Below are 54,812 nucleotides of genomic sequence, written 5' to 3' on the forward strand. Positions count from 1 at the left end.
GCAATCATTGGAAGACGACCAATAAATTCTGGAATCAAACCGAATTTCATTAAATCATCCGGCTCAACTTGGCGGAATAATTCAGAAAGATTTTCTTTCTCTTCTTCTTTCTCTACTTTCGCATCAAAACCAATCCCGGTGTCAGTTTGTGTACGCTTACCGATAATTTTATCTAAGCCGGCAAATGCCCCACCACAAATAAAGAGGATTTTTGAGGTATCCACTTTCAACATTTCTTGTTGAGGGTGTTTACGTCCACCTTGTGGCGGTACAGATGCGATAGTGCCTTCAATTAATTTTAACAAGGCTTGTTGCACACCTTCGCCAGATACATCACGAGTAATAGACGCACCTTCTGATTTACGGCTGATTTTATCAATTTCATCAATATAGATAATGCCCTGCTCTGCTTTTTCCGTATCGTAATCGCAGTTTTGCAATAATTTTTGCAGCACGTTTTCCACGTCTTCGCCCACATAACCAGCTTCAGTTAACGTCGTCGCATCAGCCATAGCAAAAGGTACATTTAAACGGCGCGCCAAAGTTTGAGCTAATAAGGTTTTACCACTACCTGTTGGACCGATTAACAAGATGTTACTTTTACCTAATTCCACATCATTGCTTTGGTGGTTCGTACGTAAGCGTTTATAGTGATTGTAAACCGCCACTGACAAGACTTTTTTCGCATAATCTTGTCCAATCACATAATCGTCTAAGTGAGCACGAATTTCGTGCGGTGTCGGTAATTTTTCTTCAACTGCTAGTTCGCTAGGTGTTTTGATTTCTCCACTGTCTTCCAACATACTGTGGCAAAGCTCGATACACTCGTTACAAATATAACCCTCTGTACCTGCAATTAATTTACCTACTTCACTTTTTTCTCTTCCGCAGAAAGAACAGTGAAGATCGTTATCATTTGTTGTCATGTTAAATCCTTAACGTTTCATCAACACATCGTCCACTAAGCCGTAAGCTTTTGCTTCTTCCGCCGACATAAAGTTGTCACGATCAGTGTCTTTTTCGATACGCTCGATGTTTTGACCAGTATGGAAAGCAAGGCGCTCGTTTAAAGTATGCTTAATTTTAAGAATCTCTTGTGCGTGAATCTGAATATCTGATGCTTGTCCACGGAAACCACCTAACGGTTGGTGAATCATCACTCGTGCATTCGGTAATGCAGCTCGTTTTCCTGCTACGCCTCCTGCAAGTAAAAATGCGCCCATTGAGCAAGCTTGGCCAATGCAAAGAGTACGCACATCTGGTTTAATAAATTGCATGGTATCGTAAATTGCCATACCCGCAGTCACTGAACCGCCTGGTGAGTTAATATAAATATTGATATCTTTTTTCGGATCTTCTGATTCTAAGAAAAGTAGCTGTGCCACGATCAAATTTGCCATACGATCTTCTACTTCACCACTCAAAAAGATCACGCGCTCTTTTAATAGGCGGGAATAAATGTCATACGAACGTTCACCACGAGAGGTTTGTTCGACAACCATAGGAATTACACTCATTTTTGCCCCTAAATATGTGCTAAAAAATCGGGCAATATTCTACCCGAAAATCAGTAAAAACAAAAATGCGGTCGCTTTTCATTGAAAAAAACGACCGCACTTTTCGATGATATACCTGTGAATTTAATTCACGTGCTATCAATTATTATGCTTGTGGATTCATGATCTCATCAAATGAAGACGCTTTTTCAGTCACTTGAGCTTTAGCAAGAACGGCATCAACTGCTTGTTCTTCTAATACTACATTGCGAATGTTGTTCATTAACTCTTCATTTTTGCTGTAATATTCAACTACTTCAGCGGGTTGTTCGTAAGCAGAAGCGATATCCGCGATCATTGCTTTCGCACGTTCTTCATCCGCTTTCAATTCGTTTGATTTGATCACTTCAGAGAATAATAAACCGACTTGAACACGACGTTTTGCATCAGCTTCAAATAATTCGCGTGGTAATTGTGCAGCTTGTTGTGCATTGCCACCGAAGCGTTGTGCGGCTTGGTTACGTAATACGTTGATTTCTTCTTCTACTGCAGAAGCTGGAACATCAATTGGGTTTTGTTCGATTAAACCGTTGATGACTTGTTGTTTAACACGAGAAACTAACGCGTTTTTCAATTCACGTTCCATGTTTTTACGGATTTCTGCACGTAAATCTGCCACAGTTTTGGTGTTTGGACCAAATTTGGCAACGAACTCATCTGTTAATTCAGGTAATTCCATTTCTTCTACTTTTTTCAAGGTGATCGCAAATTTTGCATCTTTACCTTTTAAGTTTTCAGAATGATATTCTGCTGGGAAAGTCACATTGATATCGAATTGTTCCCCTGCTTTGTGGTCTACGATGCCCTCTTCAAAACCAGGGATCATACGACCTTGGCCCATGAATAGAACGAAATCAGTTGCTTTACCGCCTTCGAATTCTTCGCCATCTACTGAACCAACGAAGTCGATTGTTACGCGTGAATCTGCTTTCGCTGCAGCTTTGCTTTCAGCCCAAGTCGCTTGTTGTTTACGTAATACATCGATCATTTTATCGATATCAGCTTCAGTGATTTCAACAGTTGGTTTCTCAACTTTGATGTTTTCTAAGCCTTTTAATTCAACTTCTGGGTACACTTCGAAAGTTGCAGTGAATGATAAATCTTTACCAGGTTCGAACGTTTCGATAGCGAAAGTTGGACGACCTGCAATGTTGATTTTCTCAGCGATTACTGCATCAAAAAAATGACGTGGTAATAAATCGTTTAATACATCTTGGCGGATTGATGCGCCAAAACGTTGTTCAATGATGTGAGCTGGCACATGACCTTTACGGAAACCATCAACACGTACATTTTTTGCTGCACGTTTAAATTCTTCACGAGTTGCTTTTTCTACAGCTTCAGCTGGAACGGTGATCGTCACACGACGCTCTAAACCTTGAGTTATTTCAATATTTAATGACATTTGTAACCTCAATTAATGTTGCACTCGGTAAAAACCACACCGAACACGTTATTGTTTGTAAAAATAAAAAACCGCCAAATTATAGCGAAAGAAAATCAAACAGTCGATAGAAACCGGAAAAATCAATAGAAAACCGGCTAAAATTGCACAATTTATCAACAATTTTGAATAAAGAAAAAAGTGCGGTCAAAAATAACCGCACTTTTTATCGAATTATAAACCTTTCGGTAAACGAATTTTTTGACCTGGGAAAATCTTATCCGCATCTTTAATCACTTCTTTGTTCGCTTCAACGATAGCGGTATATTTCGCGCCATTTCCGTAAGCTTTCTCAGCGATTTTCCACAAAGTGTCACCTTTTTGGATTACATAGAATGTTTCATCACTGCTTAAGGTTTCACCGTTATTGATGCTTGCATCGCTTGTTACTGAGTGGATACCTTGAATGTTACCCGCCATTAATACTGCTTTTTCTAATGCTGCTGCAGTTGATGCCACACCTTGGATATTGGCTACACCATTTTCAACGGTAACAGATAAGTTTTCTACGCCTGGATTGTCTTCTGCAATGTGTTGAGTCACAGCTTTAGACGCCTCTTCTTCTTTAGAAAAAATTTTCTTACCGATGTCACTGACAAAATCAAATAAACCCATTTTAACGTTCCTTTTGTATGTTTGTTTAAGGGATTATTACGATACTGAAATTCCCTTAAGAAGTCTATAAACCAGAGTGTAAAGCTATGTAAATATTCCAAGAAAACTGATCTAAAATTGACCGCACTTTGATAGAATACGCCGATTTTCAATTTACTCACTCAGCAAGGACAAATTATGCGTTGGCAAGGTCGTAAAGAAAGCTCAAATATTGAAGATAGACGTGGCTCTGGCGGCGGTAACTTCGGTGGAGGAAGAGGCACTGGTGTTTTCGGTATTATTATCTTATTAGTTGGTGCTTATTATGGCGTGGATCTTTCAGGCTTAGTGGGCACACCGGATTTTTCAGGACAAAGCTCTCAACGATTAGAAACCCAAGAAGAACAGCAGCTTGCGAGTCTTTCTAAAGTTGTATTAGCGGATACTGAAACCGTTTGGGGACAATATTTTAGACAAATGGGTAAAACCTATAGCGAGCCAACCATGGTGCTTTACAATGGCGTAACCCCAACCGCTTGTGGTACGGGTCAATCTGCAATGGGCCCATTCTACTGTCCAAGCGATCGCAAAGTTTACCTTGATTTATCATTCTATAATGAAATGAAAAATAAACTGGGTGCAGCAGGTGATTCAGCCTTTGCTTATGTAATTGCGCACGAAGTCGGTCACCATGTGCAAAATATGCTTGGTATCCTGCCGCAAGTGAATCGAGCACAACAAAGCAGCGATCGCAAAACTGCAAATCGACTTTCTGTTCAATTAGAACTTCAAGCTGACTGTTTCGCCGGTGTTTGGGCGAGCCAAGCGGTGAAAAGTGGTTTATTTGAACGCGGCGATGAAGAGAAAGCATTTAATGCAGCAGAAGCTGTGGGCGATGACCGTTTACAAAAACGCAACCAAGGTTATGTGGTACCGGATAGTTTCACTCATGGTACATCGGCACAACGTCTAGAATGGTTCAGAAAAGGCTTGCAAAGCGCTAACCCTTCTATGTGTAATACCTTTAACCAATAAGATCTTTAAGGCTGATTCATATCAACCTTTTTATTTCAGCATAAAAAAAGTGCAGATCATTTTGAGCCACACTTTTATTATTGTCTTGATTATGCAAATGCCTGTAATTCAGGGTTGATTGGTGTTTCAGCGATGTTGTTCACATAGTTGCATAATGTGGCGAGGCTGACACCTAAAATCACATCAATAGCATTTTCTTGAGTATAACCTGCATCAAAGAATGCTTTAAGCTGCGCTTCAGTTAATTTTGCTTTTTGCAAAATAACGGCAAGGGTGAAACGTGCTAAAGTATCCAGTTTTTTATCACTTTCAATACGAGCTGTCGCACGAATTTGGTTTACAAGCTCTTCTTCAAGTTTTAATACTTTTAAAGCGATCTTCGTGTGGCCTGCTACACAGAAGCCACAACCATTGACTACCGCAGCAGTAATTTGCACCACTTCGCGTTCTGTTGCGGTTAAGCTGTTACGACCATTAATACCACCGACAGTGCGATAAGTTTCAAGTGCAGTAGGGGCATTCGCGAGAACACCAATTAAATTTGGAATAAAACCATTAGCATTTTGTACGGCTTTTAAAGTTTCTTGTGCTGCTTCAGGGGCTGATTCAATGGTGTGAATTTTAAATTGAGACATAAACTACTCCTACGGGATAAATCATAAATTTCCGTTTGATAATACCTTTCTAACTTAAATAATAAAAAGAAGAAAAGCTTATTTCATATAGCCAAAAGTTATGATTATTTTGGCGTCGCTATGCTGCCGTATCTGTACCTGCTACTAACGCAACGAAGAAGGTTGGAATCGCCACACGTAACGCTTGTAATGCAAGACCGCTGAAGTGACAGAATTCAATGCCACGGAAGTTCGCTTTTGCGGCAAAATCATCGGCTTTGTGTTGAAGGAAGATGATTAAAGTACGCACGAAGATAGTTAATACTTGACCTGCCGCGGCCACTGGAGACGATGAGTTTGACGTTCGTCCAATACACTCCCCATACCGCAAATGGCGGCAATGAGTGTGACTAAAATAATTTCCATTGTTGTCATAATGAATTTTTGAGGTATTTATAAATTAAGCGCAAAGTGCGGTTGATTTTGAAATAATTTTTGCTGAATAGAAAGCATTTCGCTCCAAATAAGAAACAGTTAAAATAAGCTAAATTTTATCTTTGGAGTTTTAATGTTTTTTGTTTATCTCATTATCGCTTTAGCAGCAGGTGTCGCACTCGCGACGCAATCAGCCATTAATACGCAATTAGCGAAAGCCATGAGTGGTGAAGCGGTGATTGCTACCTTTATTTCTTTTGCGGTAGGCACGATTTTTCTCTTTTTTATCGCCTTGGCTAAAACTGATTTATGGGGCAATTTATCCACGATTCCATCACAACCTTGGTGGAAATTAATTGGTGGGGTGCTTGGCGCTGTTGTCGTGTTCACAACCGTTTTGCTTGCACCTAAATTAGGGATTACTGCGATGTTATTTTTTATCATCATCGGGCAATTAATTACGGCTGCCACTATCGATCATTTTGGTCTTATCGGTATGCCGATTCGAGAAGTAAATATCACAAAATTTATTGGATTAATTATTGTTGGCTTTGGATTAGTATTTTATTTCTTTGGAGATAAGTTGGTTGAGCTATTTGGGGCGAGATAGGATAGAATACGTCTCTATTTATTGATTAATCGCGTAATTGGGGAATCTATGCGAAAGCGTTGCCTGTGGGCGTTGATTATTTTGTTGCTGTTGATTGTAGTAAGCGTTGGCTTAGTACGCGTTTTTGCGACCCCAAAACGTGTAGCGCAACTCACCAATCATTTTTTAGCACCGCATTATCACATTGAATTAGCCGATGACTGGCAATGGGAAACAACAGGTTTAACGCTGTCAGAGCTAAAAGTGAAAACCGACCACTGTACGCTTGTGAACCTGAATAATACTCAGGTGACTTGGTGGAATACGCATAGTCTTGATGTTGAAAAGGCGAGCTTGAATTATGATTGTTTAACTCATTTACCCAATGATAATGCTGAAAAAACACCGCCAAATTTGACCGCACTTTGGGCAGCATTGCCGATTTCTCATGTTAATGTTAAACACTTTCAATTAACGAATGCCGAAGCCTTAACACAAGAGGCTTTAAAACCTTTCTTATCGGCTGATTGGGCGTTAGACGCAAACTATAACGGCAACCAATTAGCACTTGAAGCGCAAGCCAATAATGACGGACTTGAGCTTCATCATCAATCGACTGTCACGCCAAAAGATGGTATTTTCCAATGGGCGGGCAGTACGAACATCAAACAAACAGATGATAAAACCTACGATCTTCATTTCTCTGCGAATTTTGATCCTGATCTTTCTCAACTCCCTCAACAAGGAAATGTTTTATTCAATTGGAATAACCCTGAACTGGCTGTAACCAAAGGCGAGGCAAAAGTGTCGTGGCAAGGGGCAGATGGCCAATTAAATGCCCAAGATTTAACAACTAATTCACTATTGTTGGATGTGCCTTTTGTGTTCACCAAAGACGGCTTGGATATTTCATGGGGGAAATTTTATTGGACCTTCGATAGCTATCAACCGGTCAAAGGCTTCCTTGGGTTATCTATTCACCGTGCTGCAGAAGGCTTATTGCCATTGAGCATTGATATGAACGTGATCCTACAAACCTTTGGTGAAATGGGCAAAGGGGAGATCGTGATTTCAGGCAAAAATGGTGAAATCGGTGGTGGCGATGACAATAATGAATTGGATTTTGAGCTGAAAACACGCGGGGATTTACGTTATAACGCAACCGTGGCGCAAACCAATTTAACCTATCATCTTGGCGGGCTCTTCACCCATCCAGTGGTGTATTTTTATCCGGGTTCCGTCTTTAAAATGGATACTGTTCAGCCAGATACCAAATTGCATGTTCGTTTACCGTTAGATGACATTATTATCGGTCGTTATGGCTTGGAAGGGCGTTTGCTCGCAACATTAAAGGGCACGACACCACAGTTTGAAAATCTCGATTTAAAATTAGATGGAAATGCCCATGAGTTTATTGCGGGTATTAAAACGGTGTTTGACTTGAGGGATGAAGAACATAAGTTGCAGTCGGTAGAGAAACAAGCGACAAACCGTTGGGATTGGACAATCAATGGCAGTGCAAACTGGAAATCTTTAAATACACCAGTCAAAATGGAAGGTAAAGGCTTTTGGGAATCCGATCATATTGAATTAAATCAACTTTCTGCCCATTCTAAAGAAGTGAAAATGAAAGAGGTAAAAATGGCACCACTTTCATTGGAACTTAAAGATCGACTCCGTTGGGATTATGAAGAAGGGCATATTCGAGGTTTGTTGCAAGCGAAAACAGATTGGATTGAACTGGCTTATGGCGGCCGTTTTGTTTCGCCTGTTTTCGGCTTAGGTATTGATGGTAAGAGTATCAGTAACTTCAATTTTGCAGGTGATTTAAAGGCTGGTTCGCTTGGGCCTTTAGATGTCTTGGGTGTATATCAGAATAGTGCACTTTCAGGCGAAATTAGCTGGAAAGAACAATCCGCAAAAGTGTTCCAATCACTTTTCCCTCAACAATGGAATTGGATAATTCATGAGGGCAGCATTAAAGGACAAAGTGAATTCGCAATCAATGACAATGGCATGAAGATGAAGGGGGAGCTGAATCTTAAAAATGGCAAAATTACTATGCCAGATGGTGAGATTTATGGCTTGAATATTCGCTTCCCGATGAATTATGAAAACTCGGCATTGCAAGTGGCTTCGGGTAAACCGATCCATATTTCGACTCAAAATATTCGCTATGGCGCGCTTTCTGTCGCAAATGGGGAATTGGATTTGTTTGGGCGTTATCCGAACACCATGAAAAATCCGCTTACTTTGAGAAATGTGAAAGTTTCCTTATTTGATGGCGTATTGACGGTGCCTCAGCTCACTTTCCCACAAAGTAAAATGGCGACACTTTCATTTACTAATATTGATTTAGCCCAAGTGTTAGCCTTGGCACAATATAACCAAGTAACCTTAACCGGCCGCGCCAATGCGACCCTGCCATTTTGGCTGGGACATAAGGAATGTTTGATTTGTAATGGCACATTGGAACAAGTGGGAAATGTATCCATCAAATTAACCGATGAAATGGTGAAAGGGCTGAAAAAAGGCGGTTGGACAGAAAATATTTTGGTGGATTTATTAAAAGAAATGGAACTGCAAAATTCCCATGCGGCGGTGACGCTCGATCCGAAAGGGCAAATGACATTGCGTGCTAGTATTAGCGGATTTAATCCAACCAAGCGAACCAATAATCCGATAACGTTAAATTATACGCACCAAGAAAATATGTTTGAATTGTGGAATATGATTGACTATGGCTCGCAATTTGAACAAAATCTGCAATATAAACTTTATAAGCAATTAGACAAAGACAAATGATAAAACACTTTAAATTTCAACCGCACTTTTTTATTTTGGCGGCAATGTTTACACTTATAGCTTGCACTCCGACCATTCAATTGGACACCCCAAAGGAAGGTATCACCATTAATATGAATGTGGTGGTGGACCACAATATTAAAGTGGAAATGGATGAGAAATCTCAAAAAGCTGTGAGCGAAGTTGATTCTTCGAAGAAATAATTGAATCAATTAAAAAGGCCATCTGTATGTTAGATTTCAGATGGCCTTTTTCTTTTAAAGTGCGGTTAGATTTCCAAATGTTTTTTGTAAATATTCTAGCCCAAATTTTATCAATCATTTTTCATTGATTTTGATTTACAAGCTTTTTGTTAATCAGAAGTGAATCACAAAATCTCTTATGAATCATTTTTCCATAAATTTGATTCACAAACTTGTTTGTTAATCATAAATAAGTGATAATGCAATTTATCAATCAAAAATTAGTTTTTTTGATTCGCAAAGGGATAATAGTATGTATAAGCTGCTTAACTTTGATGATGCTGTTCAGTATCACTATAATCAATTTCCTCCTAAATCATTAGATTACACCTTTTAACGATGAATACGTGCACCCCTTAGTGGGTGCATAATTTAACGATGCCGTGTTCATTTGCACACGATGATAACGATTGGGTGCATTAGTCACTGTTGCACTCATGAACACGGTCTCCTCTCGGTATTATCTCAGTAACAAACTGGGATTTGATTATTTCTCCATCACATAATTCGTTAAGGAAATTCCGTTTCTCATAACTTGTTGCTCCTTAACCAACCTATATCCTCTATGCAAGAAAAACGGCTTTGCTGTAATGGATGCGTGCGTTGTGATTTTAACAAAACCATTTTCTAACCTATTGCATAACTCACTTGCGATTCCTTGTCTTTGATAATCCTTGTGTACGAACAATCTATCAAGGTAGCCTGTGTTATCTATATCTCCAAAGCCTACAACAGTATTATCTTCTATGGCTACAAACGTATTATGTTCTAAAAAAGATTTGTTCCAAACACATAAATCAACATTTCCTGTTGCCCAAACATCTAACTGTTCCTGTGAATAGTCTTTGGCATTTACGGTATGAACAGTTTGATAAAATAACTCTGCCAGTTGCTCACAATCTGATGATATATATTTTCGAATAAACATTTCGATTTCCTCCACAAATTCAAATTTATTTATTCAATTACAAACTAACAGTTATTATTACTTTCCTTCTAATCCTTTAATGCCACTATCACCAAGTTTTTGCAGTGACATTAATTGTGTTCTAGCAAGTTTTCTAAGTTCCCTCATTCTTTCTTTTTGCTCCATACCTTTTCCAATAAGAATCGCATTATAGTTTTCCATATTGGCAAGTACAAGTAACTCATTCAGACTTGCATAATCTCTCATATTACCTCTTAGATCTGGATTCTCTTCACGCCACTGTTTCGCTCTTTTGTTAAATAAAGCAACATTAAGCATATCTACTTCACTTGCATACTTATAAGATATCCCACTAAAACCGACGTCATGCTGAGCGATCCGGCAATCAGATTATCGTTGAAAAACGTAATCTCGTCTTGTGATTCGCGTAACGCCATAATGTACAGCAACGGCAAGTAATGATCTGGCGTTGGCACAGAAAGCTCGGCTTTTTCGCCTAACTGTTCATAATGCACCAAGGTTTTATCATCTTGTGTCGCAATCGCCTGATTGACTGTTTCACGGAAAGCAAACGCCCAGTCATAACCCGCACCGATTTGATCGATATGTTCCCAACTTATCGCTCTCAGATTATGCACAATATTGCCGCTGCCGATAATCAGCACACCTTGTTCTCGTAAAGCAGATAATTTTTTCGCCAAATTGAAATGCCATTCTGCCGATTGCAAACGGTTAAGGCTCAGTTGCACCACAGGAATATCGGCATCGGGATAGAGATATTTCAACACTGCCCATGCACCATGATCAAAACCACGCGTTGGGTTCAGCTCGACATTTTCCGGCTGTAATAATGACCGCACTTGCTCCGCCAACTCAGGCGAACCAGGCGCGGGATATTGCACTTGGCTGAGTTCATCGGGGAAGCCGTAGAAATCGTAAATCATTTCAGGGTGTTCACCTGAGGTCACCTGCAAACGGCTGCTGTACCAATGTGCGGAAATCATCAAAATGGCTTTTGGTTTGGCAAACTGTTGCGTAATTAGGCTGAAATTCTGATTGAACGGGTTTTCCTTATCTAACGCATTCATCGGGCTACCATGCCCAACGAACAATACAGGCATTTTTTCATTATTTTCTCCTCAATATTTGATGGAGCAGATTGTACGGTTAAATCTTTGTGTGAAAAATACCACTTTATGAACAACATCTTTTACTAATCAGAAATAATGAATGATAAGGTTTAGAGAGATTGATGTGTTAAATAAGGTAAATATGACAAAGTGCGGTTAAATTTCACGAAAATTTTACTTAAAATTTACTTCATTTACAGTTTATTATCTTTATATTTAGGCTGTTAAAAACCACCAAAACAAAGAAAACAAAAGAAATAGGAATTTGGCGAAATTTTACGGACGTAAGTTGGCGGGAATTATTGAAAACAGGGGCTTTGCGGTGCATTGCCCCTTTTTTTATTCTTAGGGAAAGAAAACTAAGAAAAAATCAGATCTTTGGTTGATTTAGTCAAAATGAACCAGAAAAACTAAGAATTTAAACAAAAAAGAAAAAGTCCGTTTAAATGGCGTTTAAATCTTTAAATCAGGCTATGCCCGATATGCACTACTTGCCCGATGATTTGTAGGTTTTGAGCATTTTCGCCTGTAATGCTGATTGGCGGGTATTCCTCTTTGTTATCGCTGATAAGCGAAATACCGTTCCATTCCATCTTCACACGCTTAACCCACACACTTTCGCCGTTTTGAACAAGGTAAATGCGGTCGCCTTGAATTTCTTTGCGGCTTAAATCTACTAACATCTGATCGTAGTTATTGATAGTTGGTAGCATTGAATTGCCGTTTGCCCAGAATACGGCGCAGTTATCTGCTTTTACGCCTAGGCTTGTTAGCAATTCGTCTGAATACGGCTCTTGTCCATCAGGCTGGGTGATACCCTCGTTAAAACTCCCAAATCCTGCAGAAACGTTGATGGAGCTATAACTATCAATCATACTCACCCCTTCCTCTAACATTGCTTGCATTCTTTCAAATGCACGGCTAACAAGGCTTCCTGCAGGCTTTTCTGCTGTTGTCTTTTCTTCTTTTATTTTACCGGTCGCAAGCCATTCAATGCTTACTCCTGTAACTTCTGCAATTTTTACAAGGTTGGAACGAGATGGATCGGCTTCACCTTTTCGCCATCTTGTAATTGTAGAAAGTGTTACGCCTGTTTTTCGAGCAAATTCGCTTGGGCCATTCAGTTTATCTACTAGATATTCAATCCTTTCTGGGAAATTGTCTTGATTTTGGTACTGCATACTAACCTCTTTAGTCGTAATAGTTAAATAATTACAACTATTACGGAATTAAAAACCAAATTATTACCCGTAATAGAACTAATTAAGTCATTGTTTTTATTCTAAATAGTAAAATAATAGATTAAAATATAACCAAATGAAACTATTACGGTGTATTTTATAGTTGCAATATGCAACTATTACGGATAATATACACCACATAAGGTACAGCAAAAAAGGTGTATTAAATGAGTGTATTAGAAAAAACCAAAAAAACCGCAGAACAGGATTGGCACCGAGCCGATATTCTTGCGGAATTAAAAAAGAATGGTTGGTCGCTTCGCTCTTTAGCAAAAGAGGGGCAAGTCAGCTACAACACATTAAAAACAGTTTTGGATAAATCTTATCCAAAGATGGAGCGTTTAGTTGCAAATGCAATTGGTGTTCCACCTGAAGTTATCTGGGCTGGTCGTTTTGCTGAACGAAATAAAAAACCAACATTACAACATAAGTACTGATTTTAACCGTAAAAGTTATAAAAAGGAACATTTATGGATAATCAAAGCTTAAAAACGCACTATTCAGTGTATGAGTTAGCAAACTTAAAGCTAAAAACACTACCTTCAGCCCCCAAAAACATTTGGGAACAAGCCAAGCGAGAAAACTGGAAATCTCAAAAACGCCAAGGGCGTGGTGGCGGGCTGGAATATGAATTAGCCAGTTTACCAATCGAAGTGCAAAACGAACTGCTGCTCAAAACTACCCCAGAGCAAACGGCGGTAGCTTTGCAAAAAATCGAAGAAACTCGACCGCTTGCAAGCAATGAAGTCTGGCAATTATGGGACGAAGCAAGTGCAAAAGCCCAAGAGCAAGCCAAAATCAAACTTGGCACGATGTTTGCAGTAGCAAATTTAGTGGAAAGTGGTGTGAACGTGTTAGATGCCTTCCAGCTCGTCTGTGGTAAAGAAAATGCCGAACGGCTGAAAAATAACGAGAAATTACTCTCAGTTGGTTCTTTAAAAAATTGGTGGTATCGGGTCAAAGACGCCCCACGGCAAGATTGGCTGCCCTTAATGCTAAACAACAGCGGCAAGAGTAGCAAAAATGTGGCGGAAATAGATGAAGAGGCTTGGCAGTTCTTCAAAAATTTCTACTACAGTCGTGAAAAACCCTCACTGGCTCACAGCTATGAGGTATTAAAACAAGCCGCACAATACAACGGTTGGCGTATTCCCTCTCGCTCTTCGCTGAAACGCAAAATGGAACGAGACGTACCAAAAACCGAAGAAGTGTTCCGTCGTGAAGGTCAATACGCATTAAGCCGGCTTTATCCCTCACAGGTTCGCACCGTGGCAATGTTACAAGCGATGGAGTGGATCAACGGCGACGGTTATCAACACAACGTTTGGGTGCAATTCCCCGATGGTGAGATCAAACGCCCGAAAACATGGCTTTGGCAAGATGTTCGCACCCGTAAAGTGCTGGCTGCTAGAACTGATAAATCGGAAAACACCGACACCATACGCCTCAGTCTGCTTGATGTGATTAGTCGCTACGGTTTGCCGAAACACTTAACCATCGACAACACCCGAGCGGCAGCCAACAAGAAAATGACAGGTGGGGTAAAAAACCGCTACCGCTATCAAGTAAACGAAAACGAAGTGCAAGGCATTATTCCGGCACTCGGCATTGAACTGCACTGGACGTCGATTCAATTCGGCAAAGGACGCGGTCAAGCCAAACCGATTGAGCGTGCGTTCTCTCACGGTGGTTTGGGAGATTATGTTGATAAGCATCTTTTGTTGAGAGGGGCTTACGCTGGGGCAAATGCTTATGAAAAGCCTGATTATGACGGCAAAAACGGTGCAGAACAGCCTGTCGATTACGCCACATTCTTAATGGCATTAGAGCAAGGCATTCAGCAATGGAACAACGTGGGCAACCGCCTCACCGAAATTTGTGCAGGCAAAAGCAGTTATGCCGAAGCCTTTGAGCGAGATTGGGCGGTTGCTGAAAAACGCCCCATCAACCAAAGTCAAATGCGGTTATTGCTCACACTTCACGAGGAAGTTCGCCTTAACCAAGACGGCACGTTCTACCTCAACGCAGGCAAAATCGGCACTAATAAAAACCGTTACGAGTCGCTGGAGCTTATCGGTACGTCACACAAAAGAGTTGTGGTGCGCTATGACCCAGCAAATCTTCACGACAAAGTGTGGGTATATGCCTTAACAGGCGAATACTTGACGGAAGCAGAAATTACCGAGAAAGCAGGCTTTGGCGACCAAATGGCAGGACGCGAACATAACAAAGCAATGCGCAACTGGGTAAAACATACCGAAAAAGCGGCGAAAGAACGCGCCAAAGCGGAAGAAATGGAACTCAGCAATTACGCACCAACGGTGGAATTTGAAGAGCGGTTCTTGGAAATGTTGCCAGAGCCAGTAAAAGCCCCTCAACCGCAAGCAGAAGAGGTGGAATATGAAGAAGTGCTAGATTTCAACGCAGTGCGAAAAGTACCTAAAAAGGTTGAAGTAGAAACCGAAGAAATCAGCGAATTTGAACAAGCTTTTATGAACGCCGTGGCGATGAAACGCAAGATTTAAACGCCATTTAAACGAATTTAAACATTTAAACGAGGTTTAAAAATGAACTTAGTCAATCAAATCCAACAACACTTAACCAACAGCCAAATCACTCAAGCTCAGCTTGCTCGCGAAGCAGGCGTAAATGCAGGTGCATTGTCAGCATACCTTAACGACAACTACAAAGGCAACATTGCAGATGTGGAAGCAAAACTAACTGCTTACCTTGAGAAAAAAGCGGTGCAAGCCCGTGAGTTTGTAGAGGCACCAGCCTTTATTGAAACAGCGACATCTCGTCAAATTTTCAAAACGCTGGAATTTGCTCAAATCGCTAACTGTTTGGCGACCGTGTACGGCATGAGCGGGGTCGGCAAAACCAAAGCAATCCAAGAATTTGCCAAAAACCACGCTAACGTCTGGCTGGTCACCGCAAGCCCAAGCCGTTCAAGTTTAAGCGAAATTCTTTACGAAATCGCCCTTGAGTTAGGCATCAGCGACGCACCACGCAGAAAAGGCACGCTCTCACGCCTGATTGCCCGCAAAATCAAAGGCACAGAAGGCTTGCTGATTGTCGATGAAGCCGACCACCTTCCTTATGAGGCACTCGAAGAACTCCGCATTATGCAAGAAGAAGCTGGCATTGGCTTAGTGTTGGTGGGGAACGACAAGGTTTACACCCGCATGAAAGGTGGTATTAGCCCAAGTCACGAATACGCCCGCTTGTGGTCACGCGTGGCAAAAAATACCAGCATTCAAAAAACCAAAAAGGCAGACACGCAGGCAGTCGCTGCAGCGTGGGGCTTAGAAACCGACGAAGATGCCTTAAAAGTGATGCAAAGCATTACCGAAACAGGCGGTGGTTTGCGAATTTTAACCCAAACGCTACGCCTTGCAGGAATGGTAGCAAAAGGATCTGGCAAGTTGATTGATGCCGACTTAATCATTAAAGCTCGCCAAGAGTTATTAGGCAAAGGCGAATAGGAGGATTTATGCAAAAAGTTTACAACAAAATGGCAGGCGAAATGATGAGCCCTCGCAATGCCGTTATCCATAACCAATTAGCTATGCTTGAAATCGCCACACTTGAATGCGAAGCCTTGGGGCTTGAGGTGGAAACCGTCGAATGGTTCGACAACAGTCGCCCCCGCTTAGTGGTAAAAGATTGCTCAGCTTTGCGCCATTTAATTAAGACTGGTAAAGCCTTTAATTATGGCTCGGAAGTGAAAAACGGCATCCGTATTTACCTAAATCAAATGATAGTAAAAGGCGTAAAAATTATTTGGAAATCAGATGTAACTAAACATTAACCACAGGAGAAACTATGGCAACGAAAGTAAAAAGCCAAGCGAAATTACGCTTTGTAAGCGTAGAACAGGTGCAAAGTGCGATTAAAGAAATCGGCGATTTAAGCCGTGAGCACACTCGCCTTGCGACCGAGATGAACGACAAGATTGGGGCAACAAGTGAACACTATGCCCCGAAATTGAAAGCCTTAAAAGAAGAGATTGAACCATTGCAAAAGGCGGTGCAGGAATACTGTGAGGCAAACCGTGATGAGCTTACCGAGTTCGGCAAAACTAAAACAGCGAACTTTGTCACCGGCGAAGTGCAATGGCGACAACGTCCACCATCAGTCGCCATTCGTGGAGCGGAAGCGGTGATGGAATTCTTGCAACGTATGGGCTTCGACCGCTTTATTCGCACCAAGCAAGAAATCAACAAAGAAGCGTTGCTCAATGAGCCTGATGTCGCAAAAGGGATTGCCGGCGTGACAATTAAACAAGGGCTAGAAGATTTTGTGATTAAACCGTTTGAGCAGGAGGCGAGATAGTGAGAAAGCCAAAACAGAAACTTTTAACGTTTCCAAACGTATGTTTATTGCTTCTTGGGATTTGTAGCATGCTAGGTTTAGCAGTGGTTTGGTTTATTCCATTTGTTGGCCAGGCCTTAATTTGGAACTCCCTCGTTTTTCTATGCTGGGTTGTGTATTTCGAAGTGCGCGGCTTAAAAGATTGGGGCGAACACAATCTTGAGCAATTAGTAAAGATGGCTGAAGTTTCCGCAGCAGCAGCTTACAAAATTAAGCAGCATGGTGGCAAAGTGATAATGAATGGTAAGGAGATGTAATGAGTGCCTCCGTAATTTGCTTAATCGTTGCCAGCGTACTATCGCTTATCGTGCTGTATTTGGAACAAGATTAAAGCCTATTTAAAAGCCCTTTAAATCTCCCCTAACCCCTCTTTGCAAAAGAGGGGGACGGACTGAGGGGCTTTCGTAATAAGTTTTAACCCACAGGAGAAACCGATGAAAACCAAACGACCACATGCCAAAAGCGTGGAAAACTTCAACCGCTACCGCTTTTATGCGGAAAAAGCAGCAAAAGAAGAACAAGCCGGCAATTACGAAGAAGCCGAAACCAATTGGGATTTAGCAATGCTTTCTGCCAGCCCCGAAAACAAAGAATGGGCAATCCACCGACGCGATCTTTGCCAACGTATGCATCAAAGACCATTTGAGGGGGAATAATGACAACCCAAACCTTAAATTTAGATGATGTTACCCGTGAAGTAGCCGATGTCATCAGCAATTTTGAACTGGTGCAATCTTGCGTATTAGGCGGTGATATTGAAACCGCAAAAACAATGTATGCCAGAACATTAGAACAGGCAAAAAAATTCGGTCGCCGTTTAGCTTATAGTGAAATCAAAATGGAATTCGGTGCGGTGTTTGATCCGAATTGTTAAAGCAAATTTACAGCCTATTTTAACCGCACTTTGAGTAGGCTGAATAATGTATTTTAAAAGGAATAACGGAGTATTTATGAAAGGCTATGAAATTACTCTTGAGGATAAAGGGCAAGACTTCACAAAACTTATAACCAATAAAGACGGCATTGTAGTTAAAGCAGAGCCGTACCAGACGGAAATATGGAAAGGAGCCTTAATCCCTATTAGTCAGCAGAAAATTGGTGATCTGTGTATGATTCATCATTTACCACATATTGAATATGGTTACCTACAATACAAGGTGTTAGATATTAAAAAATTTAATTGTTGAGTAAAAAGCATTTAATTAGCTAGGAGGTAACGATGATTACAGTTGAACAATGGAAACAAATTAAAACTGCCTTAGATGGTATTTGTGGTGGTGTTAAATTTCTCTATAAAGAGAAAACTTTATCCGTATATGTAACACAAAGGGGTCGAAAATTAGAGCTTAATGTTTATATAAATGGAGAAATTCGAGGATATTGGCAAAACCCTGTCAGCGAAATGCATCCGTTGGCGAAAGAAGTTTGGTATATCTCAACACGTCAAGTCTATTCTGCCAAACAGAAAAAAGAGTTGAAACAATTTTTGAATAAAAAAGAGCTAAATCAGAAAGTGGAAATCTTGTTGCCGTGGTTTCCTTCTCCAACCGCATTTATTCGGCAATATAAGAAGCTCGAAGGCTTAGAATTGTTAGAGGTGCTTTAATGACTGACAAAGCTAAACTAATCCAGCTGATCCATATTGGCAAGCAGCAATTAAATATGGACGATTTCAGCTATCGTGAAATGGTCAAGCGGCTGACCAATAAAACCAGCTCCACCAAATGCACTATCGTAGAACTGCACAAAATCTTACATGAGCTGCAACAAAAAGGGGCTAAAGTAAAATGGTTTGCAAAATGCGGCACAAAACCGACCGCTTATAGTCCTGCCACAGGTGAAACCAAGGTAAAAAGTGAAATTGCTCATAAAATCCGAGCTGTCTGGATTCAGATGGGTAAGCACGGATTTTTAGCTGACCCAAGCGAAAAAGCCTTAAACAGCTATATGCGAAAAGTGATGAACAGAGATAAAAGCGTACTTGCCCTCAATGTTGGGGCGTTAAACGGCAACGAAGCAAGCCGATTTTTGGAAATTTTGAAAAGATGGCATAGACGGATAATGTTCAAAGCTATCAGCGAAAAAGGCTATGAATTAGGCGACCCAGAAGCCAGTTACGATACCGTGACGGAGTATTTTAATGAAGTTATGTAGATGTCCCATTTGCCACAGCGATATACATCTCGAAGGCTTAATCGAAGACGATGCTGGGCGTGAACTGCTTGGCAAAATTAGCCAACTTACCCACGGTTGCGCCCAGCCGATGGTCGGTTACTTAGGCTTATTTAAGCCAACTAAAAGCAATCTCAACAACGCCCGTGCGTTAAAAATTGTCAGCGATGTATTAGAACTTTACCCTTGCTCATTGTTACTGGCACAGGCATTATCGGAAACAGTAGCAAGCCTACGCAAAAAACGCCAACAAGCCTTGCAAGCGGGGCAGAAAATTGAACCACTGACGAACCATAATTATTTAAAATCGGTGTATGAGACTCAAAAACCACACTTTGCTGTGATTCGCTCTGGCAAAAATCAGTCAGAAACCGTCAAAGCCCAACAAGCGGAAGACAAAAAAGTGCAAGATGCGATTTTATACGTCGAACGTTTCGCGCAGCTCGGGCAGGAAGAATTTGTGAAAAACACCTCCGAATACCAAATTTGGCTGAAACACAAACAGCAAAAACAAGCCCTTTAAACTCTCCCCAAGGCGGTCATTACCGCCTTTTTTCTTGTCTGTTATTTACGATTTTTAACTTTTTGCTATTCGCTAAAGCCTTGCTATATAAGGCTTAAAGCCACTTTTCGCCTTGCATTAAGAAAAATTGTGCTAGTGGGAAATTTTAGGTTTTGTACAATAGGCACATTGATAAATTGAATTGGGTAAGCTATGTCGCAAACATTACAACAAACAGGATTATTTGATGATGAACATGCCGATATTGGGGCGTTATTCGACCATTTAGACCAAATCCCCAGCGTAGAGTTAGAAAACCGCTGGCCGTCGTTATTGGTGGAAGTGATTGATGTAATGCAGGCGGAACTATTACGCCAGAATTTTGGAGAAGATAAAGCAAAAAAGACCGCTTCCAAGCTCGTGGGCGTAATGGCTCACTATTTCGGCGGCAAGTCATTTTATCTGCCCGCAGGTGATAAAATCAAAGAAGCCTTACGAGATGCACAAATTTACCAAGAGTTCACTGGTAAAAACGTGCCAGAGCTAATTAAAAAATATAGATTGTCAGAAAGTACAATTTATGCGATCTTACGCAATCAACGAACGCTTCAAAGAAAGCGACATCAGATGGATTTTAATTTTAGTTAGTAGGTCTTTATTATGGCGTTCAAATTTAGAAAAAGAATTAAGATTGCTCCAGGTATTACACTCAATTTAGGTAAAAAAGGGGTTAGCGCAACAGTTGGAGGAAAAGGAGCGTCTGTCAATGTTGGGAAAAATGGGACGTATTTAAACACCAGTATTCCAGGGACAGGGTTATCAAATAGACAACGCCTAAACCAACCGAATAAACAAAACGTACAACAAGAAGATGACAAATTCGATTGGCGACCACCAAAACTTGACGAGGGTGTTACCTTTGCTGATTTAGGTGGTGCAGAAAAATGTGCTTGGATTTGCACTTTGGCATTTTGGGCTATTCTCTGTCTTATCCAGCTTGTTATCGTATTGATAAGTTTTTCGTGGGATCTCGCTAAACTAGCTTTTTTGGGGTTCCTTCTGTATCTACTATTCAAAATTTTTTAGTGTGATAACTCACAAACTCACTCCATAACCCAATCCCCTAAACTCCAGTTATTAAATAATCCTTAATAACTGGAGTTTTTTTATGTGTTTACCTATCACCAAAATTGTCGTGCATTGCTCAGCCACTCAAAACGGCAAGCGACTTCGTACCGCTACCCAAACCGCTACTCAACGCATTGATGATTGGCACAAACAGCGTGGCTTTCAGCGTTTAGCGGGCAACTACAAGCAATTCAACCCACATCTGCAACATATCGGCTACCACTTCGTCATAGACACCGACGGCACGGTTGAAACAGGTCGTCGTGAGGGCGAAACAGGCGCCCACGTTAAAGGGCATAACCTTAACAGTCTTGGCATCTGCTTAGTCGGTGGGATTACCAAAGACAAACGCAATCACGGCGAATATACGGAAGCCCAATGGAGAGCCTTGCACCGTTTACTGCGTGAGCTTGAAGCTAAATATCCCAGCGCTCGCATTTGTGGACATCGTGATTTAAGCCCAGACCTAAATGGCGATGGCACAATCACGCCTAATGAATGGATTAAAGACTGCCCTTGCTTTGATGTGTGGAGCTGGTTGGATAGCGAGCAAGTGGTCAATCTTGACCATCTTCACGAGGAGTAACAAGCGGTGGGATTTTCTGAACTTTTTACTAATGCAGATGGACGACTTTCCACTACTGCCAGCATTCAATTTTGGGGCTTCGTTGCTGCCACCGGTGTGCTGTTGTACTCGGTTTATTTAGATAAGCCCTATGTACCAGAAATGTTCAGCACCTTTTTATTTGCCTGTGTTGGCACTGCTGCCACCAAAGGTGTGGCAAATGCCCTTTCACAACGGAGAGAACAAGAAAAAGAGCAAGGGAGAGAGCAAGAATGATGAATTTAATTTTAGTCTTTTCTGGTGTGATTGCTTCATATGGTGGGTATCTCTACCTACGTTTACGTCAAAGCCAAAAGCAAGCAGCCACTTTACAAAAAGAAAAAGAACAGTTGAAAACTCAAAAAGCTGTTGCCGAAACTAAAGTTAAAAATTACCAAGTGAAACAGAAAAATGAAGAAAACCTTATTAGCCGTAACCGTACTAGCCTACTTGAGCGGATGCACCACGACGGCGACCTCCGTGATTAACCCTAGCTGTGCCGGTTTTAGCTTAATCAAAGCCAGCCGACAAGATACCACTGAAACCCTGCGACAGGTTGCCGTGCATAACGCCACCTATCGCCAAATTTGTGAAGAACAACCCTAATGGCAGATGTATTAGACCAATTAAATGAGCGAGAAGAAACCCTCTTACAAAACATACTCGCCCCACATTTAGATACCGAATTGAGCGATGATGAAGTGGACGCAATTGCCGAAGCTGGTCGCCAATGTAGCGAATGTGGCTTGCCCATTCCCACTGCACGCTTGCGTGCGAATCCATTCGCTCACCGCTGTGTAAGTTGTCAGCAAGACTGGGAGGAAGGACGATGATTAGCGAATTTTGGGAATTCGTGCGATCCAATTTTGGTGTTATTTCCACCCTGATTGCGATTTTTATCGGGGCATTTTGGCTCAAACTCGACAGCAAATACGCTAAAAAGCACGATTTAAGCCAACTTGCCAACATTGCCCGCAGCCACGATAACCGCCTAGCAACGCTGGAAAGCAAAGTGGAAAACTTACCGACTGCGGTCGATGTGGAACGCTTAAAAACCTTGGTGACCGATGTCAAAGGCGATACCAAAGCTACCTCACGCCAAGTCGATGCGATGAGCCACCAAATGGGCTTGTTATTAGAAGCAAAATTAAAGGAATGATGAAATGTCGTTTAAAGAATTGATTAAACAAGATCAACGTTTAGTGATTTTACGCTCCCTTGTGGACGCAGGCTATGATGCCAACGAATCTATTTTAGATGATTGTTTGGCACTTTATGGGCATAAAATTAGCCGTGATTTAGTCCGCAACCACCTCAACTGGTTAGAAGAGCAAGATTTGGTGAAAATTGAACGCCTAGGTAATAGTTTTATGATTGCCAAAATCACCCAGCGTGGGCTTGATGTAGCAAATGGCGAAGCCGTGGTGGATGGTGTCAAGAAGCCCGCTCCTAAAATTTAAGCCGCATTTAAAGCTGATTTAAAGGAGGTTTAAATGAGTGAAAAAAATACCCGAGGGCGTGCAAGTAAAGTCGATTTATTGCCACCGAACATTAAAACCCAACTGGCAATGATGCTGCGGGATAAGCAGTATTCACAGGCGGAAATTTTAGAAGAAATTAACGACTTAATCCGTGACTGTGGTTTGCCTGAAAATATGCAACTTAGCAAAACAGGCTTAAACCGTTATGCCAGCCGAATGGAGAAAGTGGGTGCGAAAATTCGACAAGCCCGAGAAGTGGCAGAGATTTGGACAAAGCAATTTGGTGAAGAAAACACAAAAACTGATATTGGCAAACAAGCCATCGAATTAGTGAAATACTTAGCGTGGGATTTGTCTAGCAAATTAAGTGAATCTGATAACGTTGCGCCAAAAGAATTGGCTATGCTTGCAAATACCGTGCAACGACTGGAACAAGCCGCAAGTTTAAGTTATGAGCGTGAACGCAAAATCCGTAAAGAAGTAGCGCAATTAGCGGCAGAAACCGCTGAAAAAGTGGTGATGCAGGCGGGGCTTTCAGCCGATACGGTCGCCCAAATCAAGCAACAAATTTTAGGAATTGCCTAATGCAAGCCTTACCCGACTTAATCCCCTTTGATCCAAATGCCTTACTGCTTGGCTATCAAAAACGCTGGGTGGCAGATGGCAGTCAGCTCAAAATTGCCGAAAAATCCCGTCGAACAGGTTTAACCTGGGCGGAAGCAGCCGATGATGTAATGATTGCTAGCCTCGCCAAATCTGAAGGTGGTTCAGATGTTTTCTATATTGGCTCCAACAAAGAGATGGCACGAGAATTTATTGATGCTTGTGCAATGTGGGCAGCACAATTTAACCGTGCGGCAGGCAAAATCCAAGAAGAGCTATTACAAGACGAAGACAAAGATATTCTCACTTATGTGATTTACTTTGCTTCAGGCTTCAAAATTAAGGCGTTATCCAGTAACCCGAAAAACCTGCGGGGTATGCAAGGGGTCGTCTGTATTGATGAAGCTGCCTTCCATGAAAAATTGGCCGAAGTGTTAAAAGCCGCACTTGCTCTCACGATGTGGGGGGCAAAAGTGCGGTTAATTTCCACCCATAATGGCGTGGATAACTTATTCAACCAGCTGATACAAGACAGCCGTGCTGGGCGAAAAAGCTACTCGGTGCATACCATCACCCTTGATGATGCTTGTGCGGAGGGCTTATATCAACGTATTTGCCAAGTCAGCAAACAGCCGTGGACGCCTGAAAAAGAAGCTGCATGGAAAGCTGGTCTGTTGCGTGAAACCGCCACCGAAGACGATGCACTGGAAGAATACTACTGCGTGCCCAAAGCCAGTTCTGGGGCGTATATCCCACGCCCAATGATTGAGCATGCAGCGACAGAAGGCAAGGTCAAACTGCGTTTTGAGTGCGACACCAAATTTATGGAATGGACGGAAGACGAACGCACGGTCATCACCAGTGAATTTTGCCTTACTCAATTACTACCGCACTTGCAAGCCCTTAATCCTGACCGCCGACACGCCTTTGGGGTGGATTTTGCCCGCAGTGCTGACTTAAGCGTTTATGCCGTCTGTGCCGTACAACCTGACACCGCACGCCATTTTGACTTAACGCTGGAAATCAAAAACTGCCCATACAACCAACAAAAACAAATAATGCTGTTTATGTTGGCAAATCTGCCACGCTTTATTGGTGCTGCCTTTGACGCCACCGGCAACGGCGGCTATTTGGCAGAAGCAGCTTTAATTCGCTACGGCAGTAGTATGGTCGAAGCGGTGCAACTGAATGAAAAATGGTATCGGGAGTGGATGCCGAAATATAAAGCCTTGTATGAGTCGGGTTATATCCAAATCCCGAAAGATGAAGAAATCATCTTAGACCACGGGCATATTCAGGTGATTAACGGCGTACCAAAAATTGACAAAGCCCGATCTAAAGACAAATCAGGCAAACGCCACGGCGATAGTGCGGTGGCGTATTGCATGGCAGTGCGTGCCAGTTATATGACAGGCGGTGAAATTGATTTTATCCCACTACCCGACAAACATTCAGACCGCAACAATGACGAATTTGATGACTTTATGCCCAACGATTGGGACTGGTAAGGACAAGCCAAATGCAAAGTAAAATTTTAGATATTCACGGCAACCCATTCCGCTTTGAAGAGGATATGCAAACGGAAAGCGAAAGTCGCTTAATGCCGCTGCAATACCATTACAGCGATCACCCAGCCAGTGGACTAACCCCTGCTAAAGCAGCTCGTATTTTACGAGCGGCTGAACAAGGTGATTTAGTCGCACAGGCAGAACTCGCTGAAGATATGGAAGAGAAAGACACTCATATTCTCTCAGAACTCAGTAAACGACGTGGCGCAATCACAGCGGTCGATTGGCAAATCAAGCCCCCACGCAATGCCATGCCGGAAGAACAGCGTGATACTGAAATGTTGCAAGAAATCCTAGAAGATGCCGTATGGTTAGACGATTGCATTTTTGATGCAACAGACGCTATTTTAAAAGGCTTTTCCTGCCAAGAAATTGAGTGGGAACAAGGCTTAGTGGGCGGAATGAAGCTGATTAAAAACGTGCATTGGCGTGATCCAGCGTGGTTTATGACACCGGCTTACCAACGCAACAGCCTACGTTTACGCGATGGCACACTCGAAGGGGCTGAAATGCAACAATTCGGCTGGGTAAAACACGTTTCCCGTGCCAAAACGGGTTATTTAAGCCGCATTGGGCTGGTCCGCACTTTGGTCTGGCCGTTTATCTTTAAAAATTATTCGGTGCGTGATTTTGCCGAATTTTTGGAAATTTACGGCTTACCGCTGCGCTTGGGTAAATACCCAGAGGGCGCAACCGATAAAGAGAAACAAACCTTACTGCGTGCGGTGATGAGTATCGGACACAACGCAGGCGGCATTATTCCGCGTGGTATGGAACTGGAATTTGAAAAAGCAGCAGACGGTTCCGACAGCACCTTTATGGCAATGATTGAATGGGCGGAAAAATCAGCCAGTAAAGCTATTTTAGGCGGCACACTCACCAGCCAAGCAGACGGTGCAACCAGTACCAACGCCTTAGGCAACGTGCATAATGATGTACGGTTAGAAATTCGCAATGCCGATTTAAAACGCCTTGCAGCCACCTTAACCCGTGATTTGGTCTATCCGCTTTATACGCTCAACTGCAAATCGTTCAACGACGCCCGTCGCATTCCACGCTTTGAATTTGACGTGGCAGAAAGCGAAGATTTGAACGCCTTTGCCGATGGCTTAAACAAACTGGTGGATATTGGTTTTAGAATCCCGAAACAATGGGCGCACGATAAATTGCAAGTGCCAATCGCTACTGAAAATGAAGAGGTGTTGGCAAAATCTTTCCAAAATCCGACCGCTTACCTCAATACCAAGTCAGAGGGCAAGATGGCGGTGCTATCGGTGCAACGTGATCTCGAAGAATTGTTAGAGAACCTTGAGCCAAGTGCGGAAGATTACCAAGCCGTTATCGACCCGCTATTGAAACCCGTGGTCGAAGCCTTGCAAAAAGGTGGTTATGAGTATGCCCAAGGAAAAGTAGCTACCCTTTATGCTGAAATGAACGATGAAGAGCTAGAAACCTTGCTTACTCGTGCCATTTTTGTCAGCGACCTATTAGGACGAGCCAATGCCAAACGATAACAACACACCACCCAAGGGCAACGCCATTGATATGGGCTATGTGCTACGCCTAGAACCTGAGCTTGCGGTGGATTATCTGCGAGCCAAAGGTGTGAACATTACTTGGAACTGGCACGAACAGTTAGAAAGTGCGCACGCCCGAGCCTTCACCGTGGCAAAAGCCACCAAAGCGGAAGTGCTAGACACTATTCGTTGGGCAACTGAACAAGCGATCGCCAACGGCACCAGTGAGCGGGAATACATTAAAAACCTTGAGCCGATGTTGAAAGAGTTAGGTTGGTGGGGCAAAGCAATGGACGAAAATGGCAACACGGTGCAACTGGGCAGCCCTCGCCGTTTACGCACGATTTTACGCACCAATAAATCCACCGCCTACCACGCGGCACGCTACGCTCAACAAATGGAAAACGTGGACGAACAGCCCTATTGGCGTTATGTTGCCGTTAATGACAGCCGCACCCGAGCCAGCCATTTAGCCCTGCACGGTAAAATTTATCGTGCTGATGACCCCATTTGGCAGACAATGTACCCGCCGAATGATTGGGGGTGCCGTTGCCGTGTGGAAGCCTTGAGTGAATATGCCGTGCAAAGTCGTGGGCTTAAAATTTCAAGTAGCGATGGCGAAATGGAAACGGAAGAAGCGGTGGTAGGTATTGATAAAGACACAGGCGAAAAAATTCGCACCACGGTCAGCAAAATCAAAACCGACCAAGGAGAAATGAAAGTCGGTGCAGGTTGGAATTACAATGTGGGGTCAGCCGCATTTGGCACGGATATTGCCGTGTTGCGTAAATTGCAACAGGTGAAAAATCGAGAGTTAAGACAGCAGACTATTCAGGCGATTAACAACAGCGAAGCACGCCATAAAGCCTTTTCCGATTGGGTGTTGGCAAATTTGGGCAAGCGAGGGGCAAGTGCAAGATATATGTCGGCAGGGTTAGTCTCTACGGAAATTGCGGAAGCTGTAACAGAAATAACCCAAGGCGGAAAAAATGCAGAATTGGTTTTAGTAATGTCAGAAAAACGTTTGGCTCACGCAAATAGTGATAAACATCACGAAGGCGGTGTCGGACTAACAACTGAAGAGTATGCATCTATTTCTCGCATTGTTGCAAATCCAAGCCTTGTTTTATGGGATACCCTAGAGGGGCATAATAATTTGATTTACATCAATCAAGAACGAACTATTCAGGTAATTGTTGATGTGCCAAATAAACACTCAATTAAACCTAAGGAAAAAGTAGATGCAATCATCAATGCTTATAAAGTTGATATGAACAACGTGAAAAGACAGCTTTCAGGTGGGAATTATGTATTGCTTAAAGGAAAACTGTAAGTGTTATGGTGGGGGTTGAACCCACGATATACATATGCCATTAAAGAATGGGAATGCCGCGTTACCATTTCGCCACATAACACTCACAGTTTTAGTTCCGTTCAATTTACGCCCAAATATCAGGAAAGTCAAATTATATGCATATTGAATATAAATTCGATACCAACGCTATTCAGCAGAAATTTAAAAAGCTAGCGCAGGTGATGGACGGACGAGATATTACCCGCAAAGTAGCAGGCGTATTACGCCAAGAAGCCGAAAAAGCCTTTGACCAAGAAAAAACGCCCGAAGGAGAAAGCTGGGAAAAATTAAACGAAGATTACAAAAAACGCCGAGACGCGGCAGGCTACACCGGCAAAATGTTGCAGGTTACGGGCGATTTGGTGACAAGCCTGAATATCGACTATGGTGACAACTTTGCTGTAATCGGAGCCAGCGAACCCTATGGGCAATATCACCAACAAGGCACAGAGAAAATGCCGGCACGCCCATTCCTTGGCTTAAGCGATGAGGGCGTGAAAGAAATTAAAGCCATTTTAGACCGTGAATTGTCGAAATTAGCCCAAGAATAGGCTAAAATGCTAAATATCGCCACAGAGAGATTTTAAGAGCTGATTAAACTGAATTTATATCATTTTACGTCTCAAAAAATTTAAACGTGCTTAAACGCATTTAAACGGCATTTAAACGCTATTCTAATTTAAACCTTTCTCTAATTTTCCACCGCTGACTTTCAGCGGTTTTATTTTAGGCTGATATATCACAAATCCGCCCATTCCTCCCTTTACCGCAAAATAGCGGTTATGAAAGCAGAAAAAACCTCTTTAGCGGTACTCACCGCCCAACTCACTAGCCCCGATGGTTGGCAGCAACTTCTCCCCAAGGGCGAATTTCGCTCACGGGACGGCTCGCCCGCCGACGTGGCGCATTGGTTTATTGATGAAACCATTGCCAATCAGCTTATCGAAAAAGCCCGTGGGCTTAAGCAAGATTTGCTGGTTGATTACGATCACGAAACCATTCTCAAAGCCAAAAACGGTATTGATGCAGGCAACGTGGTGGCGGCAGGTTGGTTTAATGCCGATGAAATTCAATGGTTCGATGATGACGAACGCCAAGGGCTTTACATTAAGCCACGTTGGACACCGAAAGCCTATCAACAAATCAAAGACGGTGAATTTGCTTTTTTAAGTGCGGTTTTCCCCTATGACGAAAACGGCACGCCTCTTGAACTCCGAATGGCAGCCCTAACCAATGACCCAGGCATTACTGGTATGCAACGGTTAGCCGTGCTTTCGGCAACCCTTAACCCACAGGAGAACGTCAAAATGCCTGAATCCTTACGCAAATTACTGGCAAAACTGGGTGTAGAAATCGCAGAAGGTGTAGAGCTAACCGAAGAGCAAGCCAACACCGCTTTAAATGCCCTTGAAACCTTGCAAACCGACAAAACCAAAGCCGATGGGCAAGTGGCAACTTTAAGTGCAAAAAATACTGAAGTGGATCTTTCCCAATATGTACCAAAAGCGACTTATGACGCGGTAATGAGCCAAGTGGCGGTGTTATCAGCAAAAAACGATGAAGTAGATATCGACAACCACATTTCCAAAGCCCGTAACGAAGGGCGTGCAGTGGAAGCCGAAGTGGACTATTTAAAACAATTCGGCAAACAACAAGGCGTGGCAGCGTTATCAGCAATGTTGGAAAAACGCCCACAAATTGCCGTGCTATCGGCGCAACAAACCCAAACCACCAAGGTGGAAAAGCCCGTTGAAAAAGGCACTGCTGTGTTAAGTGCTGCCGATAAAGAAGCAGCGAAATTATTGGGTATCTCTGAACAAGATTACGCAAAAGAACTGGAGGCGAAATAATGGCAAACGTAACCCCTGATTTAGTCAAAGCCCTGTTTGTCGGTTTTGGCAAAAACTTTAAAGACGGCTTGGCGAAAGCTCCAAGCCAATATACCGAAATCGCCACCGTGGTGAAATCAACCACTGCAAGCAACACTTATGCGTGGCTCGGTCAAATGCCGGGGCTAACAGAATGGATTGGTGATCGTACTCTCACCGCTATTCAAAGCCACGGCTATTCTATCGTCAATAAAAAATGGGCAAACGGTGTAGAAATCCAACGCACCGATATTGAAGACGACAACGTTGGCGTATATAGCCCATTGATTGAAGAATTGGGTCGCTCCGCAGGCGAAAAACCTGATGAGTTGGTCTTTGGTGCTTTAACCTCTGGCTTTAAAACCGCTTGCTACGACGGGCAATACTTCTTCGATACCGACCACCCTGTGGGGGCAAACGTGGACGGCACTAGCCCGAAATCGGTTAGCAATATCACTGATGACAGCACTGGTGTCACCGAAGCGGATGCGTGGTACTTGTTAGACTGCTCACGCAGTTTAAAACCGATTATCTACCAGGAACGCAAAGCCCCAACACCGGCACAGATTACCGATGCTAACGATGAAAAAGTCTTTATGAAAGACGTGTTCACTTACGGCGTGGATTCTCGCTCAAACGTGGGCTATGGCTTCTGGCAAATGGCGCACGCCGTGAAAGGCAAGCTGACTGCAGAAAATCTTTGGAAAGCGATCGAAGCGATGCGTGCGGTGCGTGGTGATGGCGACAAACGCTTGGCAATTCGCCCGACACACATTGTGGTGCCACCTTCGCTTGAGCAAGCTGCGACCAAGTTGCTTGAACGTGAATTACGTGCGGAAGATGGCGTAGCAGTCGATAACGAGTTTAAACGTATGAACCTCAAATTGATTGTGGGCGATTACCTCTAAACTCACCTGTAAGCGGTCGATTTCGACAAAACTTTTGCAAAGTTGACCGCACTTTAACCCTGATTTAAAGAGGATTTAAATGAGATGGATAAAACATTTTGTGTTGTGGTGCAAAACCGCATTAAAGAAGGCTATCGCCGTGCTGGTTTCAGTTTCCACCTTGGGGAGAATTCGCTTGCAACTGTGTCAGCAAGCCAGCTCGCCCAGCTTAAAGCCGACCCACGCTTGGTGGTACAAATCACCGATACAGGCAGTCAAGATGGTGGCGAAGGGTTATCAAACAAGCCTGCGGGTGGTGATGAACAGAAACAACTTCGTACTGATCCACCACCAGCCGATTTAAACAGCTTCACGGTGGAACAACTCAAAGCGCAACTGACAGAACAAGGCATTGCGTTTAAGCAAAGTGCCACTAAAGCGGAATTGATTGCGTTATTTGCTCCTGCCGATGGTGAAAAAAGTGAGGCATAACGATGGTGCTATATGCCAACCGTGAAAGCCTGATTAAGCGTTACACCCTCAAGGTGCTTGAGCAAATCGCTTGGCTACCCGAAGTGCAATCGCTGGACGAAACCAAAGTGCAAGAAGCCTTAGAAGACGCCAGTCAAACCATCGACAGTTATTTGGGCGGTCGTTATATGTTACCACTCAAAACCGTGCCAGCCGTGTTAGAACGCCATTGTTGCTATATCGCTCGATACTTTTTAGAGAAAAATCGCGCTACCGACCAAGCCCGTCAGGACTATGAAGACACACTCCGCTTTTTGGAGAAAGTCGCCAGTGGTGCGATTTCGCTCGGTTTATCCGACGATGATGAAACGGTAGAAAGCGAAAATGGCGCCATGATGGAAAGTGCCGGCAGCGTATGGGGGCGCAATACCTCAAAAGGGTTTATCTAATGAGTATCATTGCCGAAACCAACGAGGCACTACTTGCCAAAATCAAAGCCCTGTGTGGGGATTATCTGCGTGAAGTTGATACTCACCCAGGACAATGGGATGACAGCTCGGTGCGTCGTTTAGTGCGTAATCCGCCTGCCGTTTATGTGGCGTGGTTGGGGCAACAGCCCAACAATAACCCCCACACAGTGACCGCCCGTTGGGGCGTGTTTGTGGTAGCTGAGGTACTCAACGGGCAACGCCGCAATGCCGTCGGTATTTACCAAATCGTCGAAACCCTCACTGCAGGGCTACACAAGCAACGCATTGCGCCCAGCGGTATGTTTGAATTGCAAACGGTGCAAAACCTGTGGTCAGACACCCAAAGCGGAATGGGTGTAGCCGTTTATGGTATGTACTTTAACGCCGTGCAACCTTTGCCGGATATGACAAGCGATGACAATTTGTGTGATTTTAAAATTTATGATCACACCTTCAACCAAGACAAAGATGAACACACGATTGACGGCAAAACCCGCCTCATAGTGGAATTGCCAACGCAATCAGATTAAACAGGGGGCAATATGCCAACATTTAAAATTAAGCCCAAAACAGGGTTGATGATTCGAGACCCAGAGACCTTTGAGTTGTTAAGCGAAAGCGGTGAGGAAAAGCCCAAAATCAGCTACTGGCTCAATCATTTAAAAAATGGTGATGTGGAAATCGTCACTGAAACGGCGAAAGCCAAAACCAATGCAACCAAAACGGAGCAAGCCTAATGTCTATTTCTTTCAATGATATTCCGTCCGATTTGCGTGTACCTTTAACTTACATTGAGTTTGACAACACCACAGCCGTGAGTGGTACCCCCACCGCCTTGCACAAAGTGTTGATGTTAGGCACAAAACTTGCCACAGGCTCAGCTAAAGCTGGTGAAGCGGTGCGCGTGTCAAGTTATGGGCAAGCCAAAACTCTGTTTGGGCGTGGTTCACAACTGGCAGAAATGGTGAAAACCTTTAAAGCCCACAACAGCACGCTAGATTTATGGGTGCTACCGCTTGATGAAGCCTCAAGCGGTGCGAAAGCTACAGGTTCTGTGCAAATTACCGGCACCGCAACTCAAGCTGGCACTTTTAGCCTGATGATTGCAGGTAACAACTACAAAACAGCCGTGACCAGTGGCGATACAGCAGATGTGGTTGCTGGAAAACTGCAAAAATTGATTGCTGCCGACCAAGATGTGCCGGTATTGGCAACCGTTGCCGGCAATACCATTACGCTCACTTGCCGTTTTAAAGGCGAAACCGGCAATGAGATTGATCTGCGCTGCAATTACTACTCAGGCGAAGCCTTCCCTGAAGGATTAAAAGCCACTATCACTGATATGAAAAACGGTGCAGTCAATCCGGATATGTCAGTGGCAATTACTGGTTTAGGCGCAGAATGGTGGAACTACATCATTAACCCGTTCACCGATACCGAAAGCCTGAATTTACTGCGTGCCGACTTGGTAAAGCGCTGGGGACCATTAAAACAAATTGACGGCATCTGCTTTATGGCAAAACGTGGTACACACGCAGAAGTCACCACCTTTGCTGAGCAACGCAATGACTATTTGTTCAGCTTGCTTGCTACCCATAAAGCCCCACAGCCTGCCTATCTTTGGGCAAGTGCTTATGCTGCTGTGGTCGCAGGCTCGCTTGCTGTCGACCCTGCGCGCCCTGTGCAAACCTTGGTGATGGATTTACTGCCACCGAGTATGTCAGACCGCTGGGACTTACCGGAACGTAACACGCTTTTGTATAGCGGTGTTAGCACCTATACGGTCAATGCAGGCAGCCAGCCACAAGTGGAAGCAGCAATCACGATGTATCGTAAAAATGCCTTTGGCGATAACGATGAAAGTTATCTCTATGTGGAAACCATTGCCACCTTGAGTTATTTACGCTACGCCATTCGCAGCCGTATTACCCAGAAATTTCCACGCCATAAATTAGCGAATGACGGCACACGCATTGGACCGGGGCAAGCAATTGTTACGCCAAAAATTATTCGTAATGAACTCTTGGCATTGTTCACTGAGCTAGAATTTGCCGGCTTAGTCGAAGACTTTGAGCAGTTTAACCAAACCCTCTTGGTAGAACGTGATAGCAATAATCCGTGCCGCGTGAATGTGTTATCCAACGAAAACCTGGTTAACCAGTTCCGCATTTATGCACACGCCATTCAATTTATTTTGTAAGGAGTGAGAGATGGCAACACAATTTCAAGGCTCAGCAATTATTCGCCTTAATGGGAAAGAATGGCCGTCCGACAACGACGGTACGCTCACCCCTGGTGGCAAAGAGCGCGAAACCGTCAAAGGTTCGCGTGTCTATGGCTTTTCTGAAAAACCTACTGAAGCAATGGTGGAATGTACGGTGTTTAACTGTGCCGAAACCGATGTGATGGAATTACAACATATCACTAACGCCACAGTGGAGTTTGAAACTGACATTGGTCAAGTTTATTTGCTCCCTGGTGCATGGACGGTAGATGCCGGCACGTTAAGTGCGGACGGCAAAATCAAGCTAAAAATGGCTGCGATTGAATGTAAACGTGTGAAATAAGGAAACCGTAAATGAAAGTAATGTTAGAAACTGGCTTAATGTTTGGTGAAGAACGCCAACTTGAAGTGATTTTGCGCGAACTCACCACCGGTGATTTACTCGATGCTGAAACTGCCGCAGAACGCCTCGTAATGACTGCTGAAGGTGAACCAGTCTTGGTGAAATCGCCAGCCTTGTTTGGTTATGAGATTTTACGCCGTCAAATTGCTTCTATTGGCAAAATCAACGGGCCAATATCATTGCGTGAATTGCGCTCACTCACCCCTGAAGATTTAAACCGCATTAGCCTATTTGTGCAAAACTGGGAAAGTGCAAAAGCCGAACAGGTGGTTTCACGGGGGCGATTGGATGCAGCAGATAGTCAAGCTCGAAAAGACCTGTCTGCTGTTAGCTAAGCATTATCAGTGTAACCCTGCGTGGTTGCTTTCTCAACCTATCTTTAACTTGCCACGCTATATTGGCTACATAGGAGGCAATGATGGCAAATAACTCTACCTCGTTTTTTGTCAATCTAGCGGGCAACGTCTCACAACAAGCGGCACGATTTAGCAATTCGATTGCCAATATGGCAAACAAAAACGTGAGCAGCCTGAACAAGGTAAGTCGTGCTATTTCTGCAGTTTCCAAGGGCTTTAATGGGCTGGGGAACATCACTATCCCTATCATTGGTGTCGGCGCTGCCGCTGGCACGGCAATGGTGGGGAAATCAATGTTGCGCACCGCCGCTGATTTCGAGATGGCAAAAATCCGAATGAAGCAAACCTTTGGTGAGCAAGGCGAAATGGCTGATGCATGGCTTAAAAAGTTTGCCACCGACACCCCTATGGCATTTGCCGACACCCAAGATGCAATGATGCGTCTGAAAACCGCTGGCATTGACCCGATGAACGGTTCATTGCAAGCCCTTGTGGATTATAACGCCAAAGTGGGCGGCGATAAGGCAAACCTAGACGGCTATATCTCGGCCATCAGTAAAGGTTTTATCAAAGGCAAGCTTTCCATGGAAGAAATCAACCCTTTGCTTGAACGTAATGTCAAAGTATTTGAAATCCTTGCCAAGGAAACAGGTGGTAAATACACCGCCGACCAAATGCAAAAAATGTTACAGGAAGGCAAACTAGGGCGTAAAGCTATCCATGCCTTATTGCGAGGTATGGGACGCGATGCTCAAGGGGCAGCCAAGGAACAGATGAAAACCTGGGACGGTTTAGTATCTAACCTTGAAGATACTTGGACGTCGATGCAGGCACGCTTTATGGAACACGGTGCTTTTGATGCCTTGAAAAAGGAACTAGGCGATTTTGTTGAGTGGCTTAACGAAAAAATTGATGATGGCACGCTTGATGATTTTGCGAAAACCGTCAGCGACACGCTGATTGAAGCCCTAAAAAACCTCAAAGAGATGGCAAAAGACGTGAAGCCTGTGTTAGAGAGTATCGGCTCGGTCATGAGCTGGGTCTCTGAAAAGGCTGGCGGTTACGGCAATTTAGCCAAATTTATGGGGGCATTATATGTCGGCAACAAATTCTTGCGCAGCGAAAAAGTGCAAACTGTGGCAGGTTGGGGCTGGTCGGCAGGTAAATGGGGTTATAACAAAATCTTCAACCGTAAAAAAGGCGGCGCAGGTGGTTTGGCTGATGGTGTGGCAGGTGCATTAGGAGCTACCGTAGGCGTTACCCCTGTTTATGTAACCAACTTCCCGATGGGCTTTGGTGGCGGTGGTGGTTATGGTTATGATGTCATCGAAGATGGGCGTGATAAAGATAAGAAAACTAAAAAGAAAAACAAAGCACCAAAACCTAAACGAGGACTTGGTGGCGGGCGTTCCCCTGTTGCGGCAGTGGCGGCTTCTGCAGCTGTTGTGCCTAAGGTTGCAGCACCTGTTACCTCTGCTTCAAGCGGTGTGGTGCGTTCCGTGGGCAATGGCGTGAAATCTTTAGGGCGTGGTGCATCAAAAGCCGTGCCTTACCTAGGAACAGGCTTGGCAGTGGCAGAAGGTGTCACCGTGTTGATGGACGATACCACCAACACCAAAGAGAAATCTGAGGCGATTGGTTCTATCGCAGGTGCCACTGCAGGGGCAATAGTCGGACAAGCCCTGATCCCAATTCCTGTAGTTGGGGCGGCTATAGGCTCTTATGTGGGCGGTTGGCTCGGCGAATGGTTAGGTTCAGAGGTGGGCGAATATCTCTCTGACCCAGAGCCGATTAAAAACGAGCTCAATGGGACAATTAACATTGCTGTGAAAGCCTCTGACCAACTCATTGCTACGGCAACACAAGCCAAAATACAAACCAATCAACAACGGGGTAGCTTAGAAACAGCAGTGCAAATGGGAACATTAGGCATGGGAGGTATGTGGTAATGGCAACCAAAATCAGCGGTAAAGGCAGCTTTCGCGGCGTGCCTTTTCTCATCGAAGAAGAGCAAGGCTTAGACGGCGGTCGCCGTATTGTCTCACACGAATATCCGTTGCGTGATGAGGGGTTAACCGAAGATATGGGCAAACGCCTGCGCCGTTATCAAGTCTCTTGCTTAGTTATCGGTGACGATCATTTAGCACAGGCAGAAAAACTGATTGACGCTCTTGAAGCCAGTGGTGCAGGCACGCTCAAGCACCCTTACTTTGGCACTATTGAGGTGCGGGTGGACGACTACCGTGCGAAAAACTCAACCAACCATCAAAGGGTTACGCGTTTTGACATCAATTTTCTGCCGGCAATCGAAAAAAATGCGCCAGAAATTGCCGAAGATACCGCTTATTCGGTGTTGTCGGAATATCAAGCAACCCTCAACAGCCTATCGGACGAATTTGCCGAAATGGTGCAAGATGTGTCGGGCTTTATCGAATCGATGGTGGATAACCCCTTATTCCGCCTTGCTGATACTACCGCCGCATTTATCGAAAACATCTTTGAGGGCGTGGCAAATACGGTGAGCGGATTAACAGAAGTGAAAGACAAAGCCCTATCCATTAAAAACCGCTTGGGTAGTCTGCTTTTAACGCCAAAAGTGCTGGCATACGAACTGCAACAGCTAACAAGACTGAACGTGCGAAGTGCGGTCAATTCGCAACGACAATTTGTACAACACATTGTGATCACCGATTCCATTAGTTCAGCATTAGGCGATTTAACTGCGACTAAAAACGAAATCAGCAAAAGCACACTGGACGAAATGGTGACAGCCAAAACCAACAATGTGGCTGAAACAGAAATTTTAGCCCGTCAGTTTAAAAACTTACACGAGCAAGAAATTTTTGACGCTTTGATGAATAAAACCACGTTTTTATTAAAACGCTTGGTACTCTCCACCCTTGCAGTGGAATATGGCAAAGCGATTTCTGATGCGGTGACTGAGTCTGTGGCACAGAAAACGGTCACGGAAGAGACAATTGCTACCCTGATTGAATCCAAAGCCGATGTACAGCGTTATATTGCTGAGGTGGACGAACAACTGGAAGCGGTCATTTTAGACAACGCTGATGCAGAACAGTGGACAAGCTACGCCGCCCTCGAGCAGTATCGCTTAACCTTAATGCGAGATTTACAACAGCGCGGTGAACGGCTGGCAAACGCCCGTGAAATCACGCTCAACGACACTTACCCTGCGATTTTGCTCGAATATCAGCATACGGGGAATAGTAAAACGTGGAAACGCTTGGCGCTGCGTAACGGTATTTCGCACCCGCTCTTTTGTTTAGGTGGTACTACCTTGGAGGTTTTACAGTAATGCCAGATAAAAATAACACAGAAACCAATAATAAGATCGAACTCTATCTAAATGGCAAAATTTTATCCGGTTGGAAAAGCCTTAACCTGCAACGCTCGCTGGAATCAATGAGTGGTCGTTTTGATTTAGGCATTGCTGTGCGACCTGAAGATGATATATCAGTGCTTGCCGCAGGTTCGCCACTGGTGCTGAAAATGGGCGGGCAAACCGTGATTACCGGTTACTTGGACGAAATCAAACAACGCGTAAGCGGTAACGACAAAACCATCACCATTAGCGGACGGGATAAAACCTGCGACTTGGTGGATTGTGCCATTATTCACAACAGCTACCAATTCAAAAACCAAACTGCCAAACAGATTGCTGAAGCAATTTGCAAACCTTTTGGCATTAACGTGGTGTGGCAAGTGCAAGCCCCTGAAGCCAATGAACGCATACCTGTGTGGCAAGTGGAACCAGGCGAAACCGCCTTTGATAATTTAAGCAAAATCGCCCGACACAAAGGTGTGTTAGTCACCAGCGACGTGGACGGCAACTTGCTGTTTACTGAACCCAGCACCAAACAAGTCGGCAACTTAACATTAGGTGAAAACCTGCTCGAACTCGAACAAACCGACAGCTGGTTGCAACGCTTTTCACTTTATCGCGTGATTGGCGATGCTGAGCAAGGCGGAGCCAAAGGCGACACTCAAACCAAAAACAAAGCAGCAAAAGGCAAAAAAGGAAAAGAAGAACCTAAAGAATTTGACGGTTTTACGGAGTAAATATGAGTGCAAGCGGTTTAAAAGTAGAAGTCAATGACCAAGCCATCAATCGTTATCGTCCGATGATTATTATTGCCGATGACAACATGACAGGCACAAGCGGTTATCAACGAGCCGACTGGGAGCGCAAACGCCGCCAAGCCGAAGGGCAAAAAGCCACTGCACGAGTGCAAGGCTGGTTCAAGCCTGACGGCACACTGTGGCTACCGAATGAACTAGTGGTACTCGATGCCCCACAATTTGGCATACATAAGGCTGAACGCCTGATTGTCGATTGCACTTACACCTTAGATGAGAAAGGTACCATTACCGAAATGACCTTAATGCACCGTGATGCCTTTGATGAACCGGCTGATGACACCCTCGATGATGTCAAAGACGGCAAAGGCAAGAAAGGGCAAAAAGGCAAATCAAAGAAAGCAAAAAAATCCGATAAAGATAATGTGAAAGAATTTACTGGCTTTGTCGAATAATTTAAACAAGGTTTAAACAGGGTTTAAAAAGACTTTATGCAAGCAATAAATCGCATAATTGCCCCACTTAAACGAGGGCTACAACTACTGGTCAGTCGTGCGGTGGTGTCAGTGGTGAATGATGCCTACGCACGCCAAAATCTCCAGCTACGGCTGCAATCAGACGAAGTGGCCGATGATGTGGAACGCTTTCAAAACTACGGGCATTATTCTGTGCCTAAAGCCGGTGAAGCCATTGTGGTGTCTGTCGGTAGCAAACGTTCCCACTTGGTTGCCGTGGTGGTTGATGATAAAAGCGTGCGTCCTGCCGGCTTGATTGCTGGCGACAGCGTGTTGTATCATTTAGAAGGTCATCAACTGCGTTTAACCGAAAATGGTGAAGCGATCCTCTCGTGTAAAAAATTCACTATCGAAACTGACACTCTCGACTGTTCCGCACAACAAATCACGTTTGATAGTCCGCAAACGACCTTTACCGGCAACGTTGATATTATGGGAATATCAACAGCAACCGACCACCAGTCAAGCGGAATCAGCGGAAAAAACCACGACCACGAAAAACGTGTGGGCAAACCTGTTCCGTAAGGAGCAGTATGTCAGATTTAGCCTTAACGTGGCACAATGGCGAAGGCGACTTGGTGCTAGACACTGAGTCGCTTTTGCTTGATGATACCCTTACCAACGCCATTATCATTAGCCTGTTCACCGATTTGCGTGTTGAGGGCGAACGTGGCTGGTGGGGCGATTCCTTTAATGACGGCTATCAAACAGGTTCAAAACTTTGGACATTAAGTCGCTCCAAACAACTTTATGAAATCCTTGACGACGCACAACTTTACGCCAGCCAAGCCTTGCAATGGTTGGTTGATGATGGTGTGGCAAAAAGCGTGCAAGTGATTGCCACCAATCCGCAAATGTCGGTCTTGCTGTTAGAAATCCTTGTGGTGTTGCCCGACGGGCGCACAGAACAACGCACCTTCCGTGCAAATTGGAGTCTCTAATGGCATTTAATACCCCGACACTTTCAAGCCTGATTAAACAAGGCGAGCAACAGTTTCAGTATCGTTTCCCAACGCTTAAGCGACACAATGTGATTGGCGTGATTAACCGCATTTGTGCAGCATTAAGCGCGGGCGAACATATGCACTTGGACTGGCTCGCACGCCAAATTATTCCAACTACAGCCGAAGAAGACTATTTAATTGAATACTGCCTCTATAAAGGCATTGTACGCAAACAAGCCTCTACTGCCACAGGTGTGGTAACGGTGACAGCAGCCAACGATACTACAATCCCCGAAGGCACAGTGCTTGAAGACTCCAACACAGGGCTGACCTTTATCACCACCCAAGAAACCGTGGTAAAAGCCGGCACCGCTGATATTGCGGTGAAATGTGAAACCACAGGCGTGGATGGCAATTTGAAAGCCGGTACAAGCCTTTCGCTGACTTCTGCGATTTTAGGCTTATTACCCACCGCAACCGTCAAGGCAATGAGTGGTGGCGCAGATATTGAGTCGCTCTCGCGTTTATTAGCTCGCTTAATTTACCGTGTGCAAAACCCACCGGCAAACGGTGCGCCCCACGATTATGTACGCTGGGCGACCGAAGTGTCAGGCGTAACCCGTGCTTGGTGTTTTGAACGCTACTTAGGGGGTGGCTCGGTGGGTGTGGCTTTCGCTTGTGATGATCGTGAAGACATTTTACCCACCGCTGAAGACATTGCCCGTGTGCGTGCTTACATCACTGGGCATAAAAACGAAGCCACCGGACAATTTGAGGGTATGCCGGCAAATGTGGAACTCTATGTGTTCGCACCACAGTTTCAAGCGGTCAATTTTAAAATCCGTCTTGCACCTGATACTCCAACGCTACGCCAAGCAGTACGCAAGAGCCTTTCTGCTTATCTTGCTAATGCTGGTGTGGGCGCATTGCTTTATCTCTCCCAAATTCGAGCCACCGTCTCCAACACCGCAGGCGAAGTCGATAACAGCGTGATTTTTCCGACCGCAGATGTGCAATTGTTAAGCGATAACATCGCCACCCTAGGAGACATCGAATGGCTATGACCCACGTTCAGTATTTAGATGCGGCGATTAAGTTGCTCCCCGTGGGTTTAGCGTGGAAACGGGCACTAGACAGCAACCTTGCCAAGGTGCTTGCCGTGCGTTGCGACCAACTAGTGGAAGTCAATGGCAAAGCCCACGACCTCATCAAAGAGCGTATGCCAGGGCAAGCCACGTTACTGCTGGAAGAATGGGAAAGTTTCTTTGGATTGCCTGAAGCAGGACGACAAATTGTTGGTAAAAGCATTGCTGAACGCCAAGCACAGGTAAAAGAGAAAGAGGAAGAGTTAGGCTCTAGTAGCAAAATCTACCTCGAAGAAGCGGCAAAGCGTGCCGGTTATCAAATTGAGATCGTCAATTACTATCCGCACCACTGCTTGCGTGATTGCCTTTACCCACTCTATGAATATGAAAATGCGTGGCGAATTTTCATCTACACCGAAAAATTGCCGACCAACCCCACCGATGAGGTGGATAGAAACCAAGAATTGCAACAAATCTTAAAGCGTTACTGCAACGCTGATATTGAGATGGTATTTATTTATAAGGACACCGCTTAATGTACGCACTAGATAACAAATCCGGCATTAAACAAATGCCCGAAATCCCGGAAGTCTTCAGCAAAGAACCACTTTGGTTTACCGAAGGGCGTGATGGCAACGACCCAAGTTACCCAGGTGCGCACTGGTTTAACATTATCCAAGCTGAATTGCTGAATGTGTTGAAAGAAGCCGGTATCGAACCTAATAAAACCGACCTTACTCAATTAGCCAAAGCCTTGCAAGTGCTATCGGGTCAAGTGGAAAGCATTGATGCACTGCGTGAGTTTGAGCCCACCCGAGAAGGACAACGCGTTGTAGTTAAAATGCCCCAAAGCCAATTTGGTTTTGGTTATGCTGTTTACTATTATGATGCCATTGATAATAAGAGTGCTGACAACAATGGCACCACTATTGTTACAAACAGCGGTAAACGCTGGAAACATCTTGAGCGAACTGGTGGTGGTAACGTTATTTTAGGTGCTGAAAGTGGTGGTCGTACAATTACCCAAGTAAGTGATCACAATAACCTAGTTGTTATTGGGCGTAAAGCAGCCGCGAATTTAACAAATGCTTATGAAAGTATTGCAATAGGCAGTAGAGCGCTAGGTACTGCACAGGTTACACGAGATAACATTGCTATTGGAGCAGATAGTTTATACAACGTAAATGCAGACACCCCTTGGTATAGTCAATCACAAGTTAATGGTACGCGTAATATCGGTATCGGTGGTAATGCTGGTCGAGGAATTACAAGTGGCTATTCTAATATCGCTATTGGACGTAATGCTGGGCAAAACCTCGAATCTGGCTCATTAAATGTGGCATTAGGAGCTGGTGCAATTGGAGGTATTGTTCCCATTGGCTTTAGTGGAGACATCGAACATGCTCATCCATCCAAAATCAAAGAAAGTGTAGCGGTCGGCGTTAATGCCCTAAATCAATATATTGCCTCATCAAGTAGCGTAGCTGTTGGTGCGTATGCTGCGGAAAAGCTGAAAAAAGGATTATACAACACCGCCATCGGATTCGGCTCACTCAAAGAACTTGAGGCCGATATCGCCCCTAACGGTGGGAGTATATTGTGGCAAGGTAATCAACAAGGAACATACAGTCAAAATGGCAATGTAATCACTTTAACTTTTGACAATCTGCAAGGTGCTGATGTTAACTGCATTGTTGGCGTTAGATTGTTGGATGGTGCGGCTAAAACGCTTTTGAATGATGTAGTCCCCGCAAAGGTATTAAGCAAAACTGGTAATACTATCACAATACAATCATCAAAAAGCCTTAATACATCAGGTCAGGCAGAACTACGTTATGTTTACAGTAATACCGATGTTGGTGTGCTTGATACTAACCATAATACAGCAGTTGGTTTTGCTGCAATGAATAAAGCCACACGCGCTGGATTTTCGGTCGCCATTGGCGCGCATGCCCTAAAATTAGGGCATAGCTTATCCAGAGCCATTGCAATAGGGGCTAGCGCTTTTGAGCGAGGTAATCACACTAAAAGCATTGGTATCGGTTCGCACGCTGCTAATACTGCGAATACTAACAACGCCATTGTGATTGGTGTGAGCGCTATGGCAAACGCAAGCGAAGTCAATAACTCAATTATTATTGGCAATGATATCGGCGCGACTGGATCAGTTAACAATAAACTTGCAATTGGCAGTGGTTTTACGGGGGATTTACACAATAACCGTTACGGCATCAACATCCCTTTAAATCAAAATCCATTAGCAAACTTACATGTGCGACCGAAAGGTAGCCGAGGAAGCGGAAGATCACAACCTGTTGATGGATTGTTAGTTGAGCATTCAGGTGTGGCTGTAGCGAAAATCGATGGTGGAAGCGGTGCTGATTTAGACCTTGTTAAAGGCGATGATCTGAAATTTAGTATTCGATATCGAGCTGATAGCGATCTCACAACTATTATGGTAGGCAATGAGCATAGTTGGAAATTTTCAGGTTCGCACGAGTTATTCCCGGATAAAGATAATGTTAATGCCATTGGCAGACCATCCAGACGCTTAAAAAGTGTTTATGTAACCTCTCCTGATAAGCAGGAAAACGGAGATAAAGCAATTACAGCAAAATGGTTTAGAGACCAATTTTCTCAAAATCTTGTTGCGAATAACGGCTGGCGCATTTTACCAAATGGTGAAATTGAGCAGTGGGGATTTTTAGATTTTCCAGAGCGAACATCACAAGCAACAATTCATTTTCCGATTGCATTCAATGAATGTTTTTTTGTAATCCCCATTGATATTAGTAATTCTGCAAGTGTTGTTGGTCTCAGTGTAGGAAATGTAAACAATACAAGTGCAACCATTAACAGTACAAAATATGCCGGCGGCATTAAATGGTATGCAAAGGGGAGATAACAATGAATTATTTTTATGACGTAGAAAATCAATGCTTTCTTGTTGAGGGTATTCACAGTATTCCCCAAGATGCGATTTCGGTGCGAGAAAGCGAATATCAGTTTTTAGTTGATGGTCGAGCCAAAGGTCGAGAAATTATCCTTTTTAATAATAATCTGACATTAAGCAATGTGAGACCTTCAGACTGCTATGACTTAATAAATAATCAATGGGTGTTGAATAAAGAAAAACTTAGTCAGAAACTTATTTTAGAGCGCGACAAAATCCGCCAAGCAATCAACACTAAACGCGACCAAACCGATGCAAGCGGTGTATTTGTGCCCCAACTTGGCAAGTGGGTTGATTCGAACGATAAGGCTTACCAAAACATTTTAGGTGTTAAAGCAAGCCTTGATTTGCTCGGCGATATGGAGATTGAGTGGACATGGGCGGACAACACTAGCAGCACCATCAACCGCCAAACATTAGCCGTAATCGTGGGCGCATTACTGCAAGCCAAACAAGCTAACCACGCCAATGCAATTAAACACAAAGAGGCAGTAATGTTGGTAGACAATCCGCTTGAGTATGATTATTCAACGGGCTGGACTAAAACCTATACTGATTTTATCAAGGAGCAAGGTAATGAGTAAGATTTCTCTCGCTATGTACAAAGCCCGTGGTAATTGGGTCGATAAAATTATCCGCTTGTTTACGGGTAAACCTTATAGCCATTGCGAGGTGGCAATCAAAACAGGTTTAAGCGTTTACCAATGCTATTCCTCAAGCCCTCGTGATGGTGGTGTACGTGTAAAAACAATGCGACTACCAGCGGATAAGTGGGATTTAATCCCAGTACACACAGATTCAGACATTGTGGACTTTTTTCAGCGTACTGGTGGCAAAAAATACGATTTTATCGGGGCAATTGGTTGCGTGTTACCGTTTAAGCAAAAGCCAAGTCGATATTATTGTAGTGAGTGGTGTTATGAGGCAATTTTGGGCGAAGCCCCGAAAAAGGCGTTAAGCCCGAATAAACTAGCTGAGTTGATAAAAGGAGGGTTTACCCTGCACAAAGTTTAGTTCAAAAAAAGAAAAGACGGCGATAATAACGGCACGGCAATGCGCGTTATTACCAGCTACGCAGAACATGCCTGCATATAGCCATACGCCGCCTACCTTGCGCAAGGCGGGCGGATTGTAACAAATCTTTTAATTATGGAGAATATATGCAGTCAATTAAAACAATCCGTTGCACATTTTGTAACAAATTATTGGCGAAAGTGGGTACAGTTGGTTATTTAGAAATCAAATGCCCACGCTGCAAAGTAATTAACTTTACTAAATAACTTAATTTGAGTGTCGGAATACCTTGAGTATCAGAACGCCATAGAAGGAAAAACTATGGCAAACAAAAAAACTTTTAAACAAGCCCCGCTACCGTTTATCGGGCAAAAAAGAATGTTTTTAAAACACGTGGAAATTGTGTTAAACAAACACATTGATGGAGAAGGTGATGGTTGGACGATTGTGGACGTATTTGGAGGTAGTGGCTTGTTAAGCCATACCGCCAAGCGACTGAAGCCAAAAGCAACCGTAATTTATAACGATTTTGATGGCTACGCCGAACGATTAAAGCACATTGACGACATCAACAGATTACGCCAAATTATCTTTAATTACTTACACGGTATTATACCAAAAAACGGACGATTAAGCAAAGAAATTAAAGCAGAAATTATCAATAAAATCAATGATTTCAAGGGTTATAAAGACCTGAACTGTTTAGCTTCTTGGTTATTATTTTCTGGACAGCAAGTTGGCAGTATTGAGGCGTTATTTGCCAAAGATTTTTGGCATTGTGTGCGCCAAAGCGATTACCCAACGGCTGAGGGCTATTTAGATGGCATTGAGGTTATAAGTGAGTCGTTCCATAAGCTAATCCCCCGCTATCAAAATCAAGAAAAGGTGCTACTATTACTTGATCCACCTTATTTATGCACTCGCCAAGAGAGCTACAAACAAGGCACTTACTTTGATTTAATTGATTTTTTACGGCTAATCAATTTGACGAAGCCACCTTATATCTTCTTCAGTAGCACGAAAAGTGAGTTTATCCGTTATTTGGACTATATGCAGGAGAGTAAAACGGATAATTGGGAGTCGTTTGAAGGATATGAACGAATTGTAGTTAAAGCATCTGCTTCCAAAGATGGGATTTATGAAGATAATATGATTTATAAGTTCTAAATTTAAACCTCCTTTAAAGACCGTTTAAATATACAAATGAGCCATTAAAACAACGAAAAAATCTCAAGGTTTTATTTTCGCAGTTTTAATGGCTTTTTTTCGCAGTTTTTTTGGCTCGCAACATAGGCGTATGATGACTATCAGTTTTACATAAACCCTAAATTTATTTAGGTAAATATATTATTTCTATTTAATAGGAGATTGAATGATGAAAAAATTATTCACAGCAGTACTTTCTGCGGCAGCGATTGCTGTACCTTTTTTTGCTTCTGCGAATACTGCGCCACAAACAGAACAAAGTGCAGTACAACTAGAAAAAGCAAAAGGCGTTTGGATTGATGTGCGTTCAGCGGAGGAATTTAACTCTGGACATTTACAAGATGCGGTAAATATTCCACATGATAAAATTGTTGAAGGCGTTAAAGCGCTTGGATCAGATAAAGATGCACCAATCAATCTTTATTGTCGTAGTGGTCGCCGTGCGGAAGCCGCACTCACTGAGTTGAAAAATGCAGGCTATACCAATGTAACCAACCATGGTGGTTATGAAGATTTGGTTAAAAAAGGTTTGAAATAAACAACATATTATTTAAAGCAAAAATCCCCTAGAGCAGTAGGGGATTTTTATTATAAAGTGATCTGCCCTCCAAAAGTTGGACAGGTTAGTTAACTTAAATATTGAGCTCGGTATTGCACTGGGCTCAATCCTTTGAAAGCAAGTTTAATGTGTTTTTGGTTGTAATACACTAAATATTCTTCAATTTCAGCCTGTAATTCAGCGATTGAATGATAAGTTCGTGAGTAAAAACACGCTGATTTTAGTATCGCAAAAAAACTTTCAATCGGCTGGTCTCTTTTGCGCCACGAATAAATTCCTTCGCCAGCATATTGGAAGAGCCGTGTTTGTTTCCGCTGCTCTTTAAAACCAGAGTCTTCATAAGCTCAGATACTCCTCATCGATGACCGGTTCACACCATTCGTTCGAGGCGTTCTCTCCCTCGATCTCAAAGGCAAGATGTGAAAACCAGCTGTCCTTCTGGGCTCCATGCCAATGCTTTACATTCGCCGGAATATGAATCACTGTACCGGGAAGGATCTCCTGCGCAGGCTTACCTTCTTCCTGATACCAGCCTTTTCCGCCGACACCGATCAACATCTGGCCGCCGCCTTTTGATGCATGATGGATATGCCAGTTGTTTCGGCAGCCCGGTTCGAAGGTCACGTTGAAGATCATCACCTGCTCTGTTGATACGGGAGCCAGATAGCTCTGTCCGACGAAATACTGAGCAAAGCCGTCGTTGGGGTCGCCAATAGGGAAGAAGATCTCCTTCTGGAATCTTTCCTTCTCCGTCAGCGGTTCCATTCCCTCATCATAAATACCGTTCGCTTTCGCAAGATTAAAAACCGCCCAGGCCTTCGGCCAGCCAGCGTAAAAAGCAACATGCGTCACGATGGCCGCAAACTACTGCTTCGTCACACCGTGTGCTTTCGCGTTCTGAATGTGGTAGACGAGAGAGGAATCCGTTATGCCCTGCGACATCAGTGCCACCATCGTGATTACGCAGCGGGTCTTCAGATCAATATCCTGATTGTTCCAGTTTTCACCGAATAGCACATCATCATTAAAATGGGCAAACTCCGGAGCGAACTCTCCCAGTGCCTTTCTTCCGGCTGTTTGTACGATTTTTTCTGACATGAATTTGTCCTCCATATTTCTGTTATGTCTGTTATGGTCAACTTTTTTGAGCGATTAAGCCCTTTTCTAGTTGTTAGAAAAGGGGCTTTCAACGAAATAAAAACAAGAAAGTAGTTTGAGCCGTTTAGATTTTATCCACTACTATTCTCGCTACTCTTATACGCCCGTTTTCCACGCGTAGATGCGTTTCAAATTATCCACCGTGTCGTGATTTATGATGGCGGCGAACGTACCGTCCAGTTTGGCAATTTCTGCTTTGTCTTCATCGCTGAGGGCAAAGTCAAAGACATTCAAGTTTTCCGCCATGCGTTCAGGTTTGGTGGATTTTGCCAACACGATGATGTCGCGATCAATCAGCCAGCGGGTAATCACCTGCGCCACGGATTTGCCGTATTTCACGCCAATTTTGCTTAACACAGGATTGTGGAAAATATCGTTTTGGCCTTCGGCAAACGGCCCCCACGCTTCCACGGCGATGCCTTCGGCCTGCAAAGCGGCAACGGCTTCGGTTTTTTGTTGGAACGGATTGATTTCAATCTGATTGGCTTGCGGCATCACTTTATTGAACAGCCCCAAATCCACCGCGCGTACGGGCGAAAAATTGCTCACGCCGATGGCGCGGATTTTGCCGGCTGCCTGATATTCTTCCAGCGCGCGCCATGTGCCGTGGCTGTCGCCGTAAGGCTGATGAATCAGCACCATATCGATATAATCCAAATTCAGACGGCTTAATGAACGATCCAGCGAGGCTTTAGCGGCTTCATAGCCGAAATTTTCCACCCAAATTTTGGTGGTAACGAACAATTCTTCGCGCGCCACACCGCTGTTTTTAATCCCCAAACCGACTTCGGTTTCATTTATATAAGCCTGCGCGGTGTCGATGTGACGGTAACCCGCCTTGATGGCGGCAATCACAGCTTGTTCCGTTTCTTCGGGCGGAATTTGAAATACGCCGAAACCGAGCACAGGAATTTTTACGCCATTGTTTAATGTGATATTTTGCATGATATTGTCTCCTGTTTGTTCTCATGAAAGTGTAGCCATTTTACCCCGCGTTTTTATTGAGATAAATTAGGCTTTGTTTTATGATGTCGTGAATTAAATTCACTAATCAGCTAAAACGGGGCGGGAAAATGCAGAACTTTAACGAACTGAATTATTTTTTGACACTCGCACAAACGCAGAGTTTTGTAAAAGCGGGACAGCTTTTGGGGATTTCTTCTTCGGCGTTGAGCCATAGCATGAAAAATTTAGAAACGCGGCTGAACCTGCGCTTGTTCAACCGCACGACACGCAATGTGTCACTAACCGAAGCTGGGCAGCAGCTTTTCGACCAACTTTCCCCGCTTTATCAAGCCATAAACCAAGAAGTCGATGCATTAAACGATTTTTTGAATACGCCATCGGGATTGATTCGTATCAATGCCTCTGCAGTGGCGGCGGAAGCGGTGTTGTACCCGAAATTAAAGCCGATTTTGAACCAATACCCGAAAATCCGTTTGGAGATCGTGGTGGACGACCGCTTGGCGGACATTGTGAAAGAAGGGTTTGATATGGGCGTGCGGCTGGGCAACGATGTGGCAAAAGAGATGATTGCCGTGCCGATTTCCGCACCGTTCAAAATGGCGTTGGTCGCCTCACCCGATTATTTGGTGCAATACGGTTCGCCGAAAAATATTGACGATTTGCAGAAGCACCGCCTTATCGGCACAAAGCTCTCCGCCGAACACGGCTCGGAGATGCAGTGGGAATTCAAATACAAAAAAGAGCTGATTACCTTCACGCCCAAATCGCAGTTTTCCACCAATAATCATCTGCGTCTGCAAGCCGTTTCAGACGGACTCGGCATCACTTGGCTGCCGCATATCATCGCCGCAGACGCGCTCCATTCCGGGCAACTGGTCGAGCTGTTGCCCGAGTACGCCATCACTTACGATCCGTTTTACCTCTATTACCCCAGCCGTCGCAGGCATTCGAATGCGTTTAAGTTGATTGTGGATGCGCTAAAAGTAAAAGCCGTCTGAAATTTCAGACGGCTTTTTTCATAACAAAGTACGGTCAGATTTTCGTTTACTAAATACAATAATCTTCCTTTAATAAATGACGATAGGCATAAAGATAAGATGCACCGACAAATGCTGCACCACCCGTGACATTGCCTAAAAAGACAGGAATCATATTGAAGAAGAATTGGCTCCAAGTCACATTAGCACCAGCAAAAATCCCGGCAGGAATAATAAACATATTAGCGACAAAGTGTTGTAATCCGATAAGCACAAAAATCATCACTGGGAACCACATGGCGAGAATACGACCAGAGGTTTGTTTGGCACCAAAATAGAACCAAATACCCATGCAGACCATCCAGTTACAGGCAATAGCAGAAATAAAGGCACGACCAAAATCCATTTGCACTTTAGCTTCGGCAATAGCAATGGTTTTAGCAGAGGCAGCACCTTCTGATAAACCGACATAATGCCCTAAGAAATAGGCCATAAACAGCGCACCGAGCAGGTTACCCAAACTCACGACAATCCAGTTACGAAATAATTTTTTAAGGCTTACTCTTTTGGTTAAACGGCCTAATGCCATCATCATCATATTTCCCGTGGCTAATTCACCACCACCGATTAGAATACAAATTAAACAAATCGGAAACACGGCCGCACCAAGTAATGTCGCCAGCCCTCCCCACTCAGGAGGAATACCACTCACGACTTTTAAATAGGCCATATAACCAAAACTCACATAGCCGCCACCTAAAAAACTTAAAATAGAGAGTGTTTTTAGGTGTCCTTGCGACTTAGCATAACTTTTATCAATAACATCTTGTAAGATTTCGTGGGGATAAAGATCGCGATGCTGCATAGTTGTACCTCTAGTGAAAATAAGACGGTAAAAATGTAGCAAAGCACATAGCAAAACCGAAAGAATTGTTAAATATATGTACTGATTTTTAGTTATAACGAAATTGAATAATAATCCGAACCTAAAATTAGGTGTCTAGGTTCTTTTTTTGAGGGCAAAGTGCGGTCGGTGGGAACAATATCGCCCAAGTTAGAAACGATATAAGGGAAACATCGTCTATTACATTTTTCTATAAATCAAAATCCGCGTAAATTCAGTCGGGTAGTCCAATCTGAATGTCATACCGGGTGAATGGTAGAGACGAAACTCAACGGTAACGTTAGGGTATTTATCGATAGAAAATTCATAGGAAGTGAAAAAATATGTGGTCTCATCAAAAGCCGTTTTCAGTGTTTCTGATTTTTCCTCACTTTTTTTAAGATTCAGATGAAAGTATTTTGTCAATTCATCTTTGTCAAATAGGATATTTATTGAACCTTCACTTTCATCCCAATAGAGATTAAGTTTTGTATTCTGTTTTAACTCTTTAGGTACAACCAAATGAACTTTTGATTTTTCCAAAGTGTAGATTGTATAACCGTTTTTCATGTTTGTATGAGTAAGAACCTTGATATTCCTACGTTTATATTGCAATGAATCAGGATCAATAGATTGTTTTTTCTCCATAATTTCAGATGCTATATCAATCATTTCTGCTAAATAAGCTTTTTCCAATTGGATTTCTGTTTGTGTCATGGAAAATATATTTTGCGAATAGAACAATAAAAAAATAACAGATAATTTCGAAAGGATTTGTTTAAAATTTTCCATATATTCTTACTCCTGAAGATGTTCAAAGGAAATAAAGCAAAGATACATCGTTTTCTTTTTCCTGATTCGAGTGATGTTGCCCATCTAAGAAATGTTCTCCTTGAGATCTATACTATTTTCCAGTATTCAAATAAAGATATATTAAATTCGGATGCGGTGCAATAAATTGAATATTTATTGCGTTTTAGCGCTTGAACGAGATAAGGCGCACGAATAATTGATGTCAAAATGAGAGATAAAAAAGAGACCTTTCAATGAAAGGTCTCTCTTCATAAAACAATGTTATATGAATAATTTGTAAAAAATCTCCAAAATTATGCAGGATTTGGGTGTTTGCAAATTAAAATAACTTATTTTGCCTTCAATTTTTAACCAGTCAAATTTACCATTTTTGCGCCGTAAAGCCCCGTTCTTCAGGTTGGGGATATAGCTTTTTTGACTTTTTCTCTTGCCCACTCTTCGTATTGGGAAGTTTGATTTTTAACTGGTTTTAAATTCATTTTGCTATGATATTCTGTTTAAGGTTTTTATTATTATACCTAATGAATGTTTAAATTGGGGTGTTCACGCAAAAACACATTGACTGCTTTAAATCCGTATGTGGTACTGTGGTGATGGTTATTTTATTTTCTGATATTTCAAAAGCTTGCGGCTCTCTTGTCCAGACAAGTGATTTGGGATGGAATGTGTGCATTATTACTCCTGAGTAATGAGACTGTATTATAGTAAAGATTTCATACATATTGAAAAACAAGCGGTAGGATTTTGAGAAAAATTTGCAAATTATTTTTTCAAATCCCTTGAGCTTAACCCTAGGTTAAGCTTTAACATGATGTCCATTCAATCTCAATAAAAAATAAGGACATCTTATGAAATTACATAAATTCACCCGCTCATTGTTGCTTTTAAGTTTAGGCATAACCGCTTTTGCTCAAGCACAAACACTTTCTATGGAAGTGTGGAAAAGCCCGACTTGTGGCTGTTGTAATGAATGGATCAGCTATATGCAGAAAAACGGTTTTGAGGTTAAAGTCAACGAAACAGGCAATTATGATGCTCATAAGCGCTTTAACATTAAATATGAACATGCTTCTTGCCACACAGCCGTGATTGATGGCTATGTGATTGAAGGACATGTACCTGCTGAGGATATCAAACGTTTACTCGCAGAAAAACCCGATGCAATAGGCTTGTCTGCACCGGGAATGCCAATTGGTTCACCAGGTATGGACGGTGAAGCATACGGCGGACGCAAAGATCCTTATGATGTTGTTTTGATTAAGAAAAACGGTGAAAGTGAAGTGTTTAAATCCTATAACCAATAGGGGGGGAAAGAATGAAACGTCGAGATTTTTTACGTTATGGAATTGGAATTAGCTTAGCCAGTAGCTCGCTTTATAGCCTTGCGAATATGATGAACCACGCACAACATGGCAATATGGCGATGATGCATTCAGTACCTACTGGCCTAATGCCAACTGAGGCAATGCCTTCAGGTTTATCGCTTAATGGGATATTACCAAAACTTGCTAATCAATCGACTCAAGCTGGACTGTTCAAAGCCACTTTAAAAGCAGAGCCAATTAAAATTCGCCTCGCAGACAATAAAGAAACGGAATTTTGGGCTTATAACGGACAACTACCAGGGCCACAAATTGAAGTATTTGAAGGCGATGCCGTAGAAATTGAATTTATCAATCACCTACCACAACCCTCAACAGTACATTGGCACGGCTTAGATGTACCAAATGAAGCGGATGGTAACCCGATGGATATGGTTGAACCGCAAGGGAAAAAAGTCTATCGCTTTACGCTACCTCAAGGCAGTGCTGGGACATATTGGTACCACCCTCATCCACATGACCATGTTTCCGAACAAGTCTATAAAGGCTTAGCAGGCACTTTCGTTGTTAAAGCGAAAAATGATCCGCTTGCACACCTTCCTGAACAACATTGGGTGATTTCCGATCTGCGTTTAAATGCCGATGGCACCATTCCAGCAAACACGATGTTAGATTGGATGAACGGTCGTGAGGGTGAATTTGTGTTAATCAACGGTCAATATCAGCCCCAGATTCAAGTGAAAACGAATGAAAGAATCCGTCTTTGGAATGCCACTAGCGCTCGTTATTTTCGTTTAAACATTCCAGGGGTGAAATGGATTGTGGTGGGTACCGAAGGTGGTTTACTTGAAAAACCTCGCTCGCCTGTTGATGAACTGCTACTTACACCAGCCGAACGCGTTGAAGTGATTATGGTGGGTGAAACGCAAGGAACAGTCAATTTACAAAGCGGTTATTATGATCGCCGTAAGATGATGGTGCAAGAACAGCCTAAAGATCTCACTTTAGCCACAATTCAGGTGAAATCAGAACCTGTTCAGTTACCTGAAAGCTTAAGGTCCTTCCCTAACTGGGATGAGCCAAAGCAGGTTCGCCAAATTCGCTTTAGTGAAAAAATGATGAACCATACGAATATGCCAATGATGAATCACGGTACACATCACGCTACTACAACACCAACGGACAACCCTATTCCACCAATGATGAATGGTATGTTCTTAATCAACGGTCAAACCTTTGATATGAACCGTATTGATTTTGTTGCCAAATTGAATGAAGTGGAACAGTGGGAAATTTTCAATGAAAGCCATATGGATCATCCGTTCCATTTGCACGGCACTCAATTTGAAGTGATTCAACATACATTAAACGGCAAAACCTTCAAGCCAGAAGGCAGGGCGTTAAAAGATGTAGTCAATTTGCGCCCTTATGAAAAAGTGATTATTCGCTTTAAGCAAGGACACACTGGGTTGAAAATGTACCATTGCCATATTTTGGAACATGAAAATCTCGGTATGATGGGGATGTTTAAAGTGGAATAGTGGTATCTAACCATAAAAAACAGAGGGATTTTCGTGAAAATTTGTAAATCGCGAAAATCCCACTGCGTATTGATAATCTTGTACCAATACAATTCAGAATGGAATGTTATCATCAAATGCGTCCATTGGTGGCTCAGCTTGTGGCGCTGGCGCAGATTGTGCTGGACGAGATTGATAGCTTGG

At 43.3% G+C, this 54,812-nt stretch carries 71 protein-coding genes and 1 pseudogene (2 of these 72 only partly in view); 55 read left to right on the forward strand and 17 right to left on the reverse strand.

The genetic code is table 11. The features are described from left to right. The 4 genes from clpX to lysM all read right to left on the reverse strand — a co-directional run. A protein-coding gene (clpX, locus tag QQS40_RS01430; protein WP_289902181.1) for an ATP-dependent protease ATP-binding subunit ClpX crosses the window boundary here: on the reverse strand, positions 1-926 show its 5' portion. 313 nt of this gene lie to the left of the window's left edge; the window shows 926 of its 1,239 coding nt (coding positions 1-926); its start codon is at positions 924-926; its stop codon lies beyond the left edge, outside the window. A gap of 9 nt (positions 927-935) precedes the next feature. After that, the gene (gene clpP / locus QQS40_RS01435; protein WP_329505676.1) at positions 936-1,517 is read right to left on the reverse strand and encodes an ATP-dependent Clp endopeptidase proteolytic subunit ClpP; all 582 of its coding nucleotides are present in this window, start codon (positions 1,515-1,517) and stop codon (positions 936-938) included. Between the two features lie 145 nt (positions 1,518-1,662). Next, positions 1,663-2,961 carry a trigger factor gene (gene tig / locus QQS40_RS01440; protein WP_289902179.1) on the reverse strand — a complete coding sequence of 433 codons (1,299 nt, stop codon included), beginning with the start codon at positions 2,959-2,961 and terminating at the stop codon, positions 1,663-1,665. A 213-nt stretch (positions 2,962-3,174) separates the two neighbouring features. Next, positions 3,175-3,615: a peptidoglycan-binding protein LysM gene (lysM, locus tag QQS40_RS01445; RefSeq protein WP_128786841.1), complete on the reverse strand. Its 441-nt coding sequence runs from the start codon at positions 3,613-3,615 to the stop codon at positions 3,175-3,177. A 177-nt stretch (positions 3,616-3,792) separates the two neighbouring features. Between lysM and ypfJ the strand changes: the two genes are divergently transcribed. Beyond that, on the forward strand, positions 3,793-4,629 hold the full coding sequence (ypfJ, locus tag QQS40_RS01450) for a KPN_02809 family neutral zinc metallopeptidase (protein ID WP_128786840.1): 837 nt from the start codon (positions 3,793-3,795) through the stop codon (positions 4,627-4,629). Positions 4,630-4,718: 89 nt separating this feature from the next. On the opposite strand, the gene QQS40_RS01455 is transcribed toward ypfJ, so the two are convergent. Together QQS40_RS01455 and QQS40_RS01460 are read right to left on the reverse strand one after the other, a co-directional pair. Beyond that, entirely contained in the window at positions 4,719-5,264 is a 546-nt protein-coding gene (locus QQS40_RS01455; RefSeq protein ID WP_128786839.1) for a carboxymuconolactone decarboxylase family protein, read from the reverse strand. 127 nt (positions 5,265-5,391) lie between these two features. Further along, a pseudogene (locus tag QQS40_RS01460) lies at positions 5,392-5,678 on the reverse strand (PTS sugar transporter subunit IIC); the annotation flags it as partial. A gap of 133 nt (positions 5,679-5,811) precedes the next feature. On the opposite strand from QQS40_RS01460, the gene QQS40_RS01465 reads away from it, so the two are divergent. From QQS40_RS01465 to QQS40_RS01475, 3 genes are read left to right on the forward strand one after another with little or no spacing between them, the layout of a single operon-like run. Continuing rightward, positions 5,812-6,288, forward strand: coding sequence for a DMT family transporter (locus QQS40_RS01465; RefSeq protein ID WP_289902178.1), 477 nt, complete (start codon positions 5,812-5,814; stop codon positions 6,286-6,288). Between the two features lie 48 nt (positions 6,289-6,336). After that, positions 6,337-9,072, forward strand: coding sequence for a YdbH family protein (locus tag QQS40_RS01470; protein ID WP_289902177.1), 2,736 nt, complete (start codon positions 6,337-6,339; stop codon positions 9,070-9,072). Continuing rightward, the gene (locus QQS40_RS01475; protein WP_289902176.1) at positions 9,069-9,275 is read left to right on the forward strand and encodes a YnbE family lipoprotein; all 207 of its coding nucleotides are present in this window, start codon (positions 9,069-9,071) and stop codon (positions 9,273-9,275) included. Before QQS40_RS01470 ends, QQS40_RS01475 begins: the two co-directional genes overlap by 4 nt. A gap of 526 nt (positions 9,276-9,801) precedes the next feature. Here QQS40_RS01475 and QQS40_RS01480 read toward each other — a convergent pair. The 4 genes from QQS40_RS01480 to QQS40_RS01495 form a co-directional block, all read right to left on the reverse strand. Then, entirely contained in the window at positions 9,802-10,242 is a 441-nt protein-coding gene (locus QQS40_RS01480; protein ID WP_289902175.1) for a GNAT family N-acetyltransferase, read from the reverse strand. 57 nt (positions 10,243-10,299) lie between these two features. Further along, entirely contained in the window at positions 10,300-10,560 is a 261-nt protein-coding gene (locus QQS40_RS01485; protein WP_289902174.1) for a hypothetical protein, read from the reverse strand. A gap of 2 nt (positions 10,561-10,562) precedes the next feature. Beyond that, positions 10,563-11,363: a 4,5-DOPA-extradiol-dioxygenase gene (gene ygiD / locus QQS40_RS01490; protein WP_289902173.1), complete on the reverse strand. Its 801-nt coding sequence runs from the start codon at positions 11,361-11,363 to the stop codon at positions 10,563-10,565. A 470-nt stretch (positions 11,364-11,833) separates the two neighbouring features. After that, positions 11,834-12,553: a LexA family transcriptional regulator gene (locus QQS40_RS01495; RefSeq protein WP_329505681.1), complete on the reverse strand. Its 720-nt coding sequence runs from the start codon at positions 12,551-12,553 to the stop codon at positions 11,834-11,836. A gap of 227 nt (positions 12,554-12,780) precedes the next feature. Between QQS40_RS01495 and QQS40_RS01500 the strand changes: the two genes are divergently transcribed. The 48 genes from QQS40_RS01500 to QQS40_RS01735 all read left to right on the forward strand — a co-directional run bounded on the left by QQS40_RS01500 (position 12,781) and on the right by QQS40_RS01735 (position 46,948). Further along, positions 12,781-13,050 (forward strand): helix-turn-helix domain-containing protein, encoded by a 270-nt coding sequence (locus tag QQS40_RS01500; RefSeq protein WP_329505683.1) that lies wholly within the window; start codon positions 12,781-12,783, stop codon positions 13,048-13,050. A gap of 33 nt (positions 13,051-13,083) precedes the next feature. After that, a complete protein-coding gene (locus QQS40_RS01505) occupies positions 13,084-15,138 on the forward strand; it encodes a transposase domain-containing protein (protein ID WP_329505685.1) in 2,055 nt (684 codons plus the stop codon). A gap of 42 nt (positions 15,139-15,180) precedes the next feature. Then, positions 15,181-16,098: an AAA family ATPase gene (locus tag QQS40_RS01510; RefSeq protein ID WP_329505687.1), complete on the forward strand. Its 918-nt coding sequence runs from the start codon at positions 15,181-15,183 to the stop codon at positions 16,096-16,098. An 8-nt stretch (positions 16,099-16,106) separates the two neighbouring features. Continuing rightward, positions 16,107-16,424 carry an HI_1482 family protein gene (locus QQS40_RS01515; protein ID WP_329505688.1) on the forward strand — a complete coding sequence of 106 codons (318 nt, stop codon included), beginning with the start codon at positions 16,107-16,109 and terminating at the stop codon, positions 16,422-16,424. A 14-nt stretch (positions 16,425-16,438) separates the two neighbouring features. Next, the gene (locus tag QQS40_RS01520; RefSeq protein WP_329505690.1) at positions 16,439-16,948 is read left to right on the forward strand and encodes a host-nuclease inhibitor Gam family protein; all 510 of its coding nucleotides are present in this window, start codon (positions 16,439-16,441) and stop codon (positions 16,946-16,948) included. Positions 16,949-17,016: 68 nt separating this feature from the next. Next, complete coding sequence (locus tag QQS40_RS01525) at positions 17,017-17,244, forward strand: hypothetical protein (RefSeq protein ID WP_329505692.1); 228 nt, start codon at positions 17,017-17,019, stop codon at positions 17,242-17,244. Between the two features lie 177 nt (positions 17,245-17,421). Continuing rightward, positions 17,422-17,643: an ANR family transcriptional regulator gene (locus tag QQS40_RS01530; protein ID WP_329505694.1), complete on the forward strand. Its 222-nt coding sequence runs from the start codon at positions 17,422-17,424 to the stop codon at positions 17,641-17,643. Then, a complete protein-coding gene (locus QQS40_RS01535) occupies positions 17,643-17,861 on the forward strand; it encodes a hypothetical protein (protein WP_329505696.1) in 219 nt (72 codons plus the stop codon). Before QQS40_RS01530 ends, QQS40_RS01535 begins: the two co-directional genes overlap by 1 nt. A 76-nt stretch (positions 17,862-17,937) precedes the next feature. Next, positions 17,938-18,174, forward strand: a complete 237-nt coding sequence (locus tag QQS40_RS01540) for a hypothetical protein (RefSeq protein WP_329505698.1) — start codon at positions 17,938-17,940, stop codon at positions 18,172-18,174. A gap of 32 nt (positions 18,175-18,206) precedes the next feature. Next, positions 18,207-18,593 carry a hypothetical protein gene (locus QQS40_RS01545; protein WP_329505700.1) on the forward strand — a complete coding sequence of 129 codons (387 nt, stop codon included), beginning with the start codon at positions 18,207-18,209 and terminating at the stop codon, positions 18,591-18,593. Then, positions 18,593-19,141, forward strand: a complete 549-nt coding sequence (locus tag QQS40_RS01550) for a gp16 family protein (RefSeq protein ID WP_329505702.1) — start codon at positions 18,593-18,595, stop codon at positions 19,139-19,141. The genes QQS40_RS01545 and QQS40_RS01550 overlap by 1 nt, the downstream gene beginning before the upstream one ends. Next, a complete protein-coding gene (locus QQS40_RS01555) occupies positions 19,128-19,682 on the forward strand; it encodes an HI_1489 N-terminal domain-containing protein (protein WP_329505704.1) in 555 nt (184 codons plus the stop codon). Before QQS40_RS01550 ends, QQS40_RS01555 begins: the two co-directional genes overlap by 14 nt. 192 nt (positions 19,683-19,874) lie before the next feature. Further along, positions 19,875-20,309, forward strand: coding sequence for a Mor transcription activator family protein (locus QQS40_RS01560; RefSeq protein ID WP_329505706.1), 435 nt, complete (start codon positions 19,875-19,877; stop codon positions 20,307-20,309). 12 nt (positions 20,310-20,321) lie between these two features. Further along, positions 20,322-20,747, forward strand: a complete 426-nt coding sequence (locus QQS40_RS01565; RefSeq protein WP_329505708.1) for a DUF4236 domain-containing protein — start codon at positions 20,322-20,324, stop codon at positions 20,745-20,747. A gap of 82 nt (positions 20,748-20,829) precedes the next feature. Next, entirely contained in the window at positions 20,830-21,375 is a 546-nt protein-coding gene (locus QQS40_RS01570; protein ID WP_329505710.1) for an N-acetylmuramoyl-L-alanine amidase, read from the forward strand. 6 nt (positions 21,376-21,381) lie between these two features. Beyond that, positions 21,382-21,630: a DUF2644 domain-containing protein gene (locus QQS40_RS01575; protein ID WP_329505712.1), complete on the forward strand. Its 249-nt coding sequence runs from the start codon at positions 21,382-21,384 to the stop codon at positions 21,628-21,630. Continuing rightward, on the forward strand, positions 21,627-21,881 hold the full coding sequence (locus tag QQS40_RS01580; RefSeq protein WP_329505714.1) for a DUF2681 domain-containing protein: 255 nt from the start codon (positions 21,627-21,629) through the stop codon (positions 21,879-21,881). Before QQS40_RS01575 ends, QQS40_RS01580 begins: the two co-directional genes overlap by 4 nt. Positions 21,882-21,998: 117 nt before the next feature. After that, positions 21,999-22,226 carry a TraR/DksA family transcriptional regulator gene (locus QQS40_RS01585; protein WP_329505716.1) on the forward strand — a complete coding sequence of 76 codons (228 nt, stop codon included), beginning with the start codon at positions 21,999-22,001 and terminating at the stop codon, positions 22,224-22,226. Then, positions 22,223-22,552, forward strand: coding sequence for a DUF2730 domain-containing protein (locus QQS40_RS01590; protein ID WP_329505717.1), 330 nt, complete (start codon positions 22,223-22,225; stop codon positions 22,550-22,552). Before QQS40_RS01585 ends, QQS40_RS01590 begins: the two co-directional genes overlap by 4 nt. Before the next feature lie 4 nt (positions 22,553-22,556). After that, the gene (locus tag QQS40_RS01595; protein ID WP_329505719.1) at positions 22,557-22,853 is read left to right on the forward strand and encodes a VpaChn25_0724 family phage protein; all 297 of its coding nucleotides are present in this window, start codon (positions 22,557-22,559) and stop codon (positions 22,851-22,853) included. 33 nt (positions 22,854-22,886) lie between these two features. Further along, on the forward strand, positions 22,887-23,459 hold the full coding sequence (locus QQS40_RS01600; RefSeq protein WP_329505721.1) for a DUF3486 family protein: 573 nt from the start codon (positions 22,887-22,889) through the stop codon (positions 23,457-23,459). Beyond that, positions 23,459-24,985 carry a terminase large subunit domain-containing protein gene (locus QQS40_RS01605; RefSeq protein WP_329505723.1) on the forward strand — a complete coding sequence of 509 codons (1,527 nt, stop codon included), beginning with the start codon at positions 23,459-23,461 and terminating at the stop codon, positions 24,983-24,985. The genes QQS40_RS01600 and QQS40_RS01605 overlap by 1 nt, the downstream gene beginning before the upstream one ends. Before the next feature lie 11 nt (positions 24,986-24,996). After that, positions 24,997-26,559: a DUF935 domain-containing protein gene (locus QQS40_RS01610; protein ID WP_329505724.1), complete on the forward strand. Its 1,563-nt coding sequence runs from the start codon at positions 24,997-24,999 to the stop codon at positions 26,557-26,559. After that, positions 26,546-27,895, forward strand: a complete 1,350-nt coding sequence (locus QQS40_RS01615; protein WP_329505726.1) for a phage head morphogenesis protein — start codon at positions 26,546-26,548, stop codon at positions 27,893-27,895. The genes QQS40_RS01610 and QQS40_RS01615 overlap by 14 nt, the downstream gene beginning before the upstream one ends. Positions 27,896-28,032: 137 nt before the next feature. Next, complete coding sequence (locus tag QQS40_RS01620; RefSeq protein WP_329505728.1) at positions 28,033-28,467, forward strand: phage virion morphogenesis protein; 435 nt, start codon at positions 28,033-28,035, stop codon at positions 28,465-28,467. A gap of 231 nt (positions 28,468-28,698) precedes the next feature. Beyond that, on the forward strand, positions 28,699-29,766 hold the full coding sequence (locus QQS40_RS01625; RefSeq protein ID WP_329505731.1) for a phage protease: 1,068 nt from the start codon (positions 28,699-28,701) through the stop codon (positions 29,764-29,766). Beyond that, positions 29,766-30,692: a Mu-like prophage major head subunit gpT family protein gene (locus QQS40_RS01630; RefSeq protein WP_329505733.1), complete on the forward strand. Its 927-nt coding sequence runs from the start codon at positions 29,766-29,768 to the stop codon at positions 30,690-30,692. The genes QQS40_RS01625 and QQS40_RS01630 overlap by 1 nt, the downstream gene beginning before the upstream one ends. A gap of 84 nt (positions 30,693-30,776) precedes the next feature. Next, positions 30,777-31,163 (forward strand): HI1506-related protein, encoded by a 387-nt coding sequence (locus tag QQS40_RS01635; RefSeq protein ID WP_329505735.1) that lies wholly within the window; start codon positions 30,777-30,779, stop codon positions 31,161-31,163. Positions 31,164-31,165: 2 nt separating this feature from the next. Continuing rightward, a complete protein-coding gene (locus tag QQS40_RS01640) occupies positions 31,166-31,591 on the forward strand; it encodes a gp436 family protein (RefSeq protein ID WP_329505737.1) in 426 nt (141 codons plus the stop codon). Beyond that, positions 31,591-32,142, forward strand: a complete 552-nt coding sequence (locus QQS40_RS01645; RefSeq protein WP_329505739.1) for a DUF1834 family protein — start codon at positions 31,591-31,593, stop codon at positions 32,140-32,142. Before QQS40_RS01640 ends, QQS40_RS01645 begins: the two co-directional genes overlap by 1 nt. Positions 32,143-32,154: 12 nt before the next feature. Next, a complete protein-coding gene (locus tag QQS40_RS01650; RefSeq protein ID WP_329505741.1) occupies positions 32,155-32,349 on the forward strand; it encodes a DUF2635 domain-containing protein in 195 nt (64 codons plus the stop codon). Next, entirely contained in the window at positions 32,349-33,812 is a 1,464-nt protein-coding gene (locus QQS40_RS01655; protein WP_329505743.1) for a phage tail sheath subtilisin-like domain-containing protein, read from the forward strand. Before QQS40_RS01650 ends, QQS40_RS01655 begins: the two co-directional genes overlap by 1 nt. A gap of 10 nt (positions 33,813-33,822) precedes the next feature. Continuing rightward, positions 33,823-34,179: a phage tail tube protein gene (locus QQS40_RS01660; protein WP_329505745.1), complete on the forward strand. Its 357-nt coding sequence runs from the start codon at positions 33,823-33,825 to the stop codon at positions 34,177-34,179. 11 nt (positions 34,180-34,190) lie between these two features. Then, complete coding sequence (locus QQS40_RS01665) at positions 34,191-34,574, forward strand: phage tail assembly protein (protein WP_329505747.1); 384 nt, start codon at positions 34,191-34,193, stop codon at positions 34,572-34,574. A gap of 80 nt (positions 34,575-34,654) precedes the next feature. After that, positions 34,655-36,544, forward strand: coding sequence for a tape measure protein (locus QQS40_RS01670; RefSeq protein ID WP_329505749.1), 1,890 nt, complete (start codon positions 34,655-34,657; stop codon positions 36,542-36,544). Continuing rightward, positions 36,544-37,911: a DNA circularization protein gene (locus QQS40_RS01675; RefSeq protein ID WP_329505751.1), complete on the forward strand. Its 1,368-nt coding sequence runs from the start codon at positions 36,544-36,546 to the stop codon at positions 37,909-37,911. The genes QQS40_RS01670 and QQS40_RS01675 overlap by 1 nt, the downstream gene beginning before the upstream one ends. Next, positions 37,911-38,675 carry a phage baseplate assembly protein gene (locus tag QQS40_RS01680; RefSeq protein ID WP_329505753.1) on the forward strand — a complete coding sequence of 255 codons (765 nt, stop codon included), beginning with the start codon at positions 37,911-37,913 and terminating at the stop codon, positions 38,673-38,675. Before QQS40_RS01675 ends, QQS40_RS01680 begins: the two co-directional genes overlap by 1 nt. Positions 38,676-38,677: 2 nt before the next feature. Continuing rightward, positions 38,678-39,148: a phage baseplate assembly protein gene (locus tag QQS40_RS01685; RefSeq protein ID WP_329505755.1), complete on the forward strand. Its 471-nt coding sequence runs from the start codon at positions 38,678-38,680 to the stop codon at positions 39,146-39,148. Between the two features lie 36 nt (positions 39,149-39,184). After that, on the forward strand, positions 39,185-39,733 hold the full coding sequence (locus tag QQS40_RS01690) for a phage baseplate assembly protein V (RefSeq protein WP_329505757.1): 549 nt from the start codon (positions 39,185-39,187) through the stop codon (positions 39,731-39,733). Between the two features lie 8 nt (positions 39,734-39,741). Then, complete coding sequence (locus QQS40_RS01695; protein ID WP_329505759.1) at positions 39,742-40,149, forward strand: phage GP46 family protein; 408 nt, start codon at positions 39,742-39,744, stop codon at positions 40,147-40,149. After that, positions 40,149-41,216, forward strand: a complete 1,068-nt coding sequence (locus QQS40_RS01700; protein ID WP_329505761.1) for a baseplate J/gp47 family protein — start codon at positions 40,149-40,151, stop codon at positions 41,214-41,216. Before QQS40_RS01695 ends, QQS40_RS01700 begins: the two co-directional genes overlap by 1 nt. Then, entirely contained in the window at positions 41,207-41,773 is a 567-nt protein-coding gene (locus QQS40_RS01705; protein WP_329505763.1) for a putative phage tail protein, read from the forward strand. The genes QQS40_RS01700 and QQS40_RS01705 overlap by 10 nt, the downstream gene beginning before the upstream one ends. Beyond that, complete coding sequence (locus tag QQS40_RS01710; protein WP_329505765.1) at positions 41,773-44,142, forward strand: putative phage tail protein; 2,370 nt, start codon at positions 41,773-41,775, stop codon at positions 44,140-44,142. The genes QQS40_RS01705 and QQS40_RS01710 overlap by 1 nt, the downstream gene beginning before the upstream one ends. A 2-nt stretch (positions 44,143-44,144) precedes the next feature. After that, a complete protein-coding gene (locus QQS40_RS01715) occupies positions 44,145-44,774 on the forward strand; it encodes a DUF4376 domain-containing protein (RefSeq protein ID WP_329505767.1) in 630 nt (209 codons plus the stop codon). Continuing rightward, positions 44,767-45,204: a hypothetical protein gene (locus QQS40_RS01720; RefSeq protein WP_329505769.1), complete on the forward strand. Its 438-nt coding sequence runs from the start codon at positions 44,767-44,769 to the stop codon at positions 45,202-45,204. Before QQS40_RS01715 ends, QQS40_RS01720 begins: the two co-directional genes overlap by 8 nt. A 146-nt stretch (positions 45,205-45,350) precedes the next feature. After that, complete coding sequence (locus QQS40_RS01725; RefSeq protein WP_005693545.1) at positions 45,351-45,470, forward strand: Com family DNA-binding transcriptional regulator; 120 nt, start codon at positions 45,351-45,353, stop codon at positions 45,468-45,470. Between the two features lie 55 nt (positions 45,471-45,525). After that, on the forward strand, positions 45,526-46,371 hold the full coding sequence (locus QQS40_RS01730) for a DNA adenine methylase (RefSeq protein WP_329505775.1): 846 nt from the start codon (positions 45,526-45,528) through the stop codon (positions 46,369-46,371). Between the two features lie 208 nt (positions 46,372-46,579). Next, positions 46,580-46,948 carry a rhodanese-like domain-containing protein gene (locus QQS40_RS01735; protein ID WP_289902238.1) on the forward strand — a complete coding sequence of 123 codons (369 nt, stop codon included), beginning with the start codon at positions 46,580-46,582 and terminating at the stop codon, positions 46,946-46,948. 89 nt (positions 46,949-47,037) lie between these two features. Here the strand turns inward: QQS40_RS01735 and QQS40_RS11210 are convergent, their stop codons facing one another. From QQS40_RS11210 to QQS40_RS01750, 4 genes are all read right to left on the reverse strand, one after another. Continuing rightward, positions 47,038-47,244: an IS3 family transposase gene (locus tag QQS40_RS11210; RefSeq protein WP_128787980.1), complete on the reverse strand. Its 207-nt coding sequence runs from the start codon at positions 47,242-47,244 to the stop codon at positions 47,038-47,040. Between the two features lie 61 nt (positions 47,245-47,305). Further along, entirely contained in the window at positions 47,306-47,821 is a 516-nt protein-coding gene (locus QQS40_RS01740) for a cupin domain-containing protein (RefSeq protein WP_216364014.1), read from the reverse strand. Positions 47,822-47,833: 12 nt separating this feature from the next. Then, positions 47,834-48,067: a carboxymuconolactone decarboxylase family protein gene (locus tag QQS40_RS01745; protein ID WP_216364013.1), complete on the reverse strand. Its 234-nt coding sequence runs from the start codon at positions 48,065-48,067 to the stop codon at positions 47,834-47,836. Positions 48,068-48,223: 156 nt separating this feature from the next. Beyond that, on the reverse strand, positions 48,224-49,072 hold the full coding sequence (locus QQS40_RS01750) for an aldo/keto reductase (RefSeq protein WP_128786832.1): 849 nt from the start codon (positions 49,070-49,072) through the stop codon (positions 48,224-48,226). A 128-nt stretch (positions 49,073-49,200) separates the two neighbouring features. Here QQS40_RS01750 and QQS40_RS01755 point away from each other — a divergent pair, with 128 nt between their 5' ends. Then, entirely contained in the window at positions 49,201-50,091 is an 891-nt protein-coding gene (locus tag QQS40_RS01755; protein ID WP_289902172.1) for a LysR family transcriptional regulator, read from the forward strand. A gap of 49 nt (positions 50,092-50,140) precedes the next feature. On the opposite strand, the gene QQS40_RS01760 is transcribed toward QQS40_RS01755, so the two are convergent. Continuing rightward, positions 50,141-50,935 (reverse strand): formate/nitrite transporter family protein, encoded by a 795-nt coding sequence (locus QQS40_RS01760; RefSeq protein WP_289902171.1) that lies wholly within the window; start codon positions 50,933-50,935, stop codon positions 50,141-50,143. A gap of 219 nt (positions 50,936-51,154) precedes the next feature. After that, on the reverse strand, positions 51,155-51,745 hold the full coding sequence (locus tag QQS40_RS01765) for a hypothetical protein (RefSeq protein WP_197542481.1): 591 nt from the start codon (positions 51,743-51,745) through the stop codon (positions 51,155-51,157). An 869-nt stretch (positions 51,746-52,614) separates the two neighbouring features. Between QQS40_RS01765 and QQS40_RS01770 the strand changes: the two genes are divergently transcribed. Continuing rightward, entirely contained in the window at positions 52,615-53,070 is a 456-nt protein-coding gene (locus tag QQS40_RS01770) for a DUF411 domain-containing protein (RefSeq protein WP_005612095.1), read from the forward strand. Positions 53,071-53,081: 11 nt separating this feature from the next. Beyond that, a complete protein-coding gene (locus QQS40_RS01775; protein WP_003783725.1) occupies positions 53,082-54,629 on the forward strand; it encodes a multicopper oxidase family protein in 1,548 nt (515 codons plus the stop codon). Positions 54,630-54,722: 93 nt separating this feature from the next. On the opposite strand, the gene QQS40_RS01780 is transcribed toward QQS40_RS01775, so the two are convergent. Further along, on the reverse strand, positions 54,723-54,812 hold the 3' end of the coding sequence (locus QQS40_RS01780) for a single-stranded DNA-binding protein (protein ID WP_049357843.1). It continues 378 nt past the right edge of the window; only the last 90 of its 468 coding nucleotides appear in the window; its start codon lies off the right edge, out of view — the gene reads right to left on this strand; it ends in the stop codon at positions 54,723-54,725.

Origin of the sequence: Haemophilus parainfluenzae, assembly GCF_036288925.1 — a bacterium.
Taxonomy (GTDB): domain Bacteria; phylum Pseudomonadota; class Gammaproteobacteria; order Enterobacterales; family Pasteurellaceae; genus Haemophilus_D.

Bases quoted from the DNA above. Each gene is read 5' to 3' on its own strand.
- clpP (WP_329505676.1), bottom strand. From the start codon at position 1,517: ATGAGTGTAATTCCTATGGTTGTCGAACAAACCTCTCGTGGTGAACGT.
- tig (WP_289902179.1), bottom strand. From the start codon at position 2,961: ATGTCATTAAATATTGAAATAACTCAAGGTTTAGAGCGTCGTGTGACG.
- lysM (WP_128786841.1), bottom strand. From the start codon at position 3,615: ATGGGTTTATTTGATTTTGTCAGTGACATCGGTAAGAAAATTTTTTCT.
- ypfJ (WP_128786840.1), top strand. From the start codon at position 3,793: ATGCGTTGGCAAGGTCGTAAAGAAAGCTCAAATATTGAAGATAGACGT.
- QQS40_RS01455 (WP_128786839.1), bottom strand. From the start codon at position 5,264: ATGTCTCAATTTAAAATTCACACCATTGAATCAGCCCCTGAAGCAGCA.
- QQS40_RS01465 (WP_289902178.1), top strand. From the start codon at position 5,812: ATGTTTTTTGTTTATCTCATTATCGCTTTAGCAGCAGGTGTCGCACTC.
- QQS40_RS01470 (WP_289902177.1), top strand. From the start codon at position 6,337: ATGCGAAAGCGTTGCCTGTGGGCGTTGATTATTTTGTTGCTGTTGATT.
- QQS40_RS01475 (WP_289902176.1), top strand. From the start codon at position 9,069: ATGATAAAACACTTTAAATTTCAACCGCACTTTTTTATTTTGGCGGCA.
- QQS40_RS01480 (WP_289902175.1), bottom strand. From the start codon at position 10,242: ATGTTTATTCGAAAATATATATCATCAGATTGTGAGCAACTGGCAGAG.
- QQS40_RS01485 (WP_289902174.1), bottom strand. From the start codon at position 10,560: ATGCTTAATGTTGCTTTATTTAACAAAAGAGCGAAACAGTGGCGTGAA.
- ygiD (WP_289902173.1), bottom strand. From the start codon at position 11,363: ATGCCTGTATTGTTCGTTGGGCATGGTAGCCCGATGAATGCGTTAGAT.
- QQS40_RS01495 (WP_329505681.1), bottom strand. From the start codon at position 12,553: ATGCAGTACCAAAATCAAGACAATTTCCCAGAAAGGATTGAATATCTA.
- QQS40_RS01500 (WP_329505683.1), top strand. From the start codon at position 12,781: ATGAGTGTATTAGAAAAAACCAAAAAAACCGCAGAACAGGATTGGCAC.
- QQS40_RS01505 (WP_329505685.1), top strand. From the start codon at position 13,084: ATGGATAATCAAAGCTTAAAAACGCACTATTCAGTGTATGAGTTAGCA.
- QQS40_RS01510 (WP_329505687.1), top strand. From the start codon at position 15,181: ATGAACTTAGTCAATCAAATCCAACAACACTTAACCAACAGCCAAATC.
- QQS40_RS01515 (WP_329505688.1), top strand. From the start codon at position 16,107: ATGCAAAAAGTTTACAACAAAATGGCAGGCGAAATGATGAGCCCTCGC.
- QQS40_RS01520 (WP_329505690.1), top strand. From the start codon at position 16,439: ATGGCAACGAAAGTAAAAAGCCAAGCGAAATTACGCTTTGTAAGCGTA.
- QQS40_RS01525 (WP_329505692.1), top strand. From the start codon at position 17,017: ATGCTAGGTTTAGCAGTGGTTTGGTTTATTCCATTTGTTGGCCAGGCC.
- QQS40_RS01530 (WP_329505694.1), top strand. From the start codon at position 17,422: ATGAAAACCAAACGACCACATGCCAAAAGCGTGGAAAACTTCAACCGC.
- QQS40_RS01535 (WP_329505696.1), top strand. From the start codon at position 17,643: ATGACAACCCAAACCTTAAATTTAGATGATGTTACCCGTGAAGTAGCC.
- QQS40_RS01540 (WP_329505698.1), top strand. From the start codon at position 17,938: ATGAAAGGCTATGAAATTACTCTTGAGGATAAAGGGCAAGACTTCACA.
- QQS40_RS01545 (WP_329505700.1), top strand. From the start codon at position 18,207: ATGATTACAGTTGAACAATGGAAACAAATTAAAACTGCCTTAGATGGT.
- QQS40_RS01550 (WP_329505702.1), top strand. From the start codon at position 18,593: ATGACTGACAAAGCTAAACTAATCCAGCTGATCCATATTGGCAAGCAG.
- QQS40_RS01555 (WP_329505704.1), top strand. From the start codon at position 19,128: ATGAAGTTATGTAGATGTCCCATTTGCCACAGCGATATACATCTCGAA.
- QQS40_RS01560 (WP_329505706.1), top strand. From the start codon at position 19,875: ATGTCGCAAACATTACAACAAACAGGATTATTTGATGATGAACATGCC.
- QQS40_RS01565 (WP_329505708.1), top strand. From the start codon at position 20,322: ATGGCGTTCAAATTTAGAAAAAGAATTAAGATTGCTCCAGGTATTACA.
- QQS40_RS01570 (WP_329505710.1), top strand. From the start codon at position 20,830: ATGTGTTTACCTATCACCAAAATTGTCGTGCATTGCTCAGCCACTCAA.
- QQS40_RS01580 (WP_329505714.1), top strand. From the start codon at position 21,627: ATGATGAATTTAATTTTAGTCTTTTCTGGTGTGATTGCTTCATATGGT.
- QQS40_RS01585 (WP_329505716.1), top strand. From the start codon at position 21,999: ATGGCAGATGTATTAGACCAATTAAATGAGCGAGAAGAAACCCTCTTA.
- QQS40_RS01590 (WP_329505717.1), top strand. From the start codon at position 22,223: ATGATTAGCGAATTTTGGGAATTCGTGCGATCCAATTTTGGTGTTATT.
- QQS40_RS01595 (WP_329505719.1), top strand. From the start codon at position 22,557: ATGTCGTTTAAAGAATTGATTAAACAAGATCAACGTTTAGTGATTTTA.
- QQS40_RS01600 (WP_329505721.1), top strand. From the start codon at position 22,887: ATGAGTGAAAAAAATACCCGAGGGCGTGCAAGTAAAGTCGATTTATTG.
- QQS40_RS01605 (WP_329505723.1), top strand. From the start codon at position 23,459: ATGCAAGCCTTACCCGACTTAATCCCCTTTGATCCAAATGCCTTACTG.
- QQS40_RS01610 (WP_329505724.1), top strand. From the start codon at position 24,997: ATGCAAAGTAAAATTTTAGATATTCACGGCAACCCATTCCGCTTTGAA.
- QQS40_RS01615 (WP_329505726.1), top strand. From the start codon at position 26,546: ATGCCAAACGATAACAACACACCACCCAAGGGCAACGCCATTGATATG.
- QQS40_RS01620 (WP_329505728.1), top strand. From the start codon at position 28,033: ATGCATATTGAATATAAATTCGATACCAACGCTATTCAGCAGAAATTT.
- QQS40_RS01625 (WP_329505731.1), top strand. From the start codon at position 28,699: ATGAAAGCAGAAAAAACCTCTTTAGCGGTACTCACCGCCCAACTCACT.
- QQS40_RS01630 (WP_329505733.1), top strand. From the start codon at position 29,766: ATGGCAAACGTAACCCCTGATTTAGTCAAAGCCCTGTTTGTCGGTTTT.
- QQS40_RS01635 (WP_329505735.1), top strand. From the start codon at position 30,777: ATGGATAAAACATTTTGTGTTGTGGTGCAAAACCGCATTAAAGAAGGC.
- QQS40_RS01640 (WP_329505737.1), top strand. From the start codon at position 31,166: ATGGTGCTATATGCCAACCGTGAAAGCCTGATTAAGCGTTACACCCTC.
- QQS40_RS01645 (WP_329505739.1), top strand. From the start codon at position 31,591: ATGAGTATCATTGCCGAAACCAACGAGGCACTACTTGCCAAAATCAAA.
- QQS40_RS01650 (WP_329505741.1), top strand. From the start codon at position 32,155: ATGCCAACATTTAAAATTAAGCCCAAAACAGGGTTGATGATTCGAGAC.
- QQS40_RS01655 (WP_329505743.1), top strand. From the start codon at position 32,349: ATGTCTATTTCTTTCAATGATATTCCGTCCGATTTGCGTGTACCTTTA.
- QQS40_RS01660 (WP_329505745.1), top strand. From the start codon at position 33,823: ATGGCAACACAATTTCAAGGCTCAGCAATTATTCGCCTTAATGGGAAA.
- QQS40_RS01665 (WP_329505747.1), top strand. From the start codon at position 34,191: ATGAAAGTAATGTTAGAAACTGGCTTAATGTTTGGTGAAGAACGCCAA.
- QQS40_RS01670 (WP_329505749.1), top strand. From the start codon at position 34,655: ATGATGGCAAATAACTCTACCTCGTTTTTTGTCAATCTAGCGGGCAAC.
- QQS40_RS01675 (WP_329505751.1), top strand. From the start codon at position 36,544: ATGGCAACCAAAATCAGCGGTAAAGGCAGCTTTCGCGGCGTGCCTTTT.
- QQS40_RS01680 (WP_329505753.1), top strand. From the start codon at position 37,911: ATGCCAGATAAAAATAACACAGAAACCAATAATAAGATCGAACTCTAT.
- QQS40_RS01685 (WP_329505755.1), top strand. From the start codon at position 38,678: ATGAGTGCAAGCGGTTTAAAAGTAGAAGTCAATGACCAAGCCATCAAT.
- QQS40_RS01690 (WP_329505757.1), top strand. From the start codon at position 39,185: ATGCAAGCAATAAATCGCATAATTGCCCCACTTAAACGAGGGCTACAA.
- QQS40_RS01695 (WP_329505759.1), top strand. From the start codon at position 39,742: ATGTCAGATTTAGCCTTAACGTGGCACAATGGCGAAGGCGACTTGGTG.
- QQS40_RS01700 (WP_329505761.1), top strand. From the start codon at position 40,149: ATGGCATTTAATACCCCGACACTTTCAAGCCTGATTAAACAAGGCGAG.
- QQS40_RS01705 (WP_329505763.1), top strand. From the start codon at position 41,207: ATGGCTATGACCCACGTTCAGTATTTAGATGCGGCGATTAAGTTGCTC.
- QQS40_RS01710 (WP_329505765.1), top strand. From the start codon at position 41,773: ATGTACGCACTAGATAACAAATCCGGCATTAAACAAATGCCCGAAATC.
- QQS40_RS01715 (WP_329505767.1), top strand. From the start codon at position 44,145: ATGAATTATTTTTATGACGTAGAAAATCAATGCTTTCTTGTTGAGGGT.
- QQS40_RS01720 (WP_329505769.1), top strand. From the start codon at position 44,767: ATGAGTAAGATTTCTCTCGCTATGTACAAAGCCCGTGGTAATTGGGTC.
- QQS40_RS01725 (WP_005693545.1), top strand. From the start codon at position 45,351: ATGCAGTCAATTAAAACAATCCGTTGCACATTTTGTAACAAATTATTG.
- QQS40_RS01730 (WP_329505775.1), top strand. From the start codon at position 45,526: ATGGCAAACAAAAAAACTTTTAAACAAGCCCCGCTACCGTTTATCGGG.
- QQS40_RS01735 (WP_289902238.1), top strand. From the start codon at position 46,580: ATGAAAAAATTATTCACAGCAGTACTTTCTGCGGCAGCGATTGCTGTA.
- QQS40_RS01745 (WP_216364013.1), bottom strand. From the start codon at position 48,067: ATGTCAGAAAAAATCGTACAAACAGCCGGAAGAAAGGCACTGGGAGAG.
- QQS40_RS01750 (WP_128786832.1), bottom strand. From the start codon at position 49,072: ATGCAAAATATCACATTAAACAATGGCGTAAAAATTCCTGTGCTCGGT.
- QQS40_RS01755 (WP_289902172.1), top strand. From the start codon at position 49,201: ATGCAGAACTTTAACGAACTGAATTATTTTTTGACACTCGCACAAACG.
- QQS40_RS01760 (WP_289902171.1), bottom strand. From the start codon at position 50,935: ATGCAGCATCGCGATCTTTATCCCCACGAAATCTTACAAGATGTTATT.
- QQS40_RS01765 (WP_197542481.1), bottom strand. From the start codon at position 51,745: ATGGAAAATTTTAAACAAATCCTTTCGAAATTATCTGTTATTTTTTTA.
- QQS40_RS01770 (WP_005612095.1), top strand. From the start codon at position 52,615: ATGAAATTACATAAATTCACCCGCTCATTGTTGCTTTTAAGTTTAGGC.
- QQS40_RS01775 (WP_003783725.1), top strand. From the start codon at position 53,082: ATGAAACGTCGAGATTTTTTACGTTATGGAATTGGAATTAGCTTAGCC.